General features: G+C 44.2%; 36 protein-coding genes and 1 tRNA gene. 30 read left to right on the top strand and 7 right to left on the bottom strand.

The genetic code is table 11. From position 1 onward, the window contains the following. The gene (gene tuf, locus BET10_RS00225) at nucleotides 1–1,185 is read left to right on the top strand and encodes an elongation factor Tu (protein ID WP_070982779.1); all 1,185 of its coding nucleotides are present in this window, start codon (nucleotides 1–3) and stop codon (nucleotides 1,183–1,185) included. A 454-nt stretch (nucleotides 1,186–1,639) separates the two neighbouring features. Next, complete coding sequence (locus BET10_RS00220; protein WP_070982812.1) at nucleotides 1,640–2,482, top strand: arylamine N-acetyltransferase family protein; 843 nt, start codon at nucleotides 1,640–1,642, stop codon at nucleotides 2,480–2,482. 4 nt (nucleotides 2,483–2,486) lie between these two features. Here BET10_RS00220 and BET10_RS00215 read toward each other — a convergent pair whose 3' ends face one another. Further along, nucleotides 2,487–3,251 carry a substrate-binding periplasmic protein gene (locus BET10_RS00215; protein WP_083330374.1) on the bottom strand — a complete coding sequence of 255 codons (765 nt, stop codon included), beginning with the start codon at nucleotides 3,249–3,251 and terminating at the stop codon, nucleotides 2,487–2,489. A gap of 159 nt (nucleotides 3,252–3,410) precedes the next feature. On the opposite strand from BET10_RS00215, the gene BET10_RS00210 reads away from it, so the two are divergent. Continuing rightward, nucleotides 3,411–4,739, top strand: a complete 1,329-nt coding sequence (locus tag BET10_RS00210; RefSeq protein WP_070982811.1) for a hypothetical protein — start codon at nucleotides 3,411–3,413, stop codon at nucleotides 4,737–4,739. Nucleotides 4,740–4,784: 45 nt separating this feature from the next. On the opposite strand, the gene cysQ is transcribed toward BET10_RS00210, so the two are convergent. Genes cysQ through cysG form a run of 6 tightly spaced genes read right to left on the bottom strand, consistent with a single transcriptional unit; the run spans nucleotide 4,785 to nucleotide 11,705 of the window. Continuing rightward, nucleotides 4,785–5,555, bottom strand: a complete 771-nt coding sequence (gene cysQ, locus BET10_RS00205; protein ID WP_070982810.1) for a 3'(2'),5'-bisphosphate nucleotidase CysQ — start codon at nucleotides 5,553–5,555, stop codon at nucleotides 4,785–4,787. Between the two features lie 3 nt (nucleotides 5,556–5,558). Beyond that, a complete protein-coding gene (cysC, locus tag BET10_RS00200; RefSeq protein WP_070982809.1) occupies nucleotides 5,559–6,155 on the bottom strand; it encodes an adenylyl-sulfate kinase in 597 nt (198 codons plus the stop codon). A gap of 11 nt (nucleotides 6,156–6,166) precedes the next feature. After that, nucleotides 6,167–7,891, bottom strand: a complete 1,725-nt coding sequence (locus tag BET10_RS00195) for an SLC13 family permease (RefSeq protein ID WP_070982808.1) — start codon at nucleotides 7,889–7,891, stop codon at nucleotides 6,167–6,169. Between the two features lie 33 nt (nucleotides 7,892–7,924). Then, on the bottom strand, nucleotides 7,925–9,340 hold the full coding sequence (gene cysN, locus BET10_RS00190) for a sulfate adenylyltransferase subunit CysN (RefSeq protein ID WP_070982807.1): 1,416 nt from the start codon (nucleotides 9,338–9,340) through the stop codon (nucleotides 7,925–7,927). Further along, nucleotides 9,340–10,239 carry a sulfate adenylyltransferase subunit CysD gene (gene cysD, locus BET10_RS00185; RefSeq protein WP_070982806.1) on the bottom strand — a complete coding sequence of 300 codons (900 nt, stop codon included), beginning with the start codon at nucleotides 10,237–10,239 and terminating at the stop codon, nucleotides 9,340–9,342. The genes cysN and cysD overlap by 1 nt, the downstream gene beginning before the upstream one ends. Before the next feature lie 44 nt (nucleotides 10,240–10,283). Then, nucleotides 10,284–11,705, bottom strand: a complete 1,422-nt coding sequence (gene cysG, locus BET10_RS00180) for a siroheme synthase CysG (protein ID WP_070982813.1) — start codon at nucleotides 11,703–11,705, stop codon at nucleotides 10,284–10,286. A 334-nt stretch (nucleotides 11,706–12,039) separates the two neighbouring features. Here cysG and deoC point away from each other — a divergent pair, with 334 nt between their 5' ends. The 27 genes from deoC (at nucleotide 12,040) to tuf (BET10_RS00040) (ending at nucleotide 42,605) form a co-directional block, all read left to right on the top strand. Next, on the top strand, nucleotides 12,040–12,789 hold the full coding sequence (deoC, locus tag BET10_RS00175) for a deoxyribose-phosphate aldolase (RefSeq protein WP_070982805.1): 750 nt from the start codon (nucleotides 12,040–12,042) through the stop codon (nucleotides 12,787–12,789). After that, nucleotides 12,761–13,276, top strand: a complete 516-nt coding sequence (locus tag BET10_RS00170; protein WP_070982804.1) for a hypothetical protein — start codon at nucleotides 12,761–12,763, stop codon at nucleotides 13,274–13,276. The genes deoC and BET10_RS00170 overlap by 29 nt, the downstream gene beginning before the upstream one ends. 123 nt (nucleotides 13,277–13,399) lie before the next feature. Next, nucleotides 13,400–13,476: transfer RNA gene (locus BET10_RS00165), tRNA-Trp, on the top strand. 130 nt (nucleotides 13,477–13,606) lie between these two features. Next, on the top strand, nucleotides 13,607–13,984 hold the full coding sequence (gene secE, locus BET10_RS00160) for a preprotein translocase subunit SecE (RefSeq protein WP_070982803.1): 378 nt from the start codon (nucleotides 13,607–13,609) through the stop codon (nucleotides 13,982–13,984). Between the two features lie 4 nt (nucleotides 13,985–13,988). Beyond that, complete coding sequence (nusG, locus tag BET10_RS00155; protein WP_070982802.1) at nucleotides 13,989–14,546, top strand: transcription termination/antitermination protein NusG; 558 nt, start codon at nucleotides 13,989–13,991, stop codon at nucleotides 14,544–14,546. Nucleotides 14,547–14,720: 174 nt separating this feature from the next. Beyond that, nucleotides 14,721–15,149, top strand: a complete 429-nt coding sequence (gene rplK, locus BET10_RS00150; protein WP_070982801.1) for a 50S ribosomal protein L11 — start codon at nucleotides 14,721–14,723, stop codon at nucleotides 15,147–15,149. 5 nt (nucleotides 15,150–15,154) lie between these two features. Beyond that, nucleotides 15,155–15,856, top strand: a complete 702-nt coding sequence (gene rplA / locus BET10_RS00145; RefSeq protein ID WP_070982800.1) for a 50S ribosomal protein L1 — start codon at nucleotides 15,155–15,157, stop codon at nucleotides 15,854–15,856. A gap of 335 nt (nucleotides 15,857–16,191) precedes the next feature. After that, nucleotides 16,192–16,686 carry a 50S ribosomal protein L10 gene (gene rplJ, locus BET10_RS00140; protein WP_070982799.1) on the top strand — a complete coding sequence of 165 codons (495 nt, stop codon included), beginning with the start codon at nucleotides 16,192–16,194 and terminating at the stop codon, nucleotides 16,684–16,686. Between the two features lie 71 nt (nucleotides 16,687–16,757). Beyond that, entirely contained in the window at nucleotides 16,758–17,120 is a 363-nt protein-coding gene (rplL, locus tag BET10_RS00135) for a 50S ribosomal protein L7/L12 (protein ID WP_070982798.1), read from the top strand. 267 nt (nucleotides 17,121–17,387) lie between these two features. Next, entirely contained in the window at nucleotides 17,388–21,413 is a 4,026-nt protein-coding gene (gene rpoB, locus BET10_RS00130) for a DNA-directed RNA polymerase subunit beta (RefSeq protein ID WP_070982797.1), read from the top strand. Nucleotides 21,414–21,529: 116 nt separating this feature from the next. Next, nucleotides 21,530–25,711, top strand: coding sequence for a DNA-directed RNA polymerase subunit beta' (rpoC, locus tag BET10_RS00125; RefSeq protein WP_070982796.1), 4,182 nt, complete (start codon nucleotides 21,530–21,532; stop codon nucleotides 25,709–25,711). A gap of 458 nt (nucleotides 25,712–26,169) precedes the next feature. After that, nucleotides 26,170–27,993 (top strand): hypothetical protein, encoded by a 1,824-nt coding sequence (locus tag BET10_RS00120; RefSeq protein ID WP_070982795.1) that lies wholly within the window; start codon nucleotides 26,170–26,172, stop codon nucleotides 27,991–27,993. A 22-nt stretch (nucleotides 27,994–28,015) separates the two neighbouring features. Further along, nucleotides 28,016–28,933: a hypothetical protein gene (locus tag BET10_RS00115; protein ID WP_070982794.1), complete on the top strand. Its 918-nt coding sequence runs from the start codon at nucleotides 28,016–28,018 to the stop codon at nucleotides 28,931–28,933. A 64-nt stretch (nucleotides 28,934–28,997) separates the two neighbouring features. Further along, on the top strand, nucleotides 28,998–30,947 hold the full coding sequence (locus BET10_RS00110; RefSeq protein ID WP_070982793.1) for a hypothetical protein: 1,950 nt from the start codon (nucleotides 28,998–29,000) through the stop codon (nucleotides 30,945–30,947). A gap of 64 nt (nucleotides 30,948–31,011) precedes the next feature. Continuing rightward, nucleotides 31,012–31,554: a hypothetical protein gene (locus tag BET10_RS00105; protein WP_070982792.1), complete on the top strand. Its 543-nt coding sequence runs from the start codon at nucleotides 31,012–31,014 to the stop codon at nucleotides 31,552–31,554. A 25-nt stretch (nucleotides 31,555–31,579) separates the two neighbouring features. Then, entirely contained in the window at nucleotides 31,580–33,967 is a 2,388-nt protein-coding gene (locus BET10_RS00100) for a PKD domain-containing protein (protein WP_070982791.1), read from the top strand. 18 nt (nucleotides 33,968–33,985) lie between these two features. Further along, on the top strand, nucleotides 33,986–34,486 hold the full coding sequence (locus tag BET10_RS00095) for a hypothetical protein (RefSeq protein ID WP_070982790.1): 501 nt from the start codon (nucleotides 33,986–33,988) through the stop codon (nucleotides 34,484–34,486). A 26-nt stretch (nucleotides 34,487–34,512) separates the two neighbouring features. Further along, nucleotides 34,513–35,160 (top strand): hypothetical protein, encoded by a 648-nt coding sequence (locus BET10_RS00090; RefSeq protein WP_070982789.1) that lies wholly within the window; start codon nucleotides 34,513–34,515, stop codon nucleotides 35,158–35,160. A 25-nt stretch (nucleotides 35,161–35,185) separates the two neighbouring features. Continuing rightward, the gene (locus BET10_RS00085) at nucleotides 35,186–35,755 is read left to right on the top strand and encodes a hypothetical protein (RefSeq protein WP_070982788.1); all 570 of its coding nucleotides are present in this window, start codon (nucleotides 35,186–35,188) and stop codon (nucleotides 35,753–35,755) included. Between the two features lie 84 nt (nucleotides 35,756–35,839). Beyond that, nucleotides 35,840–36,352, top strand: coding sequence for a hypothetical protein (locus BET10_RS00080; protein ID WP_070982787.1), 513 nt, complete (start codon nucleotides 35,840–35,842; stop codon nucleotides 36,350–36,352). 1 nt (nucleotide 36,353) lies between these two features. Further along, complete coding sequence (locus tag BET10_RS00075) at nucleotides 36,354–36,911, top strand: hypothetical protein (protein ID WP_070982786.1); 558 nt, start codon at nucleotides 36,354–36,356, stop codon at nucleotides 36,909–36,911. Beyond that, nucleotides 36,908–37,414 (top strand): hypothetical protein, encoded by a 507-nt coding sequence (locus tag BET10_RS00070; RefSeq protein ID WP_070982785.1) that lies wholly within the window; start codon nucleotides 36,908–36,910, stop codon nucleotides 37,412–37,414. The genes BET10_RS00075 and BET10_RS00070 overlap by 4 nt, the downstream gene beginning before the upstream one ends. 45 nt (nucleotides 37,415–37,459) lie before the next feature. After that, nucleotides 37,460–37,963, top strand: a complete 504-nt coding sequence (locus tag BET10_RS00065) for a hypothetical protein (RefSeq protein WP_070982784.1) — start codon at nucleotides 37,460–37,462, stop codon at nucleotides 37,961–37,963. Between the two features lie 308 nt (nucleotides 37,964–38,271). Next, nucleotides 38,272–38,646 (top strand): 30S ribosomal protein S12, encoded by a 375-nt coding sequence (gene rpsL / locus BET10_RS00055; protein ID WP_070982782.1) that lies wholly within the window; start codon nucleotides 38,272–38,274, stop codon nucleotides 38,644–38,646. A gap of 101 nt (nucleotides 38,647–38,747) precedes the next feature. Next, nucleotides 38,748–39,218, top strand: a complete 471-nt coding sequence (rpsG, locus tag BET10_RS00050; protein WP_070982781.1) for a 30S ribosomal protein S7 — start codon at nucleotides 38,748–38,750, stop codon at nucleotides 39,216–39,218. A gap of 27 nt (nucleotides 39,219–39,245) precedes the next feature. Beyond that, nucleotides 39,246–41,360, top strand: a complete 2,115-nt coding sequence (fusA, locus tag BET10_RS00045) for an elongation factor G (protein WP_070982780.1) — start codon at nucleotides 39,246–39,248, stop codon at nucleotides 41,358–41,360. A gap of 60 nt (nucleotides 41,361–41,420) precedes the next feature. Then, the gene (gene tuf, locus BET10_RS00040) at nucleotides 41,421–42,605 is read left to right on the top strand and encodes an elongation factor Tu (RefSeq protein WP_070982779.1); all 1,185 of its coding nucleotides are present in this window, start codon (nucleotides 41,421–41,423) and stop codon (nucleotides 42,603–42,605) included. Nucleotides 42,606–42,673: the final 68 nt, after the last annotated feature.

Raw genomic sequence — 42,673 nt, 5'->3', positions numbered from 1 at the left:
ATGGCAAAAGAAAAGTTTGAACGCGTAAAACCGCACGTAAACGTAGGTACAATCGGCCACGTTGACCACGGTAAAACAACTCTAACAGCAGCAATCACTAACGTACTTGCAAAAGTATACGGTGGTGAAGCAAAAGACTTCGCATCAATCGATAACGCTCCAGAAGAGCGTGAGCGTGGTATCACAATCTCAACTTCACACGTTGAGTACGATACACCGACTCGTCACTACGCACACGTAGACTGTCCAGGACACGCTGACTATGTTAAAAACATGATCACTGGTGCTGCACAGATGGACGGCGCGATCCTAGTAGTTGCTGCTACTGACGGTCCTATGCCTCAAACACGTGAGCACATCCTACTTTCTCGTCAGGTTGGTGTACCTTACATCATCGTATTCATGAACAAATGTGACATGGTTGACGACGAAGAGCTTCTAGAGCTAGTAGAGATGGAAGTACGTGAACTACTTTCAGAGTATGACTTCCCAGGTGATGACCTACCACTAATCCAAGGTTCAGCGCTTAAAGCACTAGAAGGTGAGAAAGAGTGGGAAGACAAGATCGTTGAGCTTGCAGAAGCACTAGATTCTTACATCCCAGAGCCAGAGCGTGATATCGATAAGCCATTCATCATGCCTATCGAAGACGTATTCTCAATCCAGGGTCGTGGTACAGTAGTAACAGGCCGTGTTGAAGCTGGTATCATCAACGTGAACGACGAAGTTGAAATCGTAGGTATCAAAGAAACTACGAAGACAACTTGTACGGGTGTTGAGATGTTCCGTAAGCTTCTAGACGAAGGTCGTGCGGGTGAGAACATTGGTGCACTACTACGTGGTACTAAGCGTGATGATGTTGAGCGTGGTCAAGTACTAGCGAAGCCTGGTTCAATCACACCTCACACGAAGTTCACTTCAGAAGTATACGTACTTTCTAAAGATGAAGGTGGTCGTCACACGCCATTCTTCAAAGGCTACCGTCCACAGTTCTACTTCCGTACAACTGACGTAACAGGTAACGTTGAGCTACCAGAAGGCGTAGAAATGGTAATGCCTGGTGACAACATCAAGATGACTGTAGAGCTAATCTGCCCAATCGCGATGGACGAAGGTTTACGCTTCGCTATCCGTGAAGGTGGCCGTACAGTTGGTGCTGGTGTTGTAGCAACTATCGTTGAGTAATATCGACTTTAGTTAATGCCACAAAGCATTAGAAGAACCCGAGCTTAGGCTCGGGTTTTTTTATGTCTTGTAGGTCGGCATAAGCGAAGCGCCATCCGACGGAGAGTCCCTTGGCGGTAGTTAGACTGGCTTATTTCACCTTGCGGAAAGGAAACGCCTTCGCTTCGCTCATTGTCGTTAGCCCTTTGCACGAAAGTCACTTCGGTGACCTTTTTTAATGTCTGTAAAAAAAAGTGGTAGGTTGGATAAGCGAAGCGCCATCCGACGGAGAGTCCCGAAGCCATTGTTAGACTGGCTTATTTCACCTTGCGCAAAAGCCACGGACTTCGTCCATGACTTTGTACGTTAATGATGATAATCATTGTCTCTAAAAAACCGTAAAAAGCGTTTGACCTCAACCTTACTTGAGCTTTTATCGTACGTGTAACGACTTTAAAAGTATAAGGAAAACTGGATGCTAGAGCTACAATCATCACCTATCGCAGAATATATTATTCATTACCTCAGTCGCTTCTCTATTGACGCCCCCGTAGGTACTTTAAGTTTTGTGCAAGCCTTACAGGCGCAGCACATAGCTATGTACAGCTTCAGCAGCATTAATGCGATGCAGGGCACTTACCTAAGTCTTGAGCCTGAAGCGCTGTTTGAGCGGCTAATTGCACTGCGCCAAGGTGGTTATTGCTTTGAGCATAATCGCGTGATGTTTTTAGCGCTTGAAGCGCTCGGTTACAGTGTCAGGCCCGCATTAGCACGGGTGATGCTTAGTGGTAAAAGCGATAATCCGCGAACGCATCGAGTCACCTTACTCTCTTATAATGATCACACATATGTGGTGGATGTGGGTTTTGGCGTAAAGGTACCTATCATGCCGATTGCCATCGATCATGATCATGTGACCAACGAAGGACCCAATCAGTATCGGGTAGAATGTACAGACTCCCATGTGAAAGTCTCGTTACTTGAACCTGAGTCGCTCACTTTATATGAGATTGACTTAGCAAAGGTATTTGAAGAGGACTGCGAGGTGGGGCATTTTTACAGTCACCAGCATCCCGAGGCGGCGTTTGTGAATAACCTGGTTGTGTCACGTGTTGATGATGGCAAGCGCTACCTGATCCGTAATACGACTTTTTTATGCCTAGATGAGCGCGAGCAGACACAAAGCGAGCTGGAGATCCGTAGTGTGTCTCAGCTGCAGCAGTTGCTACAAAGGCACTTTAATATCGTCGTCACCAAAGAGTGCTCGAATAAAGTATTTGCTAAGGTACAAGTGCGGCAGTTGGCGCGAGAGGGCTAGCGGCTTAATGCGCTCTTATTGCCTGCTCACAGCGGGCCTCGGTATTGAGCTTGCTTTTAAGCATGTGATGGCTTTTTTGCAGTTTGCTGATTAAGCTCTCATCGCTGTTAATATTGGCGGCGAGGTACATGCGTTTACTCAAATGGGGAGAAACATAAACACGCTCCCACTCTCCGTGCCTACCTAATGCCATTTGTACATTCTTCACGAATAGGTCGGCGCCATACAACAGGTCAACTCGTGCTTTGTTGAGCATTTGTGCGCCTTGTTCATGGCTGGCTAGGATCACTAAGTTATCATCTTGGCTGAACCCGATTTCCACCAAATGTTGCTCGGTTGGTTGTCCTGAGGCCACGGCGACAACGTATTGCCTGACATCCTCAATATCATTAATCTTTATATCTTTTCTCGCTTTGAGCTTATAGAAAGATACATTTATTTCGCACAGGGGGGCGACCCAATGATATTGCTTTTCGCGCTCTTGTGTACGTGCCAGAGAGTAAATAAAGGCGTTGGGGGTATTGTTCACCACATGATTGGTTCTAAACCAAGGTAGAACATGAATTTTGTAATCAATTTTGCTGTGTTCAAAAAGCATTTTTACCAAATCTGTAGCGACTCCGCCAATTCGCCCCGGCCCCAGAAACTCCTGATAAGGAGGGAAGTCTTCGGTATAAATATGTACTGGATCATTTGACTCATCAGCATGCACGATACTTTGGAATATTAATAAAGCCCCTGTGGCTATCCAGCGGATTGATTGTTGCATTATTCTCGCCCTGTTTTTTCCCTTTTTATAAAGCGTAGTCAAAGTGATACATTTTGGTGTTATTTTATCCGTCGCCTAGTGCGCCTTAATTGGATACAATGGATCTATACTTAGAAATAAAACAGCCTGATAGGTAGTGAACACAAGGATTTAAGCGGTATGACTCGTATGTTAGCGTTAGTGGGCGCGGTTTTTTTTCTCAGCGCCTGTACCAGCCTCGTTGAAAAAGGAGACAAATTATACGAACAGGGCATGTATCAACAGGCAGCCGAATTTTATCAGCAAGCTTTAAACGAAGATGCAACAGATGTTGAGGCTCAGCAGCGGCTTAATCAGGCCCGCTACAAAATTATAGACCGCGGACTCATTGAGGTTCGCATGTTGCGATTGGCTGCAAATCAAGTGGGGGCTGCGGATAAGCTTGAAGCTATCTTGAGAAATCAAAGCTCTTGGCATATTGAAGCGATGGGAGCACAAGCTGCAACACAAAGTGAGGAAATTCGTTACGCTGAGCAGTTTTTACGTACTCAAGCCAAAGATCTAGCCAGCAGCACATATCCAGATAAGTTTCGTTGGTTTGAACACAAGTATGCGTTTTTGGTCGCCAACGCGCAACTTACTTCATTGTTGACGGGCTATCAGCAACAACTAAGCGAACAAGCAACAAACAAATGTCACACGCTGGCTGAGCAGGTGCAGGGACAGCGTTTTTTTCTCAAACAGCTCGCACAAAAATATTGCTCGGCTTGGGGAGTGTCACCAACGTTCAAGCTAGATCAGCGTGACCAAAGCCGTTATAGAAGTATTGTTTTCAATAAGCAACTACAACTTAATACCTCAAAACGACGCGCTCATCAGCAGTTAATAGATGGTGCCCTCAGGGAGCTTAAAGACCAGTTTCAGCAAAGTATTTGGTACTCTCCTTTTGGTGATAATGTACTTAACTTGACGATAACCGCCGATGTTGACTATCAGCGCAACAGCATACAAAAGCAACAGGAAAAACGCTATTTGGTCAAGGAGCTACGTCTTGATCCAAATGACAAATCTAAACAAGTTGAGGTAGATATTGAACGGGTCTATATCTATCCACAAACACACTACCATGAAGAATACTCTGCACGCTTAAGCTACAGTGGCCAATTGGCTACAATGCAGTTTGCAAATCAATATATAGATAGCAAAAACAATCGAACCGTCAGTCATAGTGCCGACTTTGAAGAAGCTGAGTTAACCCCTAGAACGGCCAAGTTTTTAGATCAAACGGGCGCATTTTCTGACTATTTAAAGCACCTGACACAAGGCACCAGCGAAGAGCTGACAAAACTATGGGCTAACCAATACTGCCAAAATCAGTATGCGCAAAACTCGACTGAAAATGTGCTCAGATGTGCTCGCGTGGCACCTGATGATGATTATGTAAATAGTTGGTTTGAGCGTCAGTTTGGCATCGATTACAAAGCGATGCGCACGTTATATGGCGCGTAAGCTGGAGCGTAAAAGCATGGACTGAGTCCATGCTTTTAGTCGATACTAATCAATTAGGCGTGAAACCACAAAATAAGGGTTTAGGTAACTCTCTTTTTGGTTGTATTGCAGTGGCGTGCCATCAATTTGGCTGACCGTTGCGCCTGCAATTTCTGCGACAGCGTGACCTGCACCCGTATCCCATTCACAAGTTGGTCCAAGTCGAGGGTAAATATCAGCTTGGCCTTCAGCAACGAGACACAGCTTTAGCGAGCTGCCCTTAGGAACCATTTCAACTTCTTCAAATTGTTCGAGATATGTTGCTAAGTCAGGAGATGGGTGTGAACGAGAACCAACCACATGAATTTTGCCTTTGTTAGGCTTTTTAGTCACTTTTAGTTCAATGCGCGCTTCGCCACACTCTCTAAATGCACCAATGGCTTCGGCTGCTAAATAGCTGATATTCAAAGCGGGTGCATGTACCACCCCCAGTATTGGTTTAGCATTTTTGATTAACGCAATATTGACGGTAAATTCGCCATTCTTTTTGATGAACTCTTTAGTACCGTCGATTGGGTCGACCAGCCAGTATTGTTCCCATGTTTGTCTGGTTGGCCAATCAATATCGGCACTTTCTTCACTCAAAATAGGCAGCTCAGGAGTGAGCTTTTTTAGACCTTCTACTATTACCTTATGGGCCGCGAAATCGGCATCGGTTACTGGACTTTCATCAGCCTTATACTCGATATTAAAATCTTTGGCATAAATCGGCATGATGGCGTCACCCGCTTTGCGTGCCAACAGTAAGATCTCTTCCAATAGATCGGTCTGGTTCATAACTTATCCTATGATGTTTCTAGTTTTTAGATACTCTACTAACTGTTCGACGGATTGCTGCAAGGTGTTTTTACTGGTATCTAAACGCACTTCAGGGTTACTAGGCACCTGATAATCAGAATCTATCCCAGTAAAGTGTTTTATCTCCCCAGCTCTAGCTTTTTTGTACAGTCCCTTGGGATCTCGTTGTTCACACACATCTAAAGGTGTATCCAAAAAGACTTCAATAAACTCACCGTCTGCTAATAGCTCACGTACCATATCACGTTCTGCACGAAACGGGGAAATAAAGGCTGTTAATACCACCAAACCAGCATCAGCCATCAATTTGCTCAGCTCACCTACACGGCGAATGTTTTCCACGCGGTCAGCATCACTGAACCCCAAATCTTTGCATAGGCCATGACGTACATTATCTCCATCTAGCAGATAGGTATGTACACCTTGCTGATGTAGCGCACTTTCTAGTGCACCTGCAACGGTACTTTTACCAGAGCCAGAGTAACCTGTGAACCAAAGCACGCAGGGCTTATGACGCTTATGTTCACTACGTTGGGCTTTATCAACGGCATAGTTATGCCAAACTATATTTTCATCCATATTACTACCTATTAAAATGGGAACACTAAAGGTATTAAGGTTAAAACGGTCACCGAATAAATAAGGGAGAGGGGTAACCCCATCGTGACATAGTCTTTGATCCGATAGTTGCCTGCGCTGTACACCATTAGGTTGGTTTGATAGCCAAATGGCGAGATAAAACTTGCTGATGCACCAAAAGCCACTGCCATAACAAAAGGTAACGGGTTGACGCCAAAGCCAACTGCTAAGGCATACGCAACAGGGAAAGAGAGGGCTGCGGCTGCATTGTTGGTGATCAACTCGGTAAATACCACGGTCATTACGAATATGGCGATGAAGGCGCCATAAGGACCAAAGTCACCTAGCAAGAAGAACAAAGCACTGGAGATTTGGCCGGCCAAGCCGGTATTGATCATTAGCTTTGCAAGTCCAATAGCACTGCCGACGATAGCAACCAGTTCAAGTGGAAAGCGTCGTTTCAATTCATTTATTTTAATGGTGCCCATTAAAATAAGGCCGACTATAAGTACCATTAGGCCTTTAACAAGCGGGACTATATCGAATATGCTCAATGCTAGTACGGCGGTAAACGCACCGAGCACAAAGTTGGATTGCTTCGATTTCAGATGAGTTTGTAAGTCCAACCCCGAAATATAAACAAACTCGCGCTTAAGATCGGGTAATTCATAAAACTGACTGCCAGGGGCAAGAATAAGAGAGTCACCAGCTTGTAATCGAATCTGACCTAGGCCACCTTGCAGGCGGTCATGACCACGGCGAATTGCAATCACTGCGGCATGAAACTGCTCACGGAAGCGGATTTCTTTGACCGTCTTTCCGATAAACTTAGATGATTGGCTCATCACCACTTCGACCAAATGTTCTACATCTTTTTCATGTTTGTCATGAACGATTTTTAGGCCGTCAAATTGCGCTAAAAGTGGCACTGACTTGATATCTCCAACAAATAGCAAAACATCACCTTGTTGAATTACCTGTTGTGGTGTCACCGCAATAATACGGCGATCGCCATGAATAATTTCAGCGAGGAATAAATCTTTTAGGTCGCGTAGGCCATTTTCTTCAACGGTGCGACCAATCAACTTTGAACCTGGCTGCACTTTACCTTCGAGATAAAATGGCACGACTTCCTGATCATTCTTACCATTGTCGGGAAGGTACTTAAGTAGCACCATAATTGTAAGTAAACCTGCCAACAGTGCTCCTAAACCCACTAAGGTGAAATCAAAAAAGCCTAATGGCGCCATGCCCGCGTCGACGGCAAAGCCATTGACGATGAGGTTGGTTGAGGTGCCAATTAGAGTTAATGTTCCCCCGAGAATAGCGGTATAAGACAGTGGCAGTAGCAGCTTTGAAGGCGAGTGAGTGGGGCTATCTTTTATTGCAGAGATGAGTGATGCCACAACGGCCGTATTGTTGGTAAACGAAGATAAAAATGCTGTCGATAAGCCCAACTTCATTACTGAACAAGACAAACTACCTTTTGCCAGCGATCGTGCCAAGGTTTGCACCAATGTGGTTTTTTCTATCGCAATGGATACCAAAATCAGCAAGATAAGGGTTATTAAAGAGGGATTTGCGTAGTTAACAAGCATTTCCTCAAGCTCAATTAAGCCTGACAGGTAGCTGATACTTATGGCCCCAACAAATAGCCATGCAGGATTCAGTCGGCTGCCGAAAAGGCAACCGACTAGTACTAACATGATACCTGTTAAAATGATTTGCTCATGCACTGAGAGATGCTCCTATTAACAGGTGTTAGGCCATTACTTAAGTTTACTGATGTCAAGCGCTTGCCAGTGCGGGAAGTGCTTGCGTACCAAAGCATTAAGTTCAATTTCAAACTCACTAAACTGTGAATGTGATGCATTTTGTGCCGCTAACAGGTTTTCAACCATGCCAGCGCCAACCGTCAAGTTACTTAGGCGGTCGATTAAGATAAATGCGCCTGTTTCGCGGTTGTTACGATAAACATCGGCCAAAATACTTTCTGTTAGTTCAAGCGTCACGATGGCAATTTCGTTCAATTGTAAGGTGTCTGCTTGGCCTTTTTCCAACGTATTTACATCGATTGTGTGATCGATGTACTTCACGATGGCAGAGGTATTTTTGCTGCCAAGTTTGAAGTTATAGCTTTTACCGATCACCAAGGGTGATTCATGCATCCAAACTAGCTTTGCTTGAACTAAGTTGGTCACCTCAGCGTCAGACTCAGCCGGTACAATTACATCGCCGCGGCTTACGTCAACTTCGTCATTCAGTGTGATAGTAAACGCTTGACCTGTTTGAGCTCGCTCTAAGTTACCATCGAAAGTCACCAGTTCTTTGATGCTAGAACGTTTACCTGAAGGAAGTATCTTCACCGCTTGGCCAACTTCTAACGAACCTGATGTGAGCGTGCCCTGAAAGCCACGGAAATCTAGGTTTGGACGTACAACATATTGCACAGGGAAACGCGCTTCAAAGTCTGTATTTGCCAGTGCAGCTGGAGAATCTTCTAGCAGCTCTAACAATGGTTTATCTTTATAATAAGGCGTATGTTGTGAGCGTGTTACCACATTGTCACCTTTGAGCGCAGACATTGGCACGAACTTTATGTCCGTAACATTTAGCTGCTTTGCAAACTCAAGATACTGTTCTTTGATACGGTTAAAAACGGCTTCATCAAAGTTACAGATGTCCATTTTGTTTACAGCGACCACAAATTGTTTAATACCAAGTGAATCACAGATAAAGCTGTGGCGTTTGGTTTGGATCTGAACACCATAGCGAGCATCAACTAGGATGATAGCCAAGTCACTGGTAGATGCACCCGTTACCATATTACGAGTATATTGTTCATGTCCAGGCGTGTCTGCGATAATGAATTTACGCTTAGCTGTTGAAAAATATCGATAAGCTACATCAATGGTGATCCCTTGCTCACGCTCTGCTTGCAGGCCATCCACAAGTAATGCTAAGTCTAGCTCTTCACCGGCATTACCAACTTTTTCATTGTCTTTGTGTAGCGCAGCAAGCTGATCTTCATAAATTTGGTGGCTATCGTGCAGTAAGCGGCCAATCAACGTTGACTTTCCATCATCTACACTGCCGCAAGTCATCATACGTAGCAGGCTCTTGTCTTGCTGGCGAGCAAGATAAGCTTCAATACCTAATTCTTTTACTTCATTGGCAGTCGACATTAGAAGTACCCCTCACGTTTTTTCTTCTCCATTGAGCCTGCAGAATCATGATCAATGACACGACCTTCTCGCTCTGATGATGTTGATAACAACATTTCTTCGATAATCTCGGTTAATGTACTGGCCGTCGACTCCACCGCGCCTGTTAGCGGGTAGCAGCCCAAGGTACGAAAACGCACCGATTTCATTTGTGGCACTTCGCCCTCTTCAAGTGGCATACGATCATCATCAACCATGATCAATGTACCGTCGCGCTCTACCACAGGCCTTTCTTTGGCGAGGTACAGAGGAACCATTTCAATATTTTCTTGATAGATATATTGCCAGATATCCAGCTCAGTCCAGTTAGACAATGGGAAAACACGAATACTTTCACCTGGATTTACTTGGCTGTTATAAGTATTCCATAACTCTGGTCGTTGGTTCTTAGGATCCCAGCGGTGATGCTTATCACGGAATGAGTAAACACGCTCTTTTGCACGAGATTTCTCTTCGTCTCGACGAGCACCGCCAAATGCAGCATCAAACCCATATTTGTCGAGGGCTTGTTTTAGGCCCTGTGTTTTCATAACGTCGGTATGCTTTGCAGAACCATGGGTAAAAGGCCCAATGCCCATAGCAATGCCTTCCGGGTTCTTGTGTACCAACAGATCAAAACCATATTCTTTGGCGATACGGTCACGAAACTCGATCATCTCGCGAAATTTCCAGTCAGTATCAACATGCAATAGTGGAAATGGGATCTTAGCAGGAAAGAAAGCTTTTCGAGCTAAGTGAAGAAGTACCGAAGAGTCTTTACCAATAGAGTAAAGCATGACTGGGTTTTCAAACTCCGCGGCGACTTCGCGAATAATCTTTATACTCTCAGCTTCAAGTTGCTGAAGGTGTGTTAAAGCCATGGTCGTCGTCCTAAATCAAAAATTAAATATAAAATAAATTGTTTTTATGCCACACCGGTAAGTGGCTGAGCGAAGCTGCTTACTTGTGCTGTTTTGCCAAACCAAGCAAGTTGCTCATGTAAAGCGGCAACTTCGCCAATAATAAGTAACGCTGGCGATACAATTTTATGCGCTTCTATTTCAGCAGCTAATTGGTTCAATTGCGTTCTTACTACCCTTTGTTCTTTGCGGGTACCATTTTCAATAATTGCAACGGGTGTTTTACCATCTCGACCATATTTGAGCAGTTGTGCCTGAATATGAGGGGATTTAATAACACCCATATAAATCGCTAAAGTCTGATTAGGCTTCGCAAGTGATGACCAATCTAGCTCTTGTCCGTCCTTCTTACAATGACCGGTAACAAATTGAATTGCTTGAGCATGATCTCGGTGCGTCAATGGAATACCGGCATAGGCACTACAACCCGCCGCTGCGGTTATGCCAGGCACTATCTGGTACTTCACTCGGTTTTCTGCCAACACCTGCACCTCTTCGCCTCCGCGGCCGTATATAAATGGATCGCCGCCCTTTATACGACACACTTTTTTGCCTTGCTTTGCCAAATCAACCAGCATCTGGTTAGTATCCTCTTGCTTAACACTATGGTTACCAAGGCGTTTACCTACACAGATTAAATCAGCATCTCGGCGAACTAACTCCATAATTTCGTCAGAAACTAGATAGTCGTAAACCACAACATCAGCCTGTTGCATCAGTTGTAGTGCTTTTAAAGTAAGCAATTCGGGATCACCTGGACCTGCACCAACAACGTAGACTTCACCCTCAGGAGTTGGTGCTGCATTAAGCATACCATGTAGTTGCTCGACGGCAGCTTCGGTATTTCCTGTTTGCACTTTACTGACCACGCTTGAGTCGAAGACACGCTCCCAAAATTGACGTCTGTCAGCAAAATGTTTATATCGTTTTTTAACTTGGGCACGAAAATCACCAACGAGTCTAGCCAAAGGACCAATATGCTGTGGGATCAAGGTCTCTAACTTTTCTCTTAATCGGCGAGCGAGTACCGGAGCCGTACCTGCACTGGAAATAGCAATGGTTATAGGATCTCTATCTACAATAGAAGGGAAAATGAAGGTGCACTTAGGCTGATCATCCACAACATTGACGAAGATATTGCGCGCATTTGCGAGTTCAAAGACCGTATTGTTCACTGAGTCGTTGTCTGTGGCTGCGATGACGAGCATTTTTCCATCTAAATGGGTTGCATCGAAATGCTCGCTTACAAGTGTGACTTCACCTTGAGCTGCGTGCTCGTGAAGCTCGTCACAGAAGTTGGGCGCAACCAAAGTGACTTCAGCACGTGCCTTTACCAACGCACGGCACTTCCTGAGTGCTACATCACCGCCACCGACGACGAGTACCGGCTTATTATCAAGTTTGGTGAATATAGGTAAATACTGCACAGTCTGCTCCACAAGCATATAAATAACATAACCACGATGCGCTCAAAGTGGTGAATACGGAAGCAGAATATAGTGCTCCCAACAGAGTAAAAAATAATTAAAACCTAGTTTATATAACTACAAGTTATATGCAACCTTTGAAAATGGCTTAAGCCTTTATTTACAACACTTTGCACGTTAATTCTTTCTGTGTCAGACTGCTTATAGTGTTTGGTTATGAGTTATTCAGCATGACATTGTTAAGCGGCTTAGTTTTTGCGGACATATGTCCTGTGGTGTTTGCTGAGGATGCTTTTTACTAAGCCAGAAATGTTGAACTCACTGGAATCGAATTATGGCATTGCATGAAGATGCGACAATGGCATTAAGCTTAATGGACTTAACCTCATTGAATGATAGCGATGACGAACATGCTATTGCTGCACTAATTGAAAGTATCAATCCCGAATTTGGTGTACCTGCTGCGGTATGCGTTTACCCGCAATTCGTGGCGTTGGCCAAGCGTTTACTCGCTAAGCGTAACTTGCTGGAAGTGAAAGTGGCAACGGTGACTAACTTCGCTGATGGTAAACAACCACTCAAGGCGGTGCTGGCACAAACAGAGCAAGCGCTGGCAGACGGCGCAGACGAAATCGACTTAGTATTGCCTTATCAGCAACTTATCGCGGGCGATCCAGATACACCTTGGCAATATGTCAACTCCAGCAAAACGATATGTAAAGATAGGGCAAAGCTAAAAGTTATCATAGAGAGTGGAGTGTTAGAAACAGAGGCGTTGATCAATCAAGCCTGTGAAGTCGCGATGCTCGCTGGGGCTGATTTTATTAAAACCAGTACAGGAAAAGTGAGTGTAAATGCCACATTAGATGCAACACGCACTATACTTGAGTATATAAAGCGCTCAGGTAAGGATGTAAGCTTTAAAGCCGCCGGTGGTGTTAAAACAGTCGCACAGGCCGCTGAATATCTACGTCTAGCCGAAGAAATTATGGGTGTCCAGTGGGTAAATGCGGAGCATTTCCGTTTTGGTGCCTCAAGCTTATTAGCGGATATACATGAAACAATCTCTACTTCGGGAAAGTGATTTAGAAAAGCTAAAGTTGGAACATGACGCAGCTAAGCTGTTTCTACGTTGTTATGAACAACAATATGGTACCCCAATGCGGCATATTTGGCACAACGAGCCAAATATGCCAGATATCAGCTGTTACCAAGATGGTGAGCGCCTAGATATTGAAGTTGCACATCTTTATGGCAGCGAAAAAGAAGCGATGGCAGTCCTTGGTAGGCCATTATCCCTTGAAACTCAACGCGAGTTAGCCGCTATGGCTCAGGCCCCTACAGAGCAGCGGTTACGATTTGCATTGGGCCGCTTATTAAAACAAAAAGCCTACAAGCGTTATCATTCTGAGCGTACTTGGTTACTGATACGTAATGCGAGCACATTGTGGCACCATTGTGATTTTGTTGCTGTTGTTGGCCACTTGGATTACCCAAGCAACCATGCTTTTGAACAGATCTGGTTGCTGACAGACTTTTATAACCCCGATTTAATCCGATTAGACACTTGATTTTGTCACTGGCAAACCCATCTAAACAGTTGTATGAACCGTGGTTGAATGGAATATTTGTGTTTGCACATCTTTTACTCTTGTTTTCAAATTGTTCGTAAGTATAATGGGCATCCACTTTGCAGGGGCGTAGTTCCAATTGGTAGAACAGCGGTCTCCAAAACCGATGGTTGCGGGTTCGAGTCCTGCCGCCCCTGCCAATTCATAACATGAGTCCAAATCTAAAATAATGTGTTTTCAGTCATGAGCGCTTATTTGTACATTTGGATTTAATGGATTTACCCTGTTATATGCAGGGTTGTTGTGTCTGTATTTAAGGTAAAATTGATTATGAGCACTAATGTTGAAAACCCGTCAAGCTCGATGGACATGGTAAAATGGCTAATTGCAATCACGCTACTAATGGGTGCGGTAGTTGGCAACTATCTTTATGCAGATATGTCTGTATTGGTACGTGCGGTAGGTGTGGTTGCGGCGGTAGCTGCAGGTTTGGGTGTTGCAGTTACTACTGAGAAAGGGCGTACTTTTATTGCTTTTGCAAAAGAGTCTCGCATTGAAGTACGTAAAGTTGTTTGGCCTACGCGTCAAGAAACGACTCATACTACATTTATCGTAATGGCTGCGACAGTAGTAATGGCGTTGATCCTTTGGGGATTGGACGGCATTTTATTCCGAGTTGTTGGCTTTTTAACTGGATTGGAGATCTGATCCCATGTCGGATGAGAACAAAGAAAAGAAATTACGTTGGTACGTAATTCAGGCGTTTTCAGGTTTTGAAAAGCGCGTAGCACAAACCATCATTGAGCATATTAAAATTGAAGGTTTGGAAGAGTATTTTGGCGAAGTGCTAGTACCGACAGAAGAAGTTGTTGAAATGCGTGCAGGCCAAAAGCGTAAGTCTGAGCGTAAATTCTTCCCAGGTTATGTGCTTGTTGAAATGGTTATGAACGATGCGTCGTGGCACTTAGTCAACAGTACGCCACGTGTAATGGGCTTTGTTGGTGGTACGTCAGATAGACCGGCACCTATCAGCAAAAAAGAAGCAGACCGTATTCTAAATCGTCTGCAAGAAAATGCTGAGGCACCGAAACCTGCAACATTGTTTGAGCCAGGTGAAGTGGTTCGTGTTACCGATGGTCCATTTGCAGACTTTAACGGTGTGGTGGAAGAGGTTGATTACGAGAAGAGTCGTCTGAAAGTATCTGTACTTATCTTCGGTCGTTCAACACCTGTTGATCTAGAATTCGGCCAAGTGGAAAAAGATAAATAATCTTTCCTTCGCTGGCTATTGAAAAAGGTCGCTGGTTAACTTATAATCAGCGGCCTTTTTGTATGTTAAGACACTAAATCTTAATAATATCAAAAAGTTTTTTTTAATTGGGAAGCCGTTTGAGTACGCGTCCTCGCGCGCACAAGGCTAAGACCCACCTAATGAGGTATTATCATGGCTAAAAAAGTTGAAGCTCTAATCAAGCTACAAGTTGCTGCTGGTATGGCTAATCCAAGTCCTCCAGTAGGTCCTGCACTAGGTCAACACGGTGTAAACATCATGGAATTCTGTAAAGCGTTCAACGCACGTACAGAGTCTATTGAGAAAGGCGCACCGGTTCCTGTAGTAATTTCTGTATATAACGATCGTTCTTTCACGTTCGATATGAAGACTCCACCTGCATCTTACCTTCTTAAGAAGGCTGCAGGCATCAAGTCTGGTTCTGGTCGTCCTAACACTGAGAAAGTGGGTACTGTTACACGTGCTCAACTTGAAGAGATCGTTGAGACTAAACGTCCAGATTTAACAGCAGCTGACATGGAAGCTGCGGTTCGCACGATTGCAGGTTCTGCACGTGCAATGGGCTTGAACGTAGAGGGTTAATAGAAATGGCTAAACTTACTAAACGTATGCGTACTATCCGCGAAAAAGTGGATGCTACTAAAGATTACGAAATCAATGAAGCAGTTGCATTACTTAAAGAATTAGCAACAGCTAAATTCGTTGAAAGTGTTGACGTTGCTGTTAACCTTGGTATCGATGCACGTAAATCAGACCAAAACGTACGTGGTGCAACTGTACTACCACACGGTACTGGTCGTGACGTTCGCGTAGCTGTGTTCACTCAAGGCGCTAACGCTGATGCTGCTAAAGAAGCTGGTGCTGATTTAGTTGGTATGGAAGACCTTGCTGAACTAGTTAAAAAAGGCGAAATGAACTTTGACGTTGTTGTTGCTTCTCCAGATGCAATGCGCGTTGTAGGTCAACTAGGTCAAATCCTAGGTCCACGTGGTTTAATGCCAAACCCTAAAACTGGTACTGTAACACCTAACGTTGCAGAAGCAGTTAAAAATGCTAAAGCTGGTCAGGTTCGCTACCGTAACGATAAAAACGGTATTATCCACACTACTATCGGTAAAGTGGATTTCTCTGCTGAACAGTTACAACAAAACCTTGAATCTCTACTTGTTGCGCTTAAGAAAGCTAAGCCTTCTCAAGCAAAAGGTACTTACTTGAAGAAAGTAAGCATCTCAACAACTATGGGCGCAGGTGTTGCTGTTGACCAAGCTACTCTAAATACGCAAGTATAATTTATTAGAGTTTAGCATTTACATGGCGTAATTTTTGAACTATAATCTTGCGCCATTTTGTTGATAAATTCATTTGAATATATTCAACAAACAAAGAATTCGGGTTGAAGCGCATAATTTCGCAACACTTTTTAGTAACGCGATAAATTGCGCTTCCGTCCAAGACCGTAGGGGGCCTTGGCCTTAATCGTCCTACGTAGACGGTGTGAATCCCAGCTAGATTTTTCCTAATCTTCTGGCTCTCGCCGTAAAAAGCATCTCTGCTAAATTTTTAGCAGGGTAGAGTAGAACTGAAAAACAAATCTTTGTTTTTCTATAAACCAGGAGTAACACCCATGGCTTTAAATCTTCAAGACAAAAAAGCAATTGTTGCTGAAGTCAACGAAGCTGCCAAAGGTGCTCTTTCAGCAGTTATTGCTGATTCTCGTGGTGTAACAGTAGGTGCAATCACTGCTCTTCGTAAAGAAGCTCGTGAAGCTGGTGTATGGATGAAAGTTGTTCGTAACACGCTAGCTAAACGTGCTGTTGAAGGCACTGATTACGAATGCCTTAACGAATCATTAGTTGGTCCAAGCCTTATCGCTTTCTCTTCAGAGCACCCTGGTGCTGCTGCGCGTATCTTCTCAGATTTCGCGAAAAAGAACGAAGCATTCGAGCTTAAAACTGCTGCATTCGAAGGTAAAGTTGTAGACGTAGATATGCTTGCTAAGCTACCTACTTACGACGAAGCTGTTGCACGCTTAATGAGCGCTATGAAAGAAGCGTCTGCTGGCAAATTGTGTAAAACAATTGAAGCAGTACGTGTACAGAAAGCTGAGCAAGCTGCTTAATTTAAGCCCGCTCCTTTCTTTAATAAATTTTTTTGAACCACATGGGTTCGTAAATAATTAGGAAATTTGCAATGTCTGTAACTAAAGACCAAATCCTTGACGCTATTGCTGAAATGTCAGTAATGGAAGTTGTTGAACTAGTAGAAGCAATGGAAGAAAAATTCGGTGTAACTGCAGCTGCTGCTGTTGTTGCTGCGGGTCCTGCTGAAGCTGCTGAAGAAAAGACTGAGTTCGACGTAATCCTAGCTGCTGCTGGCGGTAACAAAGTTGCTGCAATCAAAGCGGTACGTGGCGCTACAGGTCTAGGCCTTAAAGAAGCTAAGGCTCTAGTAGAGTCTGCTCCTGCACCTATCAAAGAAGGTGTATCTAAGGAAGAAGCTGAAGCACTTAAGAAAGATCTTGAAGAAGCTGGTGCTGAAGTTGAGATCAAGTAATCTAGCTTACGCTAGGTTCGCTGCCTGAGAAATCAGGCAAGGGCTGGTGATTATTTAATCACCGGCCCTTTTGCGCTATAGCGAGAAGGCTTTCTATCGCGCAATAAAATTCTAAATTTCAATGGTATTTTCAATAACTTACATGTTTTTGATAATAGCAATGGCATTTAGTACAACAATTAGATGTTGTTATCATGGCTTGAATGCCAGTTAAGTCTGTTCTTACAAGAACAGGTTGGGTCAAAGATCAGCAAGCTGAGGAACCCCATGGCTTACTCTTATTCTGAAAAGAAACGTATCCGTAAGGATTTTGGTAAACGTCCACAAGTTTTGGACATACCTTTCTTACTGTCGACGCAGTTGGAATCGTTCAAAAAATTCTTGAATCCGGACGCTGATGGCGACCACGGTTTGGAAGCTGCTTTCCGTTCTGTGTTTCCGATCAAAAGCTACTCGGGAAATTCTGAGCTACAATACGTAAGTTATCGTATTGGTGAGCCAGTATTCGATGTAAAAGAATGTCAAATTCGCGGTGTGACTTATTCTGCTCCACTTCGCGTTAAATTACGTCTTGTGTTAATGGATAAAGATGCACCAGGCACAGTTAAAGACATTAAAGAGCAAGAAGTATACATGGGCGAAATTCCGCTCATGACTGACACCGGTACTTTTGTTATCAATGGAACAGAGCGTGTTATCGTTTCTCAGCTACACCGTTCACCAGGTGTATTCTTTGATAACGACCGTGGTAAGTCGCACTCGTCTGGTAAAGTGCTGTATAACGCTCGCGTTATTCCTTACCGTGGTTCATGGTTAGATTTTGAATTCGACGTAAAAGATAATCTTTACGTTCGTATTGACCGCCGTCGTAAACTACCTGCATCAATCATTTTACGTGCACTTGAGTTCTCTACAGAAGAGATCTTAGGCTTGTTCTTCGAAACAACAACGTTCGAAGTCGCTAACGGTAAAGTGTTAATGGAGCTTGTACCATCACGTCTACGCGGTGAAACAGCTGCATTTGATATTAAAGATGCTGACGGCGAAGTAGTGATTGAATCTGGTCGTCGTATTACCGCGCGCCACATCAAAACACTAGAAAAGAAAGAAATTAGTCAATTAGAAGTACCGCACGAATATATCATTGGTCGTGTTGTTGCGAAGGACTACATCGACGAGTCAACTGGCGAAGTGATTGCCACTGCTAACGATGAGTTATCGCTTGAGCTAATGGCTGAGCTGGTAAAAGCTGGCCACACTCGCATCGCAACACTTTATATCAACGACGTTGATAGTGGTGCTTACATGTCAGATACAGTCCGTATCGACTCGACAAGCAACCGTTTAGAAGCATTGGTAGAAATCTACCGTATGATGCGCCCAGGTGAGCCACCAACAAAAGAAGCGGCAGAAGCGCTATTTGACAACTTGTTCTTCTCTGAAGAGCGTTATGACTTGTCAACTGTTGGTCGTATGAAGTTCAACAGCCGTGTAGGTTATGACACGGATACAGGCCCAGGCACATTAAGCAAAGAAGACATCGTTTCGGTTATGCGCGTATTGATCGACATCCGTAACGGTAAAGGCGAAGTTGACGATATCGACCACTTAGGTAACCGTCGTATTCGTTCTGTTGGTGAAATGGCAGAAAACCAGTTCCGTGTTGGTTTAGTACGTGTTGAACGTGCAGTACGTGAACGCCTAAGCCTTGGTGATCTTGATGCAGTAATGCCGCAAGATTTAATCAACGCTAAGCCTATTTCAGCGGCAGTAAAAGAGTTCTTTGGCTCTTCACAGCTGTCTCAGTTCATGGACCAAAACAACCCGCTATCTGAAGTAACGCACAAACGTCGTATTTCTGCGTTAGGTCCGGGTGGTTTGACACGTGAGCGTGCAGGCTTCGAAGTACGTGACGTACACGTAACGCACTATGGTCGCGTATGTCCAATCGAAACGCCTGAAGGTCCAAACATCGGTCTGATCAACTCATTATCTACGTATGCGCGTACTAACGACTATGGTTTCTTAGAGACGCCATACCGTAAAGTTGCGGACGGTGTAGTAACAGACGAAGTTGATTACCTATCAGCTATCGAAGAAGGTCAGTTTGTAATTGCACAGGCAAACTCAAACTTAGACGAAAACAATGAATTTATTGATGAGCAGATCCCATGTCGTCACAAAGGTGAATCGACATTCATGGGTCGTTCTGACATTCAATATATGGACGTATCTCCACAGCAGGTTATCTCTGTGGCAGCGGCGCTTATCCCATTCCTTGAGCACGATGATGCGAACCGTGCATTGATGGGATCGAACATGCAACGTCAGGCAGTTCCGACGTTGAAAGCAGATAAGCCGCTAGTAGGCACTGGTATTGAGCTGACGCTTGCAAAAGACTCAGGTGTAACCATCGTTGCTAAACGTGGCGGTGTGGTTAAGTATGCCGATGCAAGCCGTATCGTAGTTAACGTAAATGAAGACGAGCGTATTCCAGGTGAAGCGGGTATCGACATTTACAACCTAACTAAGTACACACGTTCAAACCAAAACACCTGTATCAACCAAAAGCCAACTTGTATGGTTGGTGAGCCGGTAGTACGTGGTGATGTACTTGCTGATGGTCCATCTACAGATTTAGGTGACTTAGCACTGGGTCAAAACTTACGTGTGGCATTCATGCCTTGGAATGGTTACAACTTCGAAGACTCGATCTTGCTATCTGAGCGCGTAGTTGAAGAAGATCGTCTAACGACTATCCATATTCAAGAGCTACAGTGTATTGCGCGTGATACTAAGTTAGGTCCAGAAGAGATCACTGCGGATATTCCAAATGTGGGTGAATCTGCGCTTGGCAAGCTTGATGAATCAGGTGTTGTTTATATCGGTGCTGAAGTAAAAGGCGGCGATATCCTAGTCGGTAAAGTAACGCCTAAAGGTGAAACGCAACTGACTCCTGAAGAGAAGCTACTACGTGCTATCTTTGGTGAAAAAGCGTCAGATGTTAAAGACAGCTCACTACGTGTTCCAAACTCTGTAACTGGTACGGTTATCGACGTACAAGTATTCACCCGTGACGGTGTTGAAAAAGATAAACGTGCCCTTGAAGTTGAAGACATGCAGCTTCGTGAAGCGAAGAAAGACTTCAACGAAGAGTTCAAGATCCTTGAAGGTGGTGTGTTAACTCGTGCACGTAATCTACTTGTTAAAGCTGGTTTCGATGAAAGCCGTATCGATGGCCTTTCAGCTGACAAGTTGCTTACGCAAAGTCTTGCAGATGAACAGCAGCAATCAGAGCTTGAGCAATTAGCTGCACAGTACGATGAGCTTAAAGCTGAATACGATAAGAAGTTCGAAAACAAACGTCGCAAGATCACTCAAGGTGATGACTTAGCACCGGGTGTATTGAAGATCGTTAAAGTTTACCTAGCGGTTAAACGTCGTATCCAGCCTGGTGATAAGATGGCGGGTCGTCACGGTAACAAGGGTGTAATCTCTACAATCGTGCCAGTTGAAGACATGCCATACGATGAAAAAGGTCGTACCGTAGACATCGTATTGAACCCACTAGGTGTACCATCGCGTATGAACATCGGTCAGATCCTTGAAACTCACATGGGTCTAGCGGCACGCGGTATCGGTGAGCGCATCGAAGAGATGATGAAAGAACAGCGTGAACTTGCTGAATTACGTGACTTCATTAAGAAGGCGTATGAAGTGGGTGACTGTCGTCAGAAAGTTGATATTGATAGCTTCTCTGATGATGAAGTTCGTCGCTTAGCTGAAAACCTAAAAGGCGGTTTACCAATTGCAACGCCAGCATTTGACGGCGCTAAAGAAAGCGAAATCAAAGAGCTACTTGAGCTAGGTGGTTATCCATCAAGCGGTCAGGTAACACTTTACGATGGCCGTACTGGTGATGCGTTTGAACGTCAAGTAACTGTTGGTTACATGTACATGTTGAAACTTAACCACTTGGTTGATGACAAGATGCACGCGCGTTCAACAGGTTCTTACAGCTTAGTTACTCAGCAGCCGCTGGGTGGTAAAGCACAGTTCGGTGGACAGCGTTTCGGTGAGATGGAGGTATGGGCATTAGAAGCATACGGTGCTGCCTATACACTACAGGAAATGTTGACAGTTAAGTCGGATGACGTAAATGGTCGTACTAAGATGTATAAGAACATCGTTGACGGTAACCACAAGATGGAACCGGGTATGCCTGAGTCATTCAACGTACTGCTCAAAGAGATCCGCTCACTGGGTATCAACATCGAGTTGGAAGAAAATTAATCCGACCGCCGCAGCCTGAGCTGCGGCAGTTACCCTCCCAGTGGGTAGCCGGACTGAAAGAATGAAGGGGTGAGCTTTGCTTGCCCTCAAGATTAACCTCCGACAGGAGAGCTAAGGTGAAAGACTTACTTAAGTTTCTGAAGCAACAAAATAAGACCGAAGAATTTGATGCAATTCGCATTGGTCTTGCTTCACCAGACATGGTGCGTTCATGGTCTTACGGTGAGGTAAAGAAACCTGAGACAATCAACTACCGTACTTTCAAGCCTGAGCGTGACGGCTTATTCTGTGCCCGTATTTTCGGCCCAGTGAAAGATTATGAGTGTTTATGTGGTAAATATAAGCGCTTAAAACACCGTGGTGTGATCTGTGAAAAATGTGGCGTTGAAGTAACGTTAACTAAAGTGCGTCGTGACCGTATGGGTCACATTGAACTTGCAAGCCCAGTGGCGCATATCTGGTTCTTAAAATCATTACCGTCGCGTATCGGCTTAATGCTTGATATGACATTGCGTGATATTGAACGTGTACTTTACTTTGAATCATTCGTGGTAACTGAGCCTGGTATGACGACGCTTGAGCGTGGCCAGTTATTAGGTGAAGAAGAGTACCTAGATGCACTTGAAGAGCACGGTGATGAATTCGAAGCGAAAATGGGTGCAGAAGCTGTACTTGATTTGCTACGCGAACTAGACCTTGGTCAATTAATCGCAGAAATGCGTGAAGAGTTACCAACAATCAACTCTGAGACTAAGCGTAAAAAAATCACTAAGCGTCTTAAGCTTATGGAATCATTCCACCAATCAGGTAATAACCCTGAGTGGATGATCATGAGTGTGCTTCCGGTTCTTCCACCAGATTTACGTCCTCTAGTACCACTAGATGGCGGTCGTTTTGCGACATCTGATTTGAACGACCTATATCGTCGTGTTATCAACCGTAACAACCGTTTGAAGCGTCTTTTAGATTTAGCTGCACCAGACATCATCGTACGTAACGAAAAACGTATGTTACAAGAAGCGGTAGATGCGCTACTTGATAACGGTCGTCGTGGCCGTGCGATCACAGGTTCTAACAAGCGTCCACTTAAGTCGCTTGCAGACATGATCAAAGGTAAGCAAGGTCGTTTCCGTCAAAACCTTCTTGGTAAGCGTGTTGACTACTCAGGCCGTTCTGTAATCACTGTTGGTCCTACACTTAAGCTTCACCAGTGTGGTCTTCCTAAGAAGATGGCACTTGAGCTATTCAAGCCATTTATCTACGGTAAGCTAGAGCGCCGTGGTATGGCGACAACCATCAAAGCTGCGAAGAAGATGGTTGAGCGTGAAGTACCAGAGGTTTGGGACGTACTAGATGAAGTAATTCGTGAGCACCCAGTTCTTCTGAACCGTGCACCGACACTTCACCGTCTTGGTATCCAAGCATTTGAACCGGTACTTATCGAAGGTAAAGCGATTCACCTACACCCACTAGTGTGTGCGGCGTATAACGCTGACTTCGACGGTGACCAAATGGCGGTACACGTACCGTTAACAATTGAAGCACAGCTTGAAGCCCGTGCGCTGATGATGTCGACTAACAACATCCTATCTCCAGCGAACGGTGAGCCAATCATCGTACCTTCACAGGACGTTGTACTGGGTCTTTACTACATGACGCGTGATCGCATCAACGCCAAAGGCGAAGGTATTGTATTTAAAGATCCAAAAGAAGCTGAAAAAGCATACCGTACTGGCACAGCAGAGCTTCACGCTCGCGTAAAAGTACGTATTACAGAAGCGCGTATTGACGAAGTAACTGGCGAACGTACCGATGTAACAGAAATCATCGATACAACCGTTGGTCGTGCGATTCTATCTCTTGTTTTACCAGAGGGCTTACCGTTTGAGCTTATTAACAAAGCGCTAGGTAAGAAGCAGATTTCTGGTCTTCTAAACGAGTGTTACCGTCGTCTAGGTCTGAAAGATACTGTGGTATTTGCCGACCAAGTAATGTACACCGGTTTCCACTACGCGATGAAGTCAGGTGTTTCTATCGGTATTAATGATATGGTTATCCCACCAATCAAAGCCGAAATCATTGAAAATGCAGAAGCAGAAGTAAATGAAATTAACCAACAGTTCCAATCAGGTCTTGTAACTGCGGGTGAGAAATACAACAAAGTTATCGATATCTGGTCACGTGTTAACGAAAACTTATCGCGTGAGATGATGGCGAACTTGTCAAAAGACACTGTTATCAACGCGCAAGGTGAAGAAGAAGAGCAACCGTCATTTAACTCAGTGTTTATGATGGCCGACTCAGGTGCTCGTGGTAGTGCCGCTCAGATCCGTCAGCTAGCTGGTATGCGTGGTCTAATGGCACGTCCAGATGGTTCAATCATCGAGACGCCAATCACGGCGAACTTCCGTGAAGGTCTAAACGTACTACAGTACTTTATCTCAACCCACGGTGCGCGTAAGGGTCTTGCCGATACGGCACTTAAGACAGCGAACTCGGGTTACTTGACACGTCGTCTTGTAGACGTGGCACAAGACTTAGTTATTAATGATGACGATTGTGGCACATTAGACGGTCTAACTATGAAGCCGCTGATTGAAGGTGGTGACGTTGTTGAGCCACTACGTGAGCGTGTACTAGGTCGTGTAGTTGCAGAAGATGTGGTTAAGCCAGGTACTAATGAAGTATTGGTTGAGCGTAACATCATGCTTGACGAAAAACTGTGTGACCTATTAGAAGAGCACTCTGTGGACGAAGTACGCGTACGTTCAGTTATCACCTGTGATAACGACTTCGGCGTATGTGCTAAGTGTTACGGTCGTGACCTAGCACGTGGTCACTTGATCAATGCAGGTGAATCTGTAGGTGTTATCGCGGCACAGTCAATCGGTGAGCCAGGTACACAGCTTACGATGCGTACGTTCCACATCGGTGGTGCGGCATCAAGAGCATCTGCTGAGAACAGCGTACAGGTTAAGACTAACGGTAGCTTGAAACTGCACAATGCGAAATACGTATTGAACACAGATGGCAAGATCGTTATTACTTCACGTTCAACAGAAATTACTATCATTGACGAGCACGGTCGTGAGAAAGAGCGTTATAAAGTACCTTACGGTGCGGTATTAACGGTTCAAGATGGTGCGGAAGTTAAAGGTAATGACATTGTTGCAACTTGGGACCCACACAGTCACCCAATTATCATCGAGCATGAGTCAAAGATCAGCTTCTCTGACATCGATGATAGCAACACTGAAGCTCAGACGGATGAACTAACAGGTCTAACCCGTGTGGTTGTTAAAGACTTGTCTAAGGTTAACGCGAAAGAACCTAAGCTAATCGTAGAAAACGAAGAGCGCGGTTTACAAGAAATTCGCTTACCATCGTTCACCACTATCGAAATTTCTGACGGTACAACGGCGGCACCTGGTAAGGTACTAGCACGTATTCCTCAAGAAGGCTCGAAGACACGTGACATCACCGGTGGTCTACCGCGCGTAGCGGACCTATTTGAAGCGCGTAAGCCAAAAGATCCAGCAATTCTTGCTGAGATCACAGGTACTATCAGCTTCGGTAAAGAGACCAAAGGTAAGAAGCGTCTTGTGATCACACCAGAGCAGGGTGATGCATACGAAGAGATGATCCCGAAATGGCGTCAGCTTAACGTGTTTGAAGGTGAGCAGGTTTCTAAAGGTGAAGTTATCGCCGATGGTCCTGAGTCTCCACATGACATCTTGCGTCTACGTGGTGTGACAGATGTATCTAACTACATCGTAAACGAAGTACAAGAAGTATATCGTCTACAGGGTGTAAAGATTAACGACAAGCACATTGAAACTATCATTCGTCAGATGCTACGTAAGTGTATCATCCTAGATGGTGGTGACACAGAGTTCCTAGCTGGTGAGCAAGTAGAAGTGGCGCGCGTAAACATCGCGAACCGTGAACTTGAAAAGCAAGGTAAGATCCCAGCGAAGTATGAAATTCAGCTGATGGGTATTACTAAAGCTTCACTTGCGACTGAGTCGTTCATTTCAGCTGCATCGTTCCAAGAGACAACACGTGTTCTTACGGAAGCTGCTGTAAATGGTAAGAGCGATGAGTTACGTGGTCTGAAAGAAAACGTAATTGTAGGTCGTCTGATCCCAGCGGGTACAGGTTTTGCGTATCACCAAGATCGCATCAACCGTCGTAAGCAAGCTGAGATGGCTGTTGAAGAGCAAACGGTAAGCGCTGAAGAAGCAACTCAAGCACTTACTGATGCACTAAACGCTGATTTACTAGGTGGAAACGAATAAGGTTTCATCAAGTAACATGATTGAAAAAGCCGCCTGTTTAGGCGGCTTTTTTGTATTTAAATTTTACCTAACGGGTTTCAACCGAAGGAAAATTTATAGAGTAAGTCAAAATTCAGAGCATTTACTCACTCGTGTCACAAATTTTCTCGTCTATTGTTCTAAAACTGCTCTATATTTCTAAATTAGCGTAAGAAGCTACTATAAATTTTTGATATTTATTTCTTTAAGCAGAATCTTTTACCCCAAGTAATACGCAACCTAGCGCTCCAAAAATGCATGTTTTCATACGTAACTCCATGATAAAAAAGCTTTTATAATAACTTATTCACTTGTACCTATTTTTTTTAAAAACTCATTGATCTCATTAACATTACGCTCTAATATGGGTACATAATTTAGACAACCCTCTTGAGAAATAGGAAGTACAAGTGGGTTTAAACCGATAAAAGGAATTTAAAATGATACGTGCTATTTCGAATAAGCATGCTGGGCTTTGTGTTGCCTTTTTACTGGTAAACACATGTGGTACAGCCTCAGCTTTGGCCTCTAGTGGTAATTGCCCTACCAAATTTCAGGTCAGACACTTTCAACCACAGATCTGTTACTCAGAATACAATCTGAGTAGTTGTAGTGATGTATGTGCAGCAGCCACTCCTACAACACAACCTGCTTGTTTCAAGGAACTCTCTTTACCATGTGGTGTGGTTGCAGATATGCGCCAAACCGCACAGGGTTATCAACAAGAAGGTGGTCAGACGTGGTTCCACGTAACTGATTTACTGTCTTACACGCCGTTACATACACAGTTGAATGTGTTTCAGGCGTCGCTACATTACGAGTTGTATCAAGATTATATTAACAGTCCTGGAAATTTTGGTTTCACGCCAGCGAGCGACGAGCTGCGCAAACAAAACTTCAGGCTCGACCTGTTAGGCCGACTTGAACGAGAGTCAACGGCACTCAGATATGCAGCTGTTTATCGACGCTACTCGTTAGGTGTTGAACTTGAAGATAGGCTCAATGAAACATTTGCGCAAATGATGTCTGATATAGATCAGTTTTCTCACTTCAATGCGGCCGAAAAACAAGACTTAAAAGACGAACTTAGCAATAACTTATCATCACAAGTACGATTGTGGGAGCTGTTAAAACGATACAGCTTGGAAACCATCGCTAACAGTCGAGTCAGACATTTAAACCGCCGTATGACCACCTACGTGTCACTGGTTCAAAATTTACCAACTGACTTACAAGACATCATGATTAATAAGTCTGCAGTACTTGATGAATATATTAATACTGCAGTAGCGCGGTGTGCTCAAGGTGTATGTTTCAATGAAATTACAGCACCGCAAGGGACGCCTTTTTATCCGAACTTCGATCATCGTCTGTCTTACTTTGAGCAATCATTGGTGGCGTTGGCAAATGAGGCTTCAGCACTGAGCTATGTATACGATGGAGACTACCAGTTAGTGCCTCCACAGCAACTCAGATTCCCTGATTTAGCGGGCTTTGTCAGCAATAAATTATCTGACTATCGTGCTGAACGAACTGACGTCAATCTTGAGCGCTTGGCCACGGCAATTAATGTTGCTTATCTTGCTAAGAACTCATCGGGACAACAAACCCTTGCTAACTTGTCGCAAATGGCTGATGTAACTAATAATCAAGGCCTTGTAACGCTAGAAACACTTGCTGGTAAACCTATCCTGCTGTGTAAAGAGTTTAACAAAATTAGCCCTGAGATGACTCGAATACAAAACGAAAGTTTTGAGTTAGCAATTGAAGCTAACAGGCTCCTCGATATTATGCTTAACCTCGACTATTCAGAGGAACTCATGCTGCAGATAGAGGAAATCATCTTAAAACTTGAAACGTTAGCAATGAGAAGTCAGGCGATTGCGAACGTTAGACAGTTTGACGAAGACCGCATTCTTACCATCAATTGGCAGTTGTTTGACTTACCAGAAATGAACAGTGATGAGCTACTAATTGAGGTGGAATATTTTGATTATAACGGAATGTTCTGGCTCCCAAGAATGTCATCCAATTTGTCCGAGCTGTTTCCTTCAATAGATGGACTCAGTACGTCGACAAATTCACTACTGCCTAACGCTGTAGGGATCAATTCCCCGTTGAATAACTTGCAGTTAAAAATCAGGCAGTCGGCATTTCATGGATGTTCTGAGAATAATCAGCAAATCAACATGGTAGTTAAAATTACTGATGGGCAAGGAATCGTAAGCCGTCAGGTGTTAACTGCAACCCTCGAGCAAATATAAGTTCTATTAAAGGATATACATAATGAAAGCTTTATTAATAGCGACCTTGTCTTTGACAAGTGCGGCGTCGGCTTATGCCTTTCCGGTCAAGGTTTTTGAGGCCGAAGAGCAATGTCAATCGCGTATGACATCACAAGGCGAGCGCTTTGTGCCACCTTGCCAATTTTCAGGTATGAACGTATACGCGCAGAAAAACAATACATATGCAAGCGGAAGCCTGATTAATAATGGCCTGTTTAAAACAATGCTTAACTATACGTTTGCATGTGAATCAATACGTCCACTATCGGTGCGCTTCACGCTGTCAAACGCAGATGGTTCGTCGGTTTCAAACCGTATTGCAGGTTCTCGTACATATGAGCCAAGTTCAGTTGAGCTGACTCATGGCAACAACGCTTCTGTATTAAACTTCTCCGAGCTATCGGGCGCAACTGGCTTTCAGGCAATAAAGCCAGGCTGTTTATTAGAAGTACAGCAACTGGTTACTTATCCAGAGCCTCGTTACTTTAACCAAGTTGCTACGCACTTAGTGTCTTTCAACGTGCATTTGGAAGGCATGTTTGCACAGGCAGTGCCATCAACAGGCCACACAAACTTACTTACTGCCATCAACAACACCATTGCTTCATTAGAATTCATGCAGTTTGATGTTGAAGACGAAATCTTGGCAGCAGAGCTACAAGATGTACTGAGCGACCTAAGCAGCACCAAGACTTATTTAGAAAGTAACTGTGGCACAGGCAGCTATTCAAGCTTGTGTACGGCTCAACTTGCTAACTTGAGAAGTTCTTTGTCTTCTGCGCTTTATGTAAATGAAAGCAATATTTCTCAGTTGTACAACTTCTTAAACTCACAGACAGCGTGGCTTGCCAGTAAATACGTAGGCAGGGATCGTACGATCCTACAAAACGCAGTCAGTAAGTTAAGAACGAGGCTATAAGGCTTTTATAGCTTATAAATCTGACCCGTAAAGGATCTATTAACACCGTAAAGGAAATATAACTATGTACGGAAAACTCATAGCAGCTTCTGTTGCTGCTGCTTTGGTACACAGTGCCACTGCACACGCTCTACCTGATAACACATCAGGCAATCCACTGAGTAAGTTGGGTATTGCAACACCGGCTGGGATTGGCAATGTAGTACCGGACCATGAAAATCCAAAAACGCTCCACGTGTTCCCTGCAAATGACAAGGACATGATTGGTACTTATTTTGATACAGGCGGCGGTCCAAACTGTTCTTCATACGTTGCGATGAAAGAGCAGGCATACAGACTACCAAGTACACCTCAGCAGATTCAAGAGGCGATTGACAATGACGATTATGTTAGTAACTACTTTCAGCTAACTGTCGGTATTCCAGCGCGTAATACTAAGTCGACAAACGATATTGTCGCTAAGTATGAAGAGATTAATAATCTTGCGATTGCGAACGGCGGGTTGATCGAAAGATTCAATCAACTAGATAGTGTGTGGACCGGTATTGTTCTTGATTTAGAGCTTGCTCGTAAAAAATTGGACTCGCTTAAAGATGAGCAATCTGCAGCGAACAACCAATGTATCGTGAACTCAGGCGGCGACTTCTCCAAAATGTACGAGTGTATCATGGGGGTTGCAAATCGATATACGCCACTGATAGAAGCAGCAAGAGCAGAGGTTACGGAAGTTGAAGCACGTAAAGCTGCAATCCGTGACGAGTACTACGCTACTAAAGGTGAGTACGATGCATTTGAGGACAAGCTAACTCGTATTGATAATCAACTAGATTTCTTGATGCGCGTATATCAGTCTCAACTGTTAATCGTAAACAATGCCTATGAAGTTGAATATAGATCGGTCAAAGAGGCAGGGAGTCTAATTGCTGGTATTGCTTCTGCAGGATATAACCTGTGGGGCGATGAAGCAGCTATCTTGTCTAATGCGCTTGCCAGTGCAGGTAAAACCGATTATTCAGTGCAGCAGCTTAACGTCTTTGATATTCGTTTGAACTCAGGTGTGACCAGAGATAACCCAAATATCACGACTGACGATAATCAACCTATCTTCCGCAAAAATGTTTGGACTTATCCTGCAAATACCATCATTAACTTCGGCAATATCGGTGATAAAACCATGCCGTTTGAACGTGAAACAGTGGGCGACCAAATCCACTTTGACGCGACAACATGGGACTCTCTAGGTTCTGGTGGTGTTGATTTCCACGTTACAAAAGATGCTCGTTGTGGTGATTATGAGGCGAACGTTGTTCGTAATTATAGCGCGACTCACGAGGGCGAAACGGCTTCTTGGAAAGTAACTCGTGATGAATACAAGCCGGTTCTTAACAGCCCTGTATTCTCAACAAACATCGCACTTTCATATAGTTACTACGCTTATCCGGGCAAGCTTAAAGGTGAGTGTTCAATTGACGTAGATCGCATGAACTCGTACTGGAGAAATGCTGGTAAGTCTAAGAGCTGGAGCTGGTTCAAAACCAAAACCAAGAGCTGGGATCATATTCGTACCACAGCACGTGATGAGCTGGGGATGGAATGTAATTTGAGCCTAGTACCAGAGTCAAATGATCCTGAAGAAGCAAGAAGACTGGCTGAGAAGTTTGAAACACAGATGTACAACGATATGTGGCAAATGTTCTTGGCTGTATATGCAGAGTCTTATGACTTGATTGTTAAAGACCCTGAAGTAACAGACCCAGGTCAAAGCGATGTCGGTGCAACACTTGGTGACGGCTTGATGAAAGTATGTCCTGCGAACATGTACTGTCAATTCGCTAATGTTGTTCTTCGCGCCCTAGATAAGATCGGTGGTTCTAAAGCGCAAGGTACGACGTCTTCTGTTTCACATGAGTACGGAAAAATCTGGAAACGATACGAGAAAGACTCATTCAACGTATATCAAGGCAGTGCTTCTATCAAAGCTAAAGTGTGTATTGACTCAAGTCAATGTAACTAAGCCATGATTTCGGAGGGGGCTTGCCCCCTCATATCGTTCTCAAATATTAGGTTAGGATTTTTTTATGAAGGCAAAGATTGTAATTGCAGTCATCTGCACTGTTGTTATTGGTTATTTGGGTTGGAGTGTGTACGTCCCAAAAGATGAAGTACAGCCTCAGACTAAAAAGCCAAAAGTAGAAATGGAAAAAGAACATAAAGACCCCGAGGTTGAGCAGCAAAGTGTTGTGGCAGCCAAAAAAAGTGTGGGAGAGATCTTAGAGCGGGCAAAGCGTCACCGTGAAACGTCAGACGTCATCGAACAGGCCGCTAAGGTAGACCCAGATAAAGAAGAAGAATACTACAAGTTTGTTATCACTTCTTTTCCGCACCTTAAAGATCAAGTGAATGCATATCGTGAAGCGACACGAGTGCAGAAAGAGCGCTTAGCCGAGCTTGCAAGTCGAGTGGAAAAACGAAACAAAGATTTCGTTGCAACGGGTTCAGCCTCGCAGAGTTTAGATGACGATATTTTATATGAACAAAATCAAATAGCTGAAAATGCTCGAGTGTTGGGGAAGCAAGCTATGGCGCTAACCGAAGCTATCAGGCAAGCAGCGTACAATTAATTGAAAGTTAAAAAGGAATACTGAAATGATATGGAAAAATAGCTTTCCCATTCCACTGTGTATATTGATCTCCGCGTGTGGAGGTTCGGGCAGCACAGAGGTGCAAGCAGAAACAAACAGTGCAGCTAAAAATCAAGCACCTATTGCGGTGATCACCTCTAGTGACACAACGATTACCAAAAATAAGTTGGTACATTTTAATGCTTCGAAAAGCTACGACCCTGATGGAGATGCATTGAGCTACGAGTGGACGCTCACCAAAGGTGCCGAGCGAACGCCTGTGGCAATAGATGTGCGTAACAAAGAAGAAATTGCAGTGCAATTAAACACTGCTGATAAGTATGTACTCACTTTAACGGCAAGCGATGGAAAAGCATATAGTAAGCCTTCCAGCTTCGAGTTTGTGCTTAATGATGACATGAAATTAGTCGCATCAGCGGGCCAAGATATTACCGTAAAGAAAGGCCAGATTGTTTCCCTAGATGGCAGTGAAAGCCGTGATCTAGATGGGGTTATCACAGGTTATCAATGGCGCATTATCGAAAAACCAGAAAATAGCCAAGCAAAAATCTTCAAAGATAAGAAGGTAAAAACGACCTTTGTTGCGGATCAGGTTGGACAATTTGTTGTTGAACTGAGTGTCCAAAATGATCAAGGTGACATTGCCACAGATACCTTGACGGTTACCAGTGATGCACTGGGCGTAAACTCGACCCCAGTTGTCGTACTTAAGGACCTAGAGACTCAGCTAAAACCTAATGAAGTTATCGTTCTTGATGCCAGTGAAAGTTATGATCCCGACAGGTTTGACAACTTGTCTTTTGCTTGGGACGTAGTGTCACAACCTGAGGGAGCGAGCGCCAATTTAAGTACATTGTTTGATGCACAAACAAGCTTTTCGGCCGCCGTTTTGGGTGATTATGAAATTGAGGTGAGTGTTACCGACTCGCATGGCGCTTCTGCGCAAGCGTCGTACTTATTATCAGTCACCACTGACAACTTACCACCGGTTGCACAGCTTGGTGAAGACATTCACGCACCTGTTGCACCACTTGAACTTGTTTGTAAGTCTTGTTTCGACCCAGAAGGTGAGCCGCTGACCTATCAATGGCAGCTACTCAGTCGTCCACAACAAAGCGCAGCCCAATTGCAAGCGGCCACAGAATCGGTGGCGAAGTTACATCCTGATGTTGCGGGTGAATACGCGGTAGCAGTGAGTGTATCGGATGGCCAAACAGAAGTAACCTCTAATACGCAGACCTATTACATTGATGCGAATCAGCAACCAACAGCACATCTAACAGCTCCAGATGTGGCGTACATTGGTAATACAGTTGAGCTTGACGCAAGCCAGAGCTCAGACCCTAACAACGACACACTGACGTATGAATGGCAGCTGATTGAAAGCGCGGCACAAGTGCAACTGCATACAAGAGATGATGGCACAGCCTATTTCACTCCAACGGAACTTGGCAGCTACATTGTGTCTTTACGTGTTCATGATGGTCAATATTACTCAGATCCGCTAACGCATACAGTACAAGTACAGGCTAACTTACCACCAGTTATAGTGTTAGCAGATGACTCAGCAAGAGAGGTTGAAGTCGGAGCACAGGTGCTATTCAATGCGTCGGCAAGTTATGACCCAGAAGGCGATGCTTTGTCCTATCAATGGTCTTTGGTAAAACCCGAAGATTCAACAGCACAACTCACTACGGATGCGTCAGATTCGACCAGTTTGGTAGTAGATGTAGCGGGTACATACGCTATAAATCTACACCTTAGCGATTCAATCGGTAATTCAAGCTCTAAGACAGTACGTGTGGATGTATCAGATCCTGTCAATATGCTCACAGGCTATGTTAGAGGAACAGTTGTTAACTCATACAAACACCCAGTTGCAGATGCCGGATTCACGATAAATGGAAAGCAATATGTGAGCGACGCACAAGGTGTATTGAATGTGCAAGTAGAAGTTGAAGAGGGCGCAGCTTTGGTGATTAAAACCGAGGATGAACGTCTAGCGTCGGGCACTTACACCGCACCTAGCGTGACTCAAGATGGGTTTGTCATCAACTTTGGTGAGGCATTTGTGCCAAATATGCAACCGATTGAAGTGAGACTGTTTACGTGCCCTCAATACAGCGGCCCAGACGTTATTGAGGTTGGCTATCGTATGTACTCAACCGTTCCTGAAATGGGCTCTATCACATCTGAGTATGATCAAAAAATCAGCTTTACACTCGATAGCTTAGGTAGATCAACCCAAGCATTCAGCTTACCAGCAACCGCTAAGTATGAACTATACGTGGATGATAATTTGCAAATCACTACGCCAAGTAGCCAACTGATGAATGTCTATTACTCAGTTGATATTCCATCTAGAGGCTTTGTAACTATTTGTAATCAATAATATAAAAGGAAAATTAATATGAAAAAACTAACAGCAGCATTGGCACTTTTGCTCACTTTTGGTGCACAGGCAATTGAGCCAATCTATGTGGGCGGTGAACAGTATAGCTATACCATGGATGACTTCACCCCTGTCTATGCCAATGGACAAGTAGTCGGCTACGACGCAGCTATCCCTGTCGGTGTGGATATGTATGACGACTTTATCGGGGACTACCCTGAGCTTATTTTCGATGTGAGCGGTGACGCTGTAGGGACCACAGATGGTTCGCCAATGTTAATGGAAATGTCGGTTGTATGCTCTGGTATTGATATTGGCTATGACGCTGATGTGGTGATCAATCGCAGAGGCCGCTTATTACCTGCTCGCTTCTCTATATATAACCGTAAAAAAACCAACGGTGAGTGTAAGGAGTTGAAGCTTAGAGTTAATAAAACAGGGTCATCAGCAACTAACCCCGCCGCAACAATTGACGTACTAAACGTAAATTTAATCGTCTTTTTAAATCTTAATTTTTAATACACAAACTAAAAAAGGAAATTGTTATGAAAACCAAACTGATACTGCTTATTTTTTCGGTACTTACCATCTTCTCATTTCGTGCTACGGCAAGTACAGAGTCGTTAACAACAGACGTAACATCTATGCTAGAGTTATCTGCTCAAGAGCGTGCGCTAAGATACCCGTGCTGTGATAGATACAGTGACAGATATTGCGACATTCGCATAGAAGCCCTAAAAGAGTATCAAGCCGTAACACCACAGCAAATGATGGAAGCTGCGAAGGCGGTAACAACAATGGCCTCTCCAATTTACATTGGTGGTGCGCGCTATTCGCTTAGTAAGTCAGACTTTAGCCCTGTTTATACCACCCGTGTGATTTACGAGCCTTGTCTTATGCCTGAACCGATTACTGTAAATGTTTTATCAGGTTATGAAGCGACGTTTGCAGTCAGTGGTGACTATTCTCAAGACCTGTTTTTTGACATCAGCGGTCGTTCAGATAAATCAATGAACTTAGCGGTGTCATGTGGCTCTTTCAGCGCGACGGACTCAGGTACTAAGTGGGTGATCTCTAAGTCTCAAAATACCGGTGGTACGTGTAAAGCAATGAAAGTGAAGTACTCGTTTTCAAACTCAACAGCACCAACGTCTATCGATCTAAACATCACTATTTCAGAAGAACTTTACTAATCAAGTTGATAAATAAGGAATTGATGTGAAATTAATTAATTTATGCAGTGGTACTTTACTTACGTTGGCTGCGGCAAGCTCACTCTCGGCGCAGGCTAAGCCAAATGATGGTATCTATCCACCACCGAATGAGCCATGTACTTACAGCACGGGCCCAGAAGTTAGGTCGTTTGGTTTGCAAGCTTTTAATCAAAGCATTCAGCAAGCCTCTCCGATTTTCATCGGCGGAGAGCGTTACACTTTAAGTCGCAGTGACTTTAAACCTATTGTTAAGGAAGTAACGTACACCTGTCCTGGCCTAGACCCTTTAGTCGTTACTGAATACTCGGGCTACACATTATCGTTGCCTGTTTACAATGACTTTGGCCAGAAGCTGTACTTTGATATTTCTGGTAGAGCGGCCAAGCATATGAACTTAAGTGTCTCTTGTGGCTCATTCAGTGCTTCTGACTCCGGAGACAAGTTTTATATCTCGCGTGCGGCTACCACGGGCGGGAGTTGCACACGATTGGACTTGAGGTTGACTTTTAATAAAACGAAATGGCAGCCAAGTTACTTAGACTTGAACGTGATGATCTCTGAAGCATTGGATTAATACGCAAAGGAATACTGTATTCAGGCTGGTGGTTTTGATGCTTAACCAGCCTGATACATGAGTGCAAAATAAGGAAATATAAAGATGAATAAACTTTTGTTAGCAGCAGGCATCTTGGCCTGTTCGAGCAGTGTATTTGCTTCTGTAATTGACAAAACCGTGAGTGTTGATCAAGAAGCTCTGTTATTAACTACAGCTGATTTTACGCCCATTACAACGGTGTGGGCTGGTCGAACTGTTGTCACTGGCTACCAGGCTTTAGTGGATGTACAGGGCGCACAATCGGCACTATTTTTTGATGCCAGTGGTGAGGTTTCAGCACGTTGGTTTGCGTCTAATTTCAGCTTAGTAACTAAAATGAGCTGCAATGGCGTGCCGGTTGGAATGAGTAAAGCTTACGGCAAACGCGTCGATGGTCAGTCGACACCAGCACAGCCTATAATCACTGAGTTGAGAAAAGGCGTAGAGGGCTGTACTCAGTTAAAAATCGAATTATCTAAAGAAGGATCTTTAAGCCGCCAGTTCTACACGCGCATTCAAGATATTTCGTTTAGCGTTGCAGTAAAAGGATTTAACTCACCTCAAGGAGCACTATAAGATGTTAAAAGCAATCGCAATGGGCACCAGCTTGCTCGCATTCAGCACCCTAGGACTTGCTTCTGAGATAAGCAGCACATTTACTGATAAAGATATGCAGCAACAAGGTAGCAGCTATGAATTGAACTTGGCTGCTTCTGGCTTAACCAGCGCCGCTGTAATCGACGTACACTTGGAGATATCAGGTCTTGGAGCTTTAAGCTCAGGCCAGCAGCCTGTGTGCACACAATGGCAGGGGTTGGAGTGTACAGGGGCATATGAAAATGTGTTACACAGTGAATTGTTGCATGAGGCGAGTCTTTCGTTGTCGTGTGATGACCAACTCTTGTATGAAGACCGAAAAAGCTACAGTGAATTTACCAACGAAGAACTAAGCAGTGCTGACAGCTCACTGTCGTTTGATATCTCATTGGTTAAATTAAACCCGATCACATGTCAATCAGTGAAGTTGCATGTCACAACCTTAAGTGGCGAAAGTGATGCACAAATCAAAGGCTCTATGAACCTGAAAAATACTACCACGGGTTCAGAGTCAGTAAAATATGAGGTAATTCAGTGAAAAAATTAATTATCGTTTCTAGCTTATTAACTGCGTCGCAAGCATTTGCAGCTCCCGTGGATGTAGGGGGAGTTGCTTATGAACTTGGCTTCAATGACTTTGAACCAATTACAGTGCCCTATGCAGGACGTGAGGCAGTTGTGGCATATGAGGCTAAGTTCGCAATGGACGGTGATTTTGGGCAGAACCTGAATTATCGCGTTGATGGGCTGGTTTATACGCGTTGGTTTTCGGGTAACATGGCCGCCACGTTGTCGGTAACCTGTAACTCACCGTATATAGATGAGCCCATTTTCATCGGTGAAGATATGGACTTTGGTATTCGTATTGACGGTGTTTCTTATTTAGCTAAGCCTGCTATCTCAAGTTACCTCAATACAGGTGGAAACTGTCAGGAACTGACCGTGCGCATCGATAAAGAAGGTCATCTAAGCCGACAGTTCTATACTCGAGTGACCGATCTGCAGTTCAATGTTCAAGTGATTGAGACCATACCGCGTTAAGGTTTTTAAGGCACCGATTGGTGCCTTAATTACAAGGAGTGATTAATGAAACATTTAATGGCATTAGCCGCGTGTTTGATGGCGTCGAGTGTATCGGCATTACCTACCTTCTTTGTTGGTGAAACGGTACAAATAACCAAAGATGACGTGCAAGTCATTAAGCAGCTGTATAAGCGTGAAGGTGGTGTCGACAAATATGCTGAGGTGGCGTACGAAGTTGAGTTTCCATTATATGGCACATGGGGGCTTACAGAACTAGATGTTCAGCTGACGGGGGAAATCGCCTCAGCGTGGTATTCATCTAATTTTGGCATGACAGTCTCAGTGTATTGTAATGACGTGGTGGTTGAATCAGATACCTCGTATGGTCTGCGGTATGAAAGATCAAGTTATGTGGTCAAACCCCAAATTCGCGTTGCAAATCATCCAATTCCAGCTGGGTGTGAATCTGTAAAGGTGAGAATGGACAAATTGGGTAGTCTTGCGCGTATGTACTTTACCGATATCGCAAGTATTGATCTTAGACTTTACATGACGAATAAGTTCTAACGCCAAGCGTGTAAAACCAACGTTAAGTGATAACTCCTAGCTTCCTTGATGAGTAATTGTGTCCATCATCAGTGATGGAGTTGTCACTTGGCTTGTCTATTGCAGTACCCACTATTTTGAGCATGAACCCACAACAAACCATCCCAAAAGCGTTAAAGTTAGTGCTTTTGGGATGGTTTTTATTGACAGGTCAATCTTTGCTCATTAAAATTCGGCCACCCATTTATTCGTTCCATGAAAATGACGAAGAAATAGGGTCGATTTTTATATTTTTTCAGTAGTAATTTTAACTAATCAGGAGCTATTTAATGGCAACTATTAACCAGCTAGTGCGTAAGCCACGTCGTAGCAAGGTTACAAAAAGTAACTCAGCTGCGCTTAAAGCTTGTCCGCAAAAGCGTGGTGTATGTACTCGCGTATATACAACTACACCTAAGAAACCAAACTCTGCATTACGTAAAGTAGCACGTGTGCGTTTAACTAACGGTTTCGAAGTAACTTCATACATCGGTGGTGAAGGTCACAACTTACAAGAGCACAGTGTAATCCTTATCCGTGGTGGTCGTGTTAAAGACTTACCAGGTGTGCGTTTCCACACTGTTCGTGGTGCACTTGACTGTGCCGGCGTAAACGACCGTAAACAGGCTCGTTCTAAGTACGGTGCAAAACGCCCTAAGGGCTAATGGTTCTCCGTTAGTAAGGCCAAGCACTTAAGTTTTAATTTTTAAATAATTTGTTTTGGGAGTCGCCCATAAGGCGAACCTGAAGATACCGGAGATATAAAATGCCTAGAAGACGCGTAATAGGTCAACGTAAAATTCTTCCAGATCCGAAGTTCGGATCAGAACTTCTTGCTAAATTCGTTAACGTAGTAATGTTAGACGGCAAGAAATCTACTGCTGAAAAAATCGTATACGGTGCGTTAGACGTGGCTGCTGAGAAATCAGGCAAGTCGCACCTAGAAATCTTTGAAGCTGCACTTGAAAATGTACGCCCAGCGGTTGAGGTTAAATCTCGCCGTGTTGGTGGTTCTACATACCAAGTACCAGTTGAAGTACGTCCAGTTCGTCGCAACGCATTAGGTATGCGTTGGTTAGTTGAAGCTGCACGTAAGCGTGGCGAGAAATCTATGGGCTTACGTTTAGCTCAAGAAATCGTTGACGCTGCTGATAACAAAGGCACTGCGGTTAAGAAACGTGAAGACGTTCACCGTATGGCTGAAGCGAACAAAGCATTCGCTCACTACCGTTGGTAATCTGCTAACACCCTTTAAGAGGATAATATGGCACGTACAACTCCTATTGAGCGCTATCGTAATATCGGTATTTGTGCTCACGTAGATGCAGGTAAAACCACCACGACAGAACGTGTTCTGTTCTACACGGGTCTTTCGCATAAGATCGGTGAAGTTCACGATGGTGCTGCAACTATGGACTGGATGGAGCAGGAGCAGGAGCGTGGTATCACTATCACGTCTGCTGCAACCACGTGTTTCTGGAAAGGAATGGACGCGCAATTTGACGACCATCGTATCAATATCATTGATACTCCAGGACACGTTGACTTTACCATTGAAGTAGAACGTTCTTTACGTGTACTCGATGGTGCGGTTGTCGTGTTGTGTGCTTCATCAGGTGTACAGCCACAAACAGAAACAGTTTGGCGTCAGGCGAACAAATACGAAGTACCTCGTATGGTCTTTGTAAACAAAATGGATCGTACTGGCGCAGACTTCCTTGCTGTTGTGGGACAGGTGAAATCTCGCCTGGGCGCCACACCTGTGCCTATTCAGCTACCGATTGGTGCTGAAGACGAATTTAAAGGTGTTATCGATCTCATCAAAATGAAGGCCATCAACTGGAACCAAGAAGACCAGGGGATGACGTTCACTTATGAAGAGATCCCTGCAGATCTTCAAGATTTAGCTGAAGAATGGCGTGCTCACTTAGTTGAAAGCGCCGCTGAAGCGTCTGAAGAACTAATGGAAAAATATTTAGAAGACGGTGAACTAAGCGAAGCTGAAATCAAAGCAGCGCTTCGTCAACAGACATTGGCCAATGAAATTGTACCAATGACCTGTGGCAGTGCATTCAAAAACAAAGGCGTACAGGCTGTGCTTGACGCTGTGATTGAATACATGCCATCACCTACTGAAGTTAAAGAGATTCAGGGTATCTTAGAAGATGACTCTGAAGGAACTCGCCCTGCAGATGATAATGCGCCGTTCTCGGCATTGGCATTTAAAATAGCCACAGACCCATTTGTAGGTACTTTAACTTTCTTCCGTGTTTACTCTGGTACTGTTAAACAGGGTGACGCGGTATATAACCCGGTTAAAAGCAAAAAAGAGCGTTTGGGCCGTATTGTTCAAATGCATGCAAACTCTCGTGAAGAGATCAAGGAAGTGCGCGCTGGTGACATCGCCGCTGCAATTGGTCTTAAAGATGTGACTACTGGTGACACATTATGTTCACAAGAAGCTGTTATCACTTTAGAGCGCATGGAATTTCCAGAGCCTGTGATTTCAGTTGCAGTTGAGCCAAGAACCGTAGCTGACCAAGACAAAATGGGTATCGCGCTAAGTAAATTAGCAGCAGAAGACCCGTCATTCCGTGTAGAAACGGATGAAGAATCAGGTCAAACGATCATCTCTGGTATGGGTGAACTACACTTAGATATCATTGTTGATCGTATGAAACGTGAATTCAGCGTTGAATGTAACGTTGGTAAGCCGCAAGTGGCATACCGTGAAACGATTCGTAACACGGTAGAAGCTGAAGGTAAGTTCGTACGTCAATCTGGTGGTCGCGGTCAATATGGTCACGTTTGGCTTAAGCTTGAACCGATGGATATCTCTGATGATGAGGCGCCAACTTATGAATTCGTTAACGAAATCGTAGGTGGTGCGATTCCAAAAGAGTATATTCCAGCGGTTGATAAAGGTATTCAAGAGCAGATGCGACAAGGTGTCCTTGCCGGTTATCCGCTATTGGGTGTTAAAGCGACATTGTTTGATGGCTCGTTCCATGACGTAGACTCAAACGAGATGGCGTTTAAAATCGCAGGTTCAATTGGTTTTAAAAACGGTGCGCTGCAAGCAGACCCAATTATTTTAGAACCAGTAATGAAAGTTGAAGTTATCACCCCTGAAGCTAACATGGGTGATGTAGTAGGTGATTTAAACCGTCGTCGTGGCATAATCGAAGGCATGGAAGAGGCATTCGGTGGCTTGAAGCAAATTAATGCACAAGTTCCGCTTTCTGAAATGTTTGGTTATGCAACCGATCTTCGTTCTGCTACACAAGGTCGTGCCTCGTACTCAATGGAATTTTCCAAGTACGCAGAAGCGGCTAAGAGTGTGGCTGACACAATTATTGCAGCTCGCGCTGTTAAGTAATTTTAGTTCGGTCCGGTCTCTAAGGGCTGGACTTTAATTTCTTTATAGGAATTTTTTAAGATGGCAAAAGAAAAGTTTGAACGCGTAAAACCGCACGTAAACGTAGGTACAATCGGCCACGTTGACCACGGTAAAACAACTCTAACAGCAGCAATCACTAACGTACTTGCAAAAGTATACGGTGGTGAAGCAAAAGACTTCGCATCAATCGATAACGCTCCAGAAGAGCGTGAGCGTGGTATCACAATCTCAACTTCACACGTTGAGTACGATACACCGACTCGTCACTACGCACACGTAGACTGTCCAGGACACGCTGACTATGTTAAAAACATGATCACTGGTGCTGCACAGATGGACGGCGCGATCCTAGTAGTTGCTGCTACTGACGGTCCTATGCCTCAAACACGTGAGCACATCCTACTTTCTCGTCAGGTTGGTGTACCTTACATCATCGTATTCATGAACAAATGTGACATGGTTGACGACGAAGAGCTTCTAGAGCTAGTAGAGATGGAAGTACGTGAACTACTTTCAGAGTATGACTTCCCAGGTGATGACCTACCACTAATCCAAGGTTCAGCGCTTAAAGCACTAGAAGGTGAGAAAGAGTGGGAAGACAAGATCGTTGAGCTTGCAGAAGCACTAGATTCTTACATCCCAGAGCCAGAGCGTGATATCGATAAGCCATTCATCATGCCTATCGAAGACGTATTCTCAATCCAGGGTCGTGGTACAGTAGTAACAGGCCGTGTTGAAGCTGGTATCATCAACGTGAACGACGAAGTTGAAATCGTAGGTATCAAAGAAACTACGAAGACAACTTGTACGGGTGTTGAGATGTTCCGTAAGCTTCTAGACGAAGGTCGTGCGGGTGAGAACATTGGTGCACTACTACGTGGTACTAAGCGTGATGATGTTGAGCGTGGTCAAGTACTAGCGAAGCCTGGTTCAATCACACCTCACACGAAGTTCACTTCAGAAGTATACGTACTTTCTAAAGATGAAGGTGGTCGTCACACGCCATTCTTCAAAGGCTACCGTCCACAGTTCTACTTCCGTACAACTGACGTAACAGGTAACGTTGAGCTACCAGAAGGCGTAGAAATGGTAATGCCTGGTGACAACATCAAGATGACTGTAGAGCTAATCTGCCCAATCGCGATGGACGAAGGTTTACGCTTCGCTATCCGTGAAGGTGGCCGTACAGTTGGTGCTGGTGTTGTAGCAACTATCGTTGAGTAATATCGACTTTAGTTAATGCCACAAAGCATTAGAAGAACCCGAGCTTAGGCTCGGGTTTTTTTATGTCT

The sequence above is a fragment of the Pseudoalteromonas amylolytica genome (assembly GCF_001854605.1).
Classification (GTDB): Bacteria; Pseudomonadota; Gammaproteobacteria; order Enterobacterales; family Alteromonadaceae; genus Pseudoalteromonas; species Pseudoalteromonas amylolytica.
This window is presented reverse-complemented; position numbering and strand designations above follow the sequence as displayed.

Coding starts and splice junctions, on each gene's coding strand:
- tuf (WP_070982779.1), top strand. CDS start 1: ATGGCAAAAGAAAAGTTTGAACGCGTAAAACCGCACGTAAACGTAGGT.
- BET10_RS00220 (WP_070982812.1), top strand. CDS start 1,640: ATGCTAGAGCTACAATCATCACCTATCGCAGAATATATTATTCATTAC.
- BET10_RS00215 (WP_083330374.1), bottom strand. CDS start 3,251: ATGCAACAATCAATCCGCTGGATAGCCACAGGGGCTTTATTAATATTC.
- BET10_RS00210 (WP_070982811.1), top strand. CDS start 3,411: ATGACTCGTATGTTAGCGTTAGTGGGCGCGGTTTTTTTTCTCAGCGCC.
- cysQ (WP_070982810.1), bottom strand. CDS start 5,555: ATGAACCAGACCGATCTATTGGAAGAGATCTTACTGTTGGCACGCAAA.
- cysC (WP_070982809.1), bottom strand. CDS start 6,155: ATGGATGAAAATATAGTTTGGCATAACTATGCCGTTGATAAAGCCCAA.
- cysN (WP_070982807.1), bottom strand. CDS start 9,340: ATGTCGACTGCCAATGAAGTAAAAGAATTAGGTATTGAAGCTTATCTT.
- cysD (WP_070982806.1), bottom strand. CDS start 10,239: ATGGCTTTAACACACCTTCAGCAACTTGAAGCTGAGAGTATAAAGATT.
- deoC (WP_070982805.1), top strand. CDS start 12,040: ATGGCATTGCATGAAGATGCGACAATGGCATTAAGCTTAATGGACTTA.
- BET10_RS00170 (WP_070982804.1), top strand. CDS start 12,761: ATGAAACAATCTCTACTTCGGGAAAGTGATTTAGAAAAGCTAAAGTTG.
- secE (WP_070982803.1), top strand. CDS start 13,607: ATGAGCACTAATGTTGAAAACCCGTCAAGCTCGATGGACATGGTAAAA.
- nusG (WP_070982802.1), top strand. CDS start 13,989: ATGTCGGATGAGAACAAAGAAAAGAAATTACGTTGGTACGTAATTCAG.
- rplK (WP_070982801.1), top strand. CDS start 14,721: ATGGCTAAAAAAGTTGAAGCTCTAATCAAGCTACAAGTTGCTGCTGGT.
- rplA (WP_070982800.1), top strand. CDS start 15,155: ATGGCTAAACTTACTAAACGTATGCGTACTATCCGCGAAAAAGTGGAT.
- rplJ (WP_070982799.1), top strand. CDS start 16,192: ATGGCTTTAAATCTTCAAGACAAAAAAGCAATTGTTGCTGAAGTCAAC.
- rplL (WP_070982798.1), top strand. CDS start 16,758: ATGTCTGTAACTAAAGACCAAATCCTTGACGCTATTGCTGAAATGTCA.
- rpoB (WP_070982797.1), top strand. CDS start 17,388: ATGGCTTACTCTTATTCTGAAAAGAAACGTATCCGTAAGGATTTTGGT.
- BET10_RS00120 (WP_070982795.1), top strand. CDS start 26,170: ATGATACGTGCTATTTCGAATAAGCATGCTGGGCTTTGTGTTGCCTTT.
- BET10_RS00115 (WP_070982794.1), top strand. CDS start 28,016: ATGAAAGCTTTATTAATAGCGACCTTGTCTTTGACAAGTGCGGCGTCG.
- BET10_RS00110 (WP_070982793.1), top strand. CDS start 28,998: ATGTACGGAAAACTCATAGCAGCTTCTGTTGCTGCTGCTTTGGTACAC.
- BET10_RS00105 (WP_070982792.1), top strand. CDS start 31,012: ATGAAGGCAAAGATTGTAATTGCAGTCATCTGCACTGTTGTTATTGGT.
- BET10_RS00100 (WP_070982791.1), top strand. CDS start 31,580: ATGATATGGAAAAATAGCTTTCCCATTCCACTGTGTATATTGATCTCC.
- BET10_RS00095 (WP_070982790.1), top strand. CDS start 33,986: ATGAAAAAACTAACAGCAGCATTGGCACTTTTGCTCACTTTTGGTGCA.
- BET10_RS00090 (WP_070982789.1), top strand. CDS start 34,513: ATGAAAACCAAACTGATACTGCTTATTTTTTCGGTACTTACCATCTTC.
- BET10_RS00080 (WP_070982787.1), top strand. CDS start 35,840: ATGAATAAACTTTTGTTAGCAGCAGGCATCTTGGCCTGTTCGAGCAGT.
- BET10_RS00075 (WP_070982786.1), top strand. CDS start 36,354: ATGTTAAAAGCAATCGCAATGGGCACCAGCTTGCTCGCATTCAGCACC.
- BET10_RS00065 (WP_070982784.1), top strand. CDS start 37,460: ATGAAACATTTAATGGCATTAGCCGCGTGTTTGATGGCGTCGAGTGTA.
- rpsL (WP_070982782.1), top strand. CDS start 38,272: ATGGCAACTATTAACCAGCTAGTGCGTAAGCCACGTCGTAGCAAGGTT.
- rpsG (WP_070982781.1), top strand. CDS start 38,748: ATGCCTAGAAGACGCGTAATAGGTCAACGTAAAATTCTTCCAGATCCG.
- fusA (WP_070982780.1), top strand. CDS start 39,246: ATGGCACGTACAACTCCTATTGAGCGCTATCGTAATATCGGTATTTGT.
- tuf (WP_070982779.1), top strand. CDS start 41,421: ATGGCAAAAGAAAAGTTTGAACGCGTAAAACCGCACGTAAACGTAGGT.